We start from the raw sequence: 57,671 nt of genomic DNA, 5'->3' as shown, positions 1-57,671 counted from the left end.
TACGCTGGTTGCCGAATATTCCCCGGAACGTAAACGCGCTTTCATTATTACCGTGGTTTTCTGTGGCTTCACCTTTGGCGCGGCAGGGGGCGGTTTTGCCGCCTCCTGGCTTATTCCAGCCTTTGGCTGGCATTCCGTGTTGATTATGGGCGGATTGCTGCCGCTGCTGATTGTACCGGTATTGCTGAGAGGGCTGCCCGAATCCGTTCGCTTTCTGATTTCCCGCCAGGCACCCAGCGAGCAGATCCGTAAAATTGTCGCCAGAATGTCGCCGGACTATCCCCTCGCCGGACGCGAATTTGTTATGCCGCTAAAGGCGCAGAGCCAGGGTTCCGCCAGGCTGGTGCTGAGTCGTCCCTACCTCCTGGGCAGCACCTTGTTATGGGGTGCCTATTTTATGGGGCTGTTTCTGGTCTATCTGATTGGCAGCTGGCTGCCCAGTTTGATCAAAAACATGGGAATGACGGTGACACAGGCGGCGCTGGTGACCGCAATGTATCAGGCGGGCGGCACGGTTGGATCGCTGTTTGCCGGCTGGATGATGGACCGCTTTAATGCCAATCTGGCGCTGGCCGCCATCTATTTTATCGGGGCTATTGCCACCGTCGCGATAGGTTTTGCCCCTGCGCATACGCTGATCCTGAGCCTGGTGGCCTTCAGCAGCGGGTTTTGCCTGAACGGTGCTAATACCGGAATGAATGCGCTCTCTGCCAGCTACTATCCCACGCACGCACGGGCAACCGGCTCAAGCTGGATGCATGGCATGGGCCGAATCGGCGCGATCCTCAGCGCATTTGCCGGTGCGCAAATGCTGGCAATGGGCTGGGATATTACCGATGTCTTCTTAAGTCTGGCGATCCCCGCCGTACTGACCTCACTTCTGCTACTGACAAAATACCGCTATGGCTACCGGCGTTAGGCTGACCTCTGTCGCGATCACACTTTATCAATAATTTTCTCCGTAGCTGTTACTTTCCAGTACTCTGACAGCAACAGGCTATCGGGAGGCAAAAAATGGAAAGTGCATGGGTTTCCGCCAACGCTATTCGCGCCAGCTTTGCCAGCGCGATGTCGGCGATGTATCAGCAGGAAGTGCCGCAGTATGGAACCTTGCTGAGGCTGGTGGCGCAGGTAAATAAAGAGGTGCTGGAGCAGGAGCCGCAGCTGAAACAGCAGTTGGTTCGCGATAATGAACTCGCCCGGCTCGACGTTGAACGCCACGGCGCTATTCGCGTGGGGACAGCAGCAGAGCTGGTGATGCTGAGGCGAGTGTTTGCCATTATGGGCATGTATCCGGTGGGCTATTACGATCTCTCTCAGGCTGGTGTGCCGGTACACTCAACGGCATTTCGTCCGCTGGATGATGAGGCGCTTAACGCCAACCCTTTCCGGTTGTTTACCTCGTTGCTGCGACTGGAACTGATTGACGATCCGGCGCTGCGTCAGCAGGCGGCAGAGATTCTGGCGGCGCGCGATATCTTCACCCCGCGCTGTCGGGAACTGGTCAGCCTTTGCGAAAAGCAGGGCGGTCTTGACGCCCGGCAGGCAGAAAGCTTTATCGGGGAAGCGCTGGAAACGTTTCGCTGGCATCAGCAGACTACGGTGGATGGCAAAACGTATCAGGCGTTGCTGGCGCAGCACAGACTGATAGCGGACGTGGTTTGCTTCCCTGGCTGTCATATCAACCACCTGACGCCGCGCACGCTGGATATCGATCGGGTGCAGGCGTTGATGCCTGAAGCGGGCATCACCCCCAAAATGATTATCGAAGGGCCGCCTCGCCGTCGCGTGCCCATTTTGCTGCGGCAGACCAGCTTTAAAGCGCTGGATGAACCCGTCAGGTTTCAGGATGGTCCGGGCACGCATACGGCCCGCTTTGGTGAAATTGAGCAGCGTGGGGTTGCGCTGACCGCTAAAGGACGCGCGCTCTACGATCGGCTTTTGGCACAGAGTGAAACCGGCGCGGATAATCTCACGCATCAGCAGCTTCTGAAGGCCACTTTTCAGGATTTCCCGGACGATGCTAATTTGTTACGCCAGGAGCAGCTGGCGTGGTTCACTTACCGGCTGACCGACAAGGGCCGCGCAGACCCTGAACGGCTCAGGCAACCGCAGTCGGTAGAAGCCTTGCTTGCCGAAGGATTAATTGAAGCGACGCCGATGATTTACGAAGATTTCCTGCCGGTCAGCGCCGCAGGGATTTTCCAGTCCAATCTGGGCAGCGACGCCAGGCCGCGCAGCCAGGGGCAAAGCAGTCAGGCAGAGTTCGAAAAGGCGTTAGGGGCAAAAATCCAGGACGAAATCGCCTTGTATGCGCAGCGGCAGGCCGCAAGCCTGGCCCGATGCGGCGTAAGCGTGCAGTAAATTAAGGGGCACAGCCTGTGCCCCCGATTTTTATTGCAGGCGGGGATTGCGGATTAAGGCGTATTTTCCCGCCCCGGAAAACATGATTGCCAGCGCACCAAACAGATAAAGCGCTTCTCCCTCCAGTGCCCAGGCTCCCACGTTTGTGCGGTCCCAAAATGCGCCGGTTTTGACCAGTAACGTAGCCACCACCAGGTTCACCGCAATGATAAATGCCGCAGGGCGGGTGAGCAGACCAATAATGATCATCAGCGGGGCGATAACTTCCCCGATATAAGCCCCATAAGCTACAAAGCCCGGTATACCGTGCGCTTTAAGCAGCGTGGCAATCCAGCCTGTGCCATGTATAACTTTAAACTCACCGTGAAACAGCAGCAAAATGCCAAAGGCCAGGCGCAGCAGCAGCTTACCCAAGTCCGGATGGTCAGCGAGGCGTGAAAAACCACTATTCAGGGCCGCAAACATGATCAAATCCTTAATAATAAATGGGTAACAAATAGCCAGCAAAAACTGACCGGCTCGCCAGGGAGAAGAGAAGTTTTCTCGCCAGCGTCTCTTTCTGCTGGCGATCAGCATAATCCGCAAATGGCCTGAATGATTGGACTTTCGTCTCACTGCTGCAAATAATGATCGGCAGATACTTCAGGATGAGATGATGAAACACGATCGTTTGTTAAGGACTGCTACTGCAGAAGGCGCTCTTCGCGGGAGTCTTGAAGAGGGTGTTTTTGTCTTCCGGGGCGTTCCTTATGCTGCTCCGCCCGTTGGTGAATTACGCTGGAAACCGCCAAAACCGGTCAGGCCGTGGCAGGGGGAGCGTGATGCCACCGCCTGGGGAAGCGCAAGCTGGCAAAACCGTGACTATTGTATCGCGGTGGGAGGCGGCGATCCCGGCGCATTCAGCGAGGACTGCCTCTATCTTAATGTCTGGACGCCCGATCTGGAACCAGCCCGCCCGATGCCCGTTATGGTGTGGATCCACGGCGGAGGCTTTACTTTGGGTGCGGGCAGCCTGACTCCCTATGTCGGTTTACCGCTGGCTTCGCGCGGCGTGGTGGTGGTCACCCTCAACTACCGTCTGGGACATCTGGGTTTCTTTGCTCATCCGGCACTGGATAAAGAGTATCGTGAGGGGGAGATCGTCAATAATTTCGCCCTGCTTGATCAGATAGCTGCCCTGCAATGGGTCCAGCGTAACATCGCCAACTTTGGCGGCGACAGCAGCAACGTCACCATTATGGGGGAGTCATCCGGCGCTCGCAGCGTATTGTCCCTGTTTTCCTCTCCGCTGGCGGCCGGGCTTTTCCATAAAGGAATTGCGCAAAGCGCCTATACGCTGCCAGATATTCCCCGTGAGAAAGCGTCAGAGAGAGGCGTGCGGCTGGCCAGCCATTTCAATCTGCACAACGCGACGGCAGAACAGCTCCGCGCTTTGCCCGCAGATGCCTTCTGGTCGCTTGACGCCTCCCTGACTAACGGGCCAGTCGCTATCTTCGGCGACTGCGTTCTGCCTGAGCCTGTGCTCAGCGTCTTTACCGGGGCGAAACAGCTCCGGCTCCCTCTGCTCATCGGCAGCAACAGTGACGAAGCCAGCGTCCTGAGCTACTTCGGTGTGGATCCGGCGACAGTGATTGAGCAGGTCAGGAAAACGCAGCGAGTGGGATTCCGGCTGAAAATGATCCGTCTGCTCTATGATGGCGTTTACGACGATGCCGAGCTGGGCCGCCTGGTGGCCCGCGATATGACATTCACCACAATGGGTTACATTGCAGCGCTGGCGCAGTACCGCAACGGTATGCCCGCCTGGCGCTATTACTTTGACTATGTTTCTGAGAATGCGCGCGACATCTACCTGAACGGCACCTGGCATGGCAATGAAATCCCTTATGTACTGGACACGCTTGATGCGCTGAATGCGGAGAACAATGCCCGACCCTTCACGGAAAATGACCGTAACTTTGCAAAACTGGTCAGCGAATACTGGTTGAATTTCGCCCGTCACGCGAGTGAGTTCTCCCACGATCTGGAAGGCGAAGTCAGCTGGCCGGCGTGGCGTCCGTGGCAAGATAAAGTGATGCGGTTTGGCGAAAAGGGCCAGGCGGTGGTGAAGCTGGAAAAACGCTTTATGCGGCGACGTACGCAGCTGTTTCGTCTGTTAATGAAAGGTATGGTGCGGTTAAAAGAGTAATTGCTTAACAAAATAATTTTCCCGGTAAAATAGATCCTGGCAGCGGGTTGCTGAAATCAGTAACATAAGCAAAGAGTTAAGTAAAATGAGCAAGTTTGTAACGTTCTGAATAGCAACCAATAATTTCTCAGGGTTTACCACTTCGTGCCGATAACTCCGGATAAGCGCCCGATCCAAAAGGCGATGTTATCCGGTCTGATACCGTTACGGAGTAGTTATGAACTTGTTAAGAAATTTTACCATCCGCAGCGTGATGCTCTGGGTCCTTGGGCTGTTTTGCCTGATGTGGTCCGCCGTAGGCATGTACAGCGTCTATTCCCTGAATGCCCTCGGCAAAGGCAATGAGGTCGATCGTGAACTGGTTAATCAAATGACCACCCTGAGTAAAGGGAACGATCAATATTTCCGCTTTATCACCCGTCTGACCCGCGCGGTGGAATCACGACAGGCTGGCAGCGCCTCGGCGGCGGCAGATATGGCCTCGGTGCAGAAAGCGCTTGATAACATGGCGAAGCTGCTCGATGACTTTAAAGCCCAGGCCCCAGGCCCGATGGACGTCAGCTATTCTGGCGACGTTATTGCCAGCTGGCAGAAACTGCTCGATCAGGGCGTACTGCCACAAATGCAGCTGGCTCAGCAGGGAAACATGGATAATTTCCGTCGCCATGCCACCACCGTAACGCCGCCGCTGAGCCGTGAATTCGGCTCCTCCGTCGACAAATTCAATCTGGCAGCGGGCGCAAAACTGGACGCCACCCGCGTCAACGTCGACCATCTCACCGATATGACTAAAATCGTCATCGTGGTGGCGGTGATTATTGGCCTGTTTATCCTGCTGTTTACCGACCGTTATCTGGTCAAAATGCTGGTGCGTCCGCTGGACAGCATGCGCGAACAGTTCCGCCTGATTGCGGAAGGCGACCTCAGCCATCCTCTGCAGGATATCGGCCGTAACTGCGTGGGTAAACTGGTTCCCCTGTTAAGCGCCATGCAGGACAGCCTGCGGGAAGCCGTGAGCGCCATTCGCAGCGGCACCGACAACATCTATCGCGGCGCTGCCGAAATCTCATCAGGCAATAACGATCTGGCATCACGTACCGAAGAGCAGGCTGCGGCGCTGGAGCAAACGGCCGCCAGCATGGAGCAACTCACCGCCACCGTGAAATTTAATGCCGACAACGCCCGTCAGGCCAGCGAGCTGGCGCAGTCAGCTTCCGTGACCGCCAGTAAAGGCGGCAAGCTGGTGGGCGATGTGGTCACCACGATGCAGGGGATTGCCGGCAGCTCGAACAAGATTGCCGAAATCACCAGCGTGATTAACAGCATTGCTTTCCAGACCAACATCCTGGCGCTTAACGCTGCGGTTGAAGCTGCACGGGCTGGCGAACAGGGTCGCGGGTTTGCTGTAGTAGCCAGCGAAGTGCGTAACCTCGCGCAGCGAAGTGCCGGTGCAGCGAAAGAGATTGAAACGCTGATAGCGGATTCCGTTATGCGCGCCAGCAACGGCTCGCGGCTGGTGGGCGAAGCGGGCAGCACGATGGATGAGATCCTGAAAGCGGTAGGCGAAGTGACGGAAATCATGAAACAGATCGCTTCCGCCTCTGAAGAGCAGAGCAAAGGCATCTCTCAGGTCGGCATCGCCATTACCGAAATGGATAGCGTGACGCAGCAGAACGCCTCGCTGGTGGAGCAGGTCTCCGCTGCGGCCAGCTCGCTTGAGCGGCAGACCGAAGAGCTGACGCTCTCTGTATCGAAGTTCCGCCTCTCGCCAACGGCCACGGCCACGCCAAAAGCGCCAGCCCGGTCAGTACAAACGGCTGCCCGTCCGCTGATGGCTAAGCCTGCCGCCGCATCTGCGGACGAGTGGGTTTCTTTCTAAGCCGGCTGACAGAGCCACGCCACCAAAGCAGCAAGCTGCGGTGGCGCTTCTTCAGGCGGGCGCTGGATCAGGCTGTAGACCGCGCCCGTTTTCACCTTTTCCTTAAAAGGGGCGATCAGCCGCTTCATGGCGAGATCCGCCTCGATAAGCGTTACATCCGCTACCGTCACGCCAAATCCCTGAATAGCGGCACTGATGGCTAAATCCATCGTATCAAAATGCTGGTTACGCTTCATGGTCACCTCTGCCTGCTGCTGCGCCAGCCAGAGCTGCCAGTCGCGGCCATCCGCCGTAGGATGCAAAAAGGTGAACCCTGATAACTCCGCTGCCGTGATTAATTTTTTGTCCTGCGAAGTGGGGGCCATCACCGGCGTTAACGCTTCATCAAACAGATGCCGGCTACCGGATGGGGCGCTGCCGTATAAAATGGCCACGTCATGATTATCCAGCTGGCTGCTGTGGTCGACGGTGGTGGTGAGCGAAACATGGAGATCGGGCTGAGCCTGTTCCAGAGCCACCAGCTTCGGCACCAGCCAGCGCATGGCGCAGGTAGGCGCCTTCAGGCGGATCGCCCCGTGCGTTTTGCTGGCCTGTTCGGCTGCCTGCATCATCTGCTCAAATGCGGTTTTCATTGCCGGTAACAGCGCTGCGCCCTGGTCAGTCAGCGTTAATCCTCTGGCATGACGCTCGAAAAGTGCAAAGCCCAGCCAGCTCTCCAGCGAGGCGATTTTACGGCTCACCGCGCCCTGAGTAATACAGAGCTCTCCCGCTGCACGGGTCAGGTTCAGGTGACGGGCAGTAACAATAAAGGCATGGATGGCATTAAGGGGAAGCGTACGCCGTGACATTGTTACCCTCTGAGCTATGTTTAAAAGTCATGGCTATTATGACAACAATTCGCTTGTCGGCTCAAGGTCGCTCACGTTGAATAGGCTAATCGCGCCATTCATCCTCACCGGAGAGAGCATGCCCATTAAATCCAGCGTACAACAACGCTCAAAATTACCGGACGTTGGCACCACCATTTTTTCTGTTATCGGGCAGCTGTCTGCTCAGCATAATGCCATCAACCTGTCGCAGGGAGCGCCTAATTTCCCCTGTGATGCGGCGCTGATTAACGGCGTAACCCAGGCGATGGAGCAGGGCCACAACCAGTACGCCCCGATGACCGGTTTGGCCGCGCTGAAGGAAGTGCTCGCCAGCAAGGTAGAGACTCTTTATGGCCAGCGGTACGATGCGGCAAGCGAAGTGCTGATTACCGGTAGCGCAAGCCAGGGGATCTATGCAGCCATTGGCGGCCTGGTTCATCCGGGAGATGAAGTGATCTTTTTTGAACCCGCCTTTGACAGCTATGCGCCGGTGGTGCGTCTGCAGGGCGGCGTGCCGGTGGGCCTGAAGCTCCAGGTACCCGACTTCGCCATCAACTGGGATGAAGTGCGTGCCGCAGTAACCTCCCGCACGCGTATGATCATTATTAACACACCCCATAATCCCAGCGCGCAGGTTCTCTCACGCGCCGATCTCGACGAACTGGCGGCAATTACCCGCAATACCAATATTGTGGTGCTCTCAGATGAGGTGTATGAACATATCCTGTTTGACGGGCGGCAGCATCAGGGGATGGCGACCCATGCTGAGCTGGCGCAGCGCAGCATTATCATCTCCTCCTTTGGCAAAACCTTTCACGTGACCGGCTGGCGAGTGGGCTACTGCCTGGCGCCGGCTGAACTGATGGATGAGCTGGTTAAGGTTCATCAGTTCATGATGTATTCCGCCGACACACCGATGCAGTTCGCTTTTGCAGACTATCTGCGTGAGCCAGCTAATTATCTGGGCTTGGGCGAATTTTATCAGCGCAAACGCGACACGCTGGCGGAACTGCTAGAGGAGTCGCCGTTCCGCCTGCTGCCTTCAGCCGGATCGTTTTTTATGTTAGCCAGTTATGCAGATTTCAGTGACGAATCAGACAGCGAAATGGTAAAACGTCTGATTGTTGATCACGGTGTAGCAACTATCCCGCTTTCGGCGTTCTACACGGATGGAACCGACAATAAATTGATCCGTCTCTCTTTCGCAAAAGACGAAGCCACACTTGCGGCGGGCGCACGGGCGCTTTGCCAGGTGAAAGCTCGCTAAAATACTCCTGAGGGGAAGTTGATGAAGAAACTGAATGCACTGTTTGTGGCGGTTGGGCTGTTCTCATCCATGTCGGTGATGGCGCAGGAAACGCTGCGCTACGGACTGGAGTCTCAGTATCCACCTTTTGAAAGCCGCAATGCGTCAGGCGATCTGGAAGGATTTGATATCGAACTGGGGAAAGCGATTTGCCAGGTAGGCAATTTCAAATGCAGTTGGGTAGAGAGCAGCTTTGATGCGCTGATCCCGGCGCTTGCCGCCAGGAAATTTGATGCCATTAACTCGGCAATGAACATCACCGAAGCGCGCATGAAAAGCATTGGCTTCACTAAGCCAGTCTATCGTATTCCGAGCCAGCTGATTGGCAAAACTGGTTCCGGTTTGCAGCCAACTATTGCATCGCTCAAGGGTAAAAATATCGGCGTTCTGCAGGGTTCTGTTCAGGAAACCTTTGCCAAAAAGCATTGGGAGCCTCAGGGTGTGACGGTGACGCCTTACCAGGATCAGAATCAGGTCTATAACGACATGGTCGCAGGCCGTCTTGACGGGACGCTGGTCATGTCGGCAGCGGGTCAGTCCGGCTTCCTGGCGAAACCACAGGGTAAGGGATTTTCCTTCGCGGGCGACCCGGTGGAAGACACCCAGGTGCTGGGCGTAGGGATCGGTTTTGGTCTGCGTAAAGATGATGCGAAGCTGAAAGAGGCGCTGGATGCCGCTATCACTAAAGTGCAGGCAGACGGCACCGTAACTAAGCTGGCAGCCAAATTCTTCCCTGGCATTGATGTGGCGGTGAAAGAGTAACAGGGTTAAATCCCGGCCTTTCAGCACGCCGGACGATGAACAAATGGGCGAATTTATTCGCCCATTTTTATTGCTTTTACTTTGCTGCCAGCAGGCAGAGCTTTTCTGCAACCAGGTAGGACTTCACAAACGAAGGGATCGGCAGGAATTCAAATTTCGAATGGAAATTATGCGCGCCGGTAAAGAAGTTTGGCGTCAGCAGGCCTTTTGCCGAGAGCGCAGCCCCATCGGTTCCGCCACGCATCGGCGTCACTTTTGGCGTAATATCTAACTCTTCCAGCGCCGCAAAGATCAGCTCTATTGCGCGCCGATCTTCACCAATCGCATTACTGATATTGCTGTAGGTATCTGTGAGGGTGAACTCAACCTTGCCCGTAGGATACTGCTCGCGGATTTTGGCAGCCACGTCGGCAATTTTCTGCTTACGCTGTGCAAAAGAAGCCAGATCGAAATCGCGAATTGAAGCTTTCAGCCGTGTCTCGTTGGCGTTGGCGGTCATCTCATTAAACCAGACATAACCTTCGCGTCCTTCCGTATGCTCCGGCGTCTCCATCCGGTCAAAGTAGCTGACAAAATCGAGCGCCATTAATAGCGGATTAACCAGCACCCCTTTCCCGGACATCGGGTGGGCAGTGACGCCGGTCAGACGAATATCGGCTGAAGCTGCGTTAAAATTCTCATACACCACTTCGCCCAGCTCACAGCAGTCGATGGTGTAAGCAAAATCAACATTAAAGCGCGTTTTCAGATCCAGCGCTTTGGCGCCGCGCAGCCCAATCTCCTCATCCGGCACGAAAGCGACCACGATATCGCCATGGGGCGTTTCGTGCGTCAGGTTTTCCATCAGCGTCATCACGACCGTCACCGCCGCCTTGTTATCTGCTCCCAGCACGCTGGTGCCATCGCTGAATATTATCTCCTGCCCGTGGTAGGCGTTGATTTCAGGATGCTCTGCGGTACGCAGCCAGATATCCTCCTGCTGATTCAGGCAGAGATCCTGGCCTTCAAAACGCAAAGTCTGTGGATGGATATGGGGAGAGAGCCCAACGTCCACGGTATCGATATGGGTGATAAAACCGATGCGCGGTGCGGAAGGGCGATTGCCCGGCTTAACCGCAGTTACGGTGGCGAACTCATCAATCACCACATCCTGTAACCCCATTTCACGCAGCTCTTCTGCCAGCATTTTCGCCATGGCGTGCTGCTCTGGCGTGCTCGGCAGCAACTGAGAGGCGGCATCGCTCTGGCTGGTGACGGCAAGGTAGCGGTAAAAACGTGTGCTGAGCTGGCTGGCCAGTTCCTGGTTCATCCTGTCTTCCTGTTTCTGAGGGAAAGCGTACTGATTTATCATAATTATCAGAGTGGCGGAGCCAGGTCAAAGAGGGAAGTGTGATGACGTGCGGTGGGGAAGGTAGTGGTCAGGGATTAACCAGTCGGACGCCTCTCCCCAGCGAACTGCTGAGAAGTCACTATACTGAAAGTTCATAATAAACAAACAGGAGGACAGTCATGACCATTCATAAGAAAGGGCAGGCGCATTGGGAAGGCGATATCAAGCAGGGTAAAGGCACAATCAGCACCGAAAGCGGCGTGCTGAAAGAGCAGCCCTACGGATTTAACACCCGTTTTGAAGGCAAACCAGGCACTAACCCGGAAGAGTTGATTGGCGCAGCTCACTCAGCCTGTTTTTCAATGGCGCTCTCTCTGATGTTAGGCAACGCAGGCTTTGTGCCTGAAAGCATCGATACTGTGGCCGATGTTTCGCTGGACAAAGTGGGTGAAGGCTTCAAAATCACCAAAATCGCTCTGCAAAGCGAAATCAAGCTGCCTGGTATCGACAGCAGCAAATTTGATGAAATCATCAATCAGGCTAAAGCTGGCTGCCCGGTCTCTCAGCTGATGAACGCTGAAATTACGCTGGATTATAAACTGAACTGATCTTCAGATGGCGTATAAATATTTCCCTGCCGCCCGGCGGGGAAACCTTTCTGTTATCCCTCCCGGAAATGTACCTGCTATTTTTTTACCACACTAAACAACTCGCTGAAATATAACCAAAAGTGATGAATAAAAAAACAGCATAACGCTGGTTCTCTCCACCGTTAGCGATTAGATTGTTGGAACCAGGAAAAAACAATCAGCAACACTCTAACGAGGATGGAAATGAAAAAAACATTTTTAAGGACGGCTATTGCTGCGTTAACGCTGACGGTAGCGACAGGTGCCGCAGCGAAAACATTGGTGTTCTGTTCGGAAGGGTCGCCGGAAAATTTTAACCCCCAGCTCTATACCTCTGGTACCAGTGTGGATGCCAGCGCTGTCCCTATTTATAATCGTCTGGTGGACTTCAAAGTGGGTACTACCGAACTGGTTCCCAGCCTGGCGGAAAGTTGGGAAATCAGTCCCGATGGCAAAACCTATACCTTCCATCTGCGTAAAGGGGTGAAGTTTCAGAGTAATAAGGCGTTTAAGCCCACGCGCGACTTTAACGCGGATGACGTCATTTTCTCCTTTATGCGGCAAAAAGATACCAAAAATCCTTACCACAACGTTTCCAGTGGGACCTATGCTAATTTCGAAAGTCTGGAATTTGGCTCGCTGATCACCGATATCACTAAGGTAGACGATAATACGGTACGCTTTACTCTGGCCCATGCCGAAGCGCCGTTTCTCGCCGATTTAGGCTGGTACTTTGCTTCCATCCTCTCCGCTGAATATGCTGATGCCATGCTGAAAGCCGGCACGCCGGAAAAAGTTGACCAGGTACCAATCGGTACAGGGCCTTTCGAGCTGGCGCAGTATCAGAAAGACTCCCGTATTTTGTTTAAGGCCTTCCCGCAATACTGGCAGGGAAAAGCGAAGCTGGACCGGCTGGTATTTTCCATTACGCCTGACGCTTCCGTGCGTTATGCCAAGCTGGAAAAGAATGAGTGTCAGGTGATGCCTTTCCCAAATCCTGCCGACCTGCCTCGTATGAAGGAAAATAAAGATCTTACGCTGATGCAAAAAGCGGGTCTGAATACCGGCTTCCTTGCCTTTAACACCCAGAAGCCGCCGCTGGATAACGTCAAGGTTCGCCAGGCGCTGACCATGGCCATCAACAAACCGGCGATTATCCAGGCTGTGTTCCAGGGCACCGGAACGGTAGCTAAAAACCTGCTGCCGCCTGGCGTCTGGAGCGCTGACAAGGATCTCAAAGATTATGATTACGATCCGGAAAAAGCGAAAACGTTACTGAAAGAGGCTGGTCTGAAGCCAGGAACCGCTATCGATCTGTGGGCGATGCCGGTTCAGCGGCCCTATAATCCTAATGCGCGACGTATGGCCGAAATGATTCAGGCTGACTGGGCCAAAGTGGGTATTAAAGCCAATATCGTCAGCTTCGAATGGGGTGAATACCTTAAGCGGGTGAAAAATGGCGAGCATCAGGCCGCCCTGATGGGCTGGACAACAGCGACAGGCGATCCTGATAATTTCTTTGGACCTCTCTTCAGTTGCACCTCAGCTAATGGCGGCTCGAACTCATCGAAATGGTGCTATAAGCCGTTTGATAATCTCATCACTCAGGCCCGTGCGGAGCAGGATCATAACAAGCGCGTCGATATGTACCGCGAGGCTCAGCAAATCATGCACGATCAGGCACCTGCGGTAATGATTGCGCATTCAACAATCTTCGAACCGGTGAGGAAAGAGGTCACAGGTTATGAGATCGATCCGTTTGGTAAACACATCTTCTACCAGGTGGATATTAAGTAAGGCGTCGGCCCTCTTTCCCGGAGGGCCTCAAAAACCATACTCGCGGGAAAATCGTTGGTTTTCCTGCTGCAACTGCTCACTGACAAAGGTCAGGAACAGATTCAGTGCCGCCGAACGCTGGCGGCCATTTACCGTCTGCACCTGCAGCGTGCGTTGCGTAAGCTGATCGATGCCCATTGAACGCAGCGTCAGCCCATGCTCTCTGGCCTGATAGAGCACGGTGAACTGGCTACAAATGGTCACGGCCAGGGGATTTTGCTGCAGAAAGGTATAGAGCGTACTGAAGTTATTGCAGGTAATGGCCGGTTCAATAAAGGTTCCGCTCATCTGACAGGAAAGATCGAACAGCTGCCGCACGGTAGTGCCCTGGTCGGGCAGCGCAACCGGGAACGCCGACAGATCGCTTAGCGTAAATTCGCGTTCTGCCAGCGGATGCGTGTTGTGCATGACAATAAATACCGGTGCCGGAAAAGAAGCCACCACATCGACGCCCCGTTCCGGATGAAGGCTGAACTGGAAGGCGACGTCGCACTCTCCCTGTCTCAGGATCTCCGCCACCTCCAGCGCGCTGCATACAGTCAGCGTAAAGCTCACCGCGGGATTAAGCTGACGGAATTGCGAGAACAGGGTCGGTAACAACCCAAAAGCCATGCCGTCAGTACAGACAACCCGCAAAGCGGTTCGTCTGACCGCTTTTAATCCTTTGATCTCAGCCAGCGCATGTTCCCTGTCCAGAAGAGCACGGCGAACATGGTTTTCAAATATTTTCCCGGCATCATTCAGCACCATTCCCCGTGCGTGGCGCTCGAATAAAGGCGCACCAATCTCATTCTCAAGACGCTGGATCTGGCGACTGATAGCGGAGACAGCGACATAGAGCTGCTGGCTGGCGGCGCTTAATGAACCGGTGTTGGCTACCGCCAGAAAATAGCGGATTTCTGCGCTCTGCATGATGTTGCCTCTTTCTGGTGCATGCTGCCTGGATGTGCAATTTTGCTTTGCTCTGTAAGCAAAGCTTGTTTGATATTTTGATAATTGTGGCAAGGCGCGATTTTAGCTTAGATGGGTTGCATAACAAAACAGCAAACACAACGGGCAGGGTTATGACAGGACAACAGGCAGTGGCGCAGGCGACGGCATATTTTGACAGCGGGGAGTTTAAGCAGGTGCTGGCGCGGCGCGTGGCTATTCGTTCGGAAAGCCAGCGGGACGATCGCGATAACGAACTACAACGTTATTTTACTGAAGAAATTTCTCCGGCAATGCGTGCAATGGGTTTCACCCTCACAGAACTGGCTAACCCCAAAGCAGAGGCGCGGCCCTTTTTGCTGGCGACACGCATCGAAGATACAGCGCTGCCCACGCTGCTTTGCTATGGGCATGGCGATGTGGTCTTTGGCGATGATGAAAACTGGCGTGACGGGTTGAACCCCTGGCAACTGAGCGAAGAGGGCGATCGCTGGTATGGGCGTGGAAGCGCCGATAACAAAGGTCAGCACTCGGTAAATATCGCCGCCCTGGAGCAGATTTTTGCCGTGCGCGGCGGTGAGTTGGGTTTCAACTGCAAATTCCTTTTTGAGATGGGCGAAGAGATCAGTTCGCCCGGGCTGGCGCAAATTTGTGAAGCGAACCGCTCCCTGCTGAATGCCGATATTTTTATCGCTTCTGATGGCCCGCGTCTGAATGCCGAACGTCCTACCTTATTTTTAGGCTCGCGCGGCGCTGTTAACGTCAGGCTGAGCATTCATGCCCGCGATCGTGATTACCATTCCGGGAACTGGGGAGGGCTACTGAGTAATCCCGGTACGCAGCTTGCCAGTGCGGTGGCCTGCCTGGTCAATCAGCACGGTCAGCTACAGGTGACGGCCCTGAAGCCGCCAGCCATTTCTGCCCAGGTCCGTCAGATTCTCAGTGATATTAACGTTGAGGAGAGCAGCGATGGACCGCACATTGATGCTGAATGGGGCGAAGCTGGCTTAACGCCAACGGAACGTTTATATGGCTGGAACACGCTGGAAGTATTGTCGTTTTTAACCGGTAATCCTGACCGCCCGATGAACGCTATTCCAGGCAAAGCCACGGTTGTCTGCCAACTGCGCTTTGTGGTGGAGACAGACTGGGAAAATATTGCGCAGCATCTGCGGGAGCATCTCGACAGTCATGGATTTCAGCAGGTTGAAATTGAAGTCCTGCGCGGTTCGCCTGCTACACGACTCGATCCCTGCAATCCGTTGGTAGAGTGGGCTCTTGCTACAATGGCGACCACCAGCGGCAAGAAACCCGCACTGCTGCCCAATCTGGGCGGTTCGCTGCCCAACGATGTTTTTGCCCATATTCTCGGACTGCCCACTTTATGGATACCGCACTCCTATCCAGCCTGTGGTCAGCATGCTGTTGATGAGCACATGCTGAAATCAGTCGCTCGTGAAGGGCTACAGATGATGACACAGCTGTTCTGGGAGCTGGGTGAAAAAGGGGGCCAACTCATAGCCAGCCATCAGCTTTACCAGCAGCAGAAGGAGCAGCAATGAGCACGTTAACTTCTGCGCAAACACCGGTGGCAGCTGCGCCAAATCTCTGTAAAACGTTGTTTGCTACCTGCGTGGGCAATGCGCTTGAGTGGTTTGATATTGCCGTGTACGGTTTCTTTGCCACCTATATTGCGCACGCTTTTTTCCCTACGCAGGATCCTGCTGTCTCAATGTTGCTGACCTTCGGTAGCTTTGGCGTCTCGTTTTTAATCAGGCCATTAGGGGCTATCGTACTGGGTGATTATGCTGACCGCGTGGGCAGAAAAAAAGCGCTGATGCTCTCGATTACGCTGATGATGGTCGGGGGATGCATGATTGTGGTGATGCCTTCCTATGGCACCATTGGACTGGTTGCTCCTGTACTGATCCTGCTGGCTCGTCTGATTCAGGGGTTTTCAGCGGGCGGCGAATTTGGCAGCTCCACCGCTTTTCTGGTCGAACATTTCCCTCATCGTCGCGCCTTTATTGCCAGCTGGCAATTTGCGACGCAAGGGGCAAGCACGCTGCTGGCGTCTGCTTTTGGGCTGGGGCTGACGCACTGGCTCAGTGAGACGCAAATTCAGGAGTGGGGATGGCGCATTCCGTTTGCTTTTGGCCTGCTGATTGGCCCGGTGGGTCTCTATATCCGTCGCCATGTGCACGAGCCAGCCAGCTTTATCGCGCAGGAAAAATCCCACTCACCGCTCAGGTTGCTGGCTGGCAAGCAAAAAAGCCTGCTGCTTCTGGCGATGGGTCTGATGGTGATCTCCACCGGCATCAACTATATGCTGAATTATGTCCCTACTTATGCGACAAAAAGCCTGCATCTTTCCGGGACGGCTGCTTTCAGTGCGACATTACTGGCTGGCGTCATACTGACAGTGGTCACGCCGTTGATGGGGTTATGGGCGGAGAAAATAGGGCGCAGACCGCTGATGTGGACATCGCTGGGATTACTGATCCTGACTATCTATCCGGCATTCCTGCTGGTGGTGAACCACCCAACTTCCGGCATGCTGCTGTTGCTGGTGGGGTGGATGGCGCTACTTAAATCGATCTATTTTTCTACCGTGCCTTCAATGATGGCCGATCTGTTTCCGGTTAACACCCGCGCCAGCGGAATGGCTATCAGTTATAACGTAGCCGTGACGATATTTGGCGGGTTCGCCCCGTTGATCTGTACGCTGTTAATCGCCTCCACCGGTAGCAGCCTGGCGCCGAGTTATTATCTGATGGCGTTAGCTCTGGTCAGCGGCTGGTCATTATTTAAAAGCCAGTTCCGGTTGCAACACTGATCTCCGCTGAGAGATTGTCACGATCGCTTAATGTGACGGCGTCATTCAGTGAAGTATCATCAATCCCTCAAGCCCCTTTAGCGCAAGCAAAGGGGCTTTTTTGTGGATTTTTAACCAGCTTTAACCCGAAGAAACATTGAAGCCCGCCGTTCTATCAGCCAGTAGATCAGGTATCCCATACTGAGAGAAGCCATAACTAACACCAGCAGCGCAAAATAGAGTGTTATCTGACCGTTTTCGCCTGGCAGCAGGAGATGTAATATTTTTTCCAGCGCGCCCATTAACAGGCGATGACATACAAAGATTGAATAAGAAGCTACTCCCACTGCGCTTAATATTTTGCTGACGGGAGAGTTACTGACAAAACGGAAGCTGAAGAAGGTCAGAATAAAGAAGCTGAATGTCAAAATAATCAGTTGAGCGAGTCCGTGCATAAAGATTGTGGCTACCATCGCCAGGAAACTCACCATCAGTAAAGAATATCCGGTGTGGTACCAGGGGGTGGAAAGCCGTGGCTGTAGCGCAAAGCAGAGAACGCCGCTGAGAAAATAAAGCATAACGGGATTAGTATAAAACTGGACCCACAGATTTTCACTCTGCAGCGTGATACTGGCGGCAGCAAGCACAATGATGCTGAGGAAGATAAATGTCAGGCCCGAGCGGCGGGTAAGAAGTAAGCCTACGGAAAAAATCATATAAAATAGCACCTGATAGCAGAATATCCAGCCTGCGGAGATCACTGGCGTCAACAAATGCAGCTCTTTTATATAGACAGAAGGAATGAAAAGAAGAGAGAGAAGATTATCGGCAGGTTCCACTTTCGTCGACGGGAACCAGGCTGGATGAATAATCCAAAACACGATCGTTATCAAGGTAAATAAATAATAGACGGGTAGTATCTTCACCAGTCTGCCTTTAATAAAAGCCATGACTTTCCCTTCACCAAAGTCATTCCAGTGAAGGCTGGCAACCAGATAGCCACTGGTCATAAAAAAAAGGAAAACGCCAAGCTGACCCAGCGAAGATGCGTAGCCGCCCAAAGCTGAAAATCTGGCCGGACTTAATTGCGTAACAAAGCTTTCGGCATTACTGATAACAATAAGCAGACAGGCGACAGCCTGCAGCCATGTAGAGGCGAGTAAATTATTTTTCATGTAAATGACCCTGGTGCTGTGTGGGAAACCCCTCACCGCAGGCGGTGAGGGGGAGGGAGCATATCCATCTGATAATTTTTTAGAAGAATTTAATTATTGGGCCTGTTTAAGGCCTCTTTGTAATAAGGCTGCTGTGTGAGTCTTTCTTTCGACACATAAGCACAATCGTGCTCTGTGTGAGGTAATACATTAACCCGGTTGATTCATTTATTACCATATGTAAAATGCATCTTCAGAGAGTTTCAGAATTTCCTGTACCTGTTGCTTTAATTAATTTTGGTTAAGATCGCAAAGTATTTAATGGCGCTAATAAATCACTTTTTTGCTCTGCGCCATAACCCTATAGTTATTCGCAAGTTAGCCTGAGACCTGGTTTTTTTGCTTGAGGAATTGATTAGTCGTCAGGGTAAACCTGAAAGCTTTCACAACCGTAAATCAATATTGATAAGCAATAATGAACTATCGACTTATTCCTGGAGTCCGGCATTAGAGGACTGAATGTCCGCGGTACGGCGGTTATAACCCGTTACAGCCGGCAAAAAAAGGCCGGCTGCATTATTACTGGAAAGAGAACCTGAATTAATGAGACTGCAAATAAGCAACATGGGTTTGCAAATACTCTTCCAGCCCGTGACGCCCGTCAGCCCCTCCAATACCAGACTTGCGCCAACCGGCGTGGAAACCTTGCATGGCTTCAAAATTCTCCCGGTTAACATAGGTTTCACCAAATTTAAGCTCTCTCAGCGCCTTCATCGTGGTGTTCAAATCGCGAGTGAACAGTGATGACGTAAGGCCATATTCACTGTCATTCGCCAGAGCAATGGCTTCTTCAAGCGTGGCGAAGGGGATCACCGGCAGAACCGGACCAAAAGTTTCCTCCTGCACAATCGCCATATCCTGACTGACGTTAGTCAGCAGCGTGGGGGCAAAAAAGAATCCGCGTTCGCCAAGACGTTTACCGCCAGTCTCGATCCTGGCGCCCTGTTTAACCGCCAGCGCAATCTTCTGTTCCAGGCGAGCAAGGGCATCGGCGGAGATCAGCGGTCCCATATCAAGGTCCGTTTTCACCGCCGGATCGCCACTGGTTACCTGTTCAAACGCGGTTATCAGCCGGGCGACCACTTCCTTATAAACGTCCTGCTGGACATACAGCCGCTCTGCGCAGTTACAGACCTGCCCGGTATTAATCATTCTCGAACTTACAATAGCTTTTACCGCCAGATCTAAATCAGCATCCTTCATTACTATGGCCGGCGCTTTGCCGCCCAACTCCAGAGAAACTTTAGTGATATTAGGTGCCGCAGCATTGAGAGTGGCAATACCAGCATTTACGCTTCCCGTCAGACTGACCAGACCGACTTTAGGATTAGCCGCCAGCGCCTGTCCCACTTCAGGGCCGTAACCCGTTACCAAGTTAAAAACCCCTGGCGGTAAACCGATCTCATCAACAATTTCTGCGAAAATAATCGCATTATTCGGCGTTAATTCACTGGGTTTGATCACAATTGTGTTGCCAGTAATTAACGCTGGTGCCGCTTTGCGGGCAATCAGGAAAAAAGGAAAATTCCACGGGAGAATACCGATGGTGACACCAATGGCTTTTTTAAACACCATAATGGTTTCGTTGACCCGATCGCTCTGGACGATTTCCCCTTCGTAACGCCGTGCCCATTCCGCCATGTAATCAAGATAATCAGCAGTAAACAGCACTTCGGTTTTTGCTAACTGTTGGGTCTTGCCTCCTTCAGCAACGATTGTGGCGGTGATTTCCGCTTCACGCTGGCGAATGCCTTGCGAGATTTTTCGCAACCAGACACCACGCTCTACGGCCGGTAACGCTTCCCATGCCGGTTGAGCCGCTTGTGCCGCATCAACAGCCCGATCGGCATCTTCACGACTCCCTTCCGGGATCTGAGAAAGCCTCTGTTCTGTAGCCGGGTTGATCACATCAATCCAGCGGCCGCTGCGGTTTTCAACAAACTGACCATTGATATAGAAACGATGTTGGTGTGACGTCATAGTCTCTTCTCCGTAAAGGGTTTTTTAAGATTCGGTTAATGGAATGTTGCGCTATAAAATAGTGCCGCAGCCGTGGCAGAATGTCCTTTCTGTGACTGCCAACGCATCGGGAGGAGATGGCAGAAATGAGAAGAACGCAGGGATTCGGGTCTGAAATGAGGGAGGAGGCAATGCAAGAGGGGGCAGGAACCACTTTGACCACAAGTGGAAATTGTGATCGCGGTCAGTGTGAGGTGCACTATTTTGCCAGATTTGCCCCAGCCGGGGCAGCCAGCCTAAGGTGCCGCCTGTTCATTCCTTCGTAGACTGCCTCTACCGGGAACCTCACCCTCCTACGAAGGAATATAATAATGAGTCAGGCAATCCTTTCAGGCATCCTGTGGCATCTGGTGGGCGCGGCCAGCGCCGCCTGCTTCTATGCTCCGTTTAAAAAAGTGCGTAACTGGTCATGGGAAACCATGTGGTCCGTAGGCGGTATCGCGTCGTGGATAATCCTCCCCTGGGCGGTCAGTGCCGTGTTGCTGCCAAACTTTTGGGGGTATTACAGCAGCTTTACGCTCTCTCAGCTGTTACCCGTATTTCTCTTTGGCGCCATGTGGGGCGTAGGGAACATCAACTACGGGCTGACGATGCGCTATCTGGGCATGTCGATGGGGATTGGTATCGCTATTGGCATCACCCTGGTGGTGGGAACCTTAATGACCCCTCTGCTACAGGGACGATTTGTTGAACTCTTCAGTTCAACCGGTGGCAGGTTAACGCTCCTCGGCGTGCTGGTTGCGCTGGCAGGAGTAGCCATTGTTTCACGTGCAGGCTTACTCAAAGAGCGCGCAATGGGCATTACCGCAGAAGAATTCAATCTGAAAAAAGGATTAGTTCTGGCGGTAATGTGCGGCATCTTCTCGGCGGGAATGTCATTCGCGATGAATGCTGCGAAGCCAATGCACGAGGCTGCCGCCGCGCTGGGAATTGATCCGCTCTACACGGCACTACCCAGCTATGTGGTGATTATGGGCGGAGGAGCGGTAATTAATCTCGGCTTCTGCTTTATCCGCCTGATGACCAAATCCTCCCTCTCTGTTAAAACCGACTTCTCCGTTGGGAAGTCACTGCTGATCAGTAACGTATTGCTCTCAGTACTTGGGGGAACAATGTGGTACCTGCAATTTTTCTTCTACGCATGGGGGCACGCACGTATTCCGGCACAGTATGACTTCATTAGCTGGATGCTGCATATGAGCTTCTATGTCTTGTGCGGCGGTCTGGTAGGGCTGGTATTAAAAGAGTGGAAAAACGTGGGGCGGCGGCCGGTCAGCGTTCTCTGTGGCGGCTGCTTTGTGATTATCATTGCGGCGAATATCGTTGGCATGGGCATGATGTCCTGACAAGAATATCCGTCAGGCTGAAAAGGCTCTGAAGAGAGGCACCACCCCAGGTGGTGCTTTTCAACGTTATGCCATTCCCCCGGTTGAGGGCTTGCCTGCGGGTTCTGTGTCAGAGTGGTGTGCGTGGGGTAAAGCTGAAATATCACTCCCCGTCGCGCACAACCTGAAGTCTGCGTACGTTAACCGGTTCGAACTGCAGCCGGAAAGCACTGGGCGTCAGGCCCGTTTCCCTGGTAAAAACCACCGAGAAATAGTTACTGTCATCGAAGCCGCATCTGGCCGCAACTTCACTAATCAAGAGGGGGGTGCTGCGTAATAAGTATTTAGCCTGGCATAATTGCAGCTGGCGGATGTAATGGCCCGGCGTCATGCCGGTTTGCTGTCTGAAAAGCTGCTTCAGCGCTCGTTCAGACAACCGGTGTTGATGACAAAATGCGCTCAGATCAAAACTCGTGGCAATCTGCCCCTGAATAGCTGACATCAAAAGATCAAGCTGCTCGCCTTCGGGAAGCTGGTTCACGCTCTCAGGGGAATATCGGTGACGTTGTAACGTCAAAATGAGTTGAAGAAACAGCGTTTCGGTGAGCTGGCGAGAGAGCTGATCGTTTTTACGGCTCTCCAGTCTCAGCTGCTGAATTACGCCTCGCGCCAGCGCCATTCCCCGGGTGGTAAGCCGCCATTTTGTGTCCTGATTGTCAGGCAGAAAGAGTTTCCAGTTCAGACCCAGGCTGAATCGTTCGGGACAAAAGATAATGTTATCCAGGATCAGCTCATTGACGGATTCAAAGCTGTGACAATCATCGGGGCGCAGATAGAAAAGATCGCCGCAGGTAATCAGCCAGGGTTTGTCATTCATGACATGAAGGCCGTTACCGCGCCAGACAATTACCAGCTCGCTAAACTCATGAACATGGGGAGGAAAGCAAAGTTGCGGCGCGCGGTCAGCCACCGCTATCGGCATCAGTTCAGACGGGAAATAGTCGGCTTTCGCCAGGCGCAGGGGGACAGGTACAGTCACGGTTCACCTCACAGGTCATTTTGCCTGATGGTACGCGGAGAGGTACCAAATTCGCGCTTAAAGAGTGTAGAAAAGTGATTGCTGTCACCAAAACCGCACTGGAAAGCGATATCGGTTATGCGCATCTCGCTATGTCGCAGCAGATGGCGGGCCTGAAGCAGGCGTAACCGGTTGAGGTAACGTTGCGGCGTGCTCCCGGTTTGCTGCTTCAACTGCCGGTGGAGCGTGCGAAGCGATAATGAAAACCGCGTCGCCAGCGCCTCCCAGTCAATTTCTTCATTAAAATGCTCTGAGAGCCAGTTCAGTAACCCTCGCATCCGCCCATCCTGATCGTCTGCAGGCAGCTCGCTGCAACCACGACGCAGCAGCACCAGCAGCTGCATAAAGCGCATCTCCTGTTCTGCCTGGCTTTCAAGGCAGGTGGTGTAGACAGGAAGCTGAATCTCATCAATCAGCTTTTTGGCCTGCGACAGCACTTTGCTGCCCACGCGCCAGTGAGAAGGGTAACCGCCTTCACGCTCCTGCGGCAGCAGATGCTGAAAACCGGTGACAAACCGAAAGGCTTCCGGCCCCCGATAGAGCACATTCGTCAGGATCAATCCCTCGGTATTCTCATACATATGGCGGTCATGATCCCGGACAAAGCAGACGCAGCCGCCACAAAGCGGCCTCGGCTCACCGTTAAAGATATGAACGCCAGCGCCCTGTTCAACAATCACAATTTCATGAAAATCTTCATGATGATGTTCCGGAAATGCCCCCTGAGGTGCGCGAGGCTCAATGGCTATCGGCCGTCCGCCGCTGGGGAAAAAATCGAAACTGTGTAAAACGGTCATGATCTGTCCTCATTGCCAGGTATCGACGGAGTTTACTGCCGGGTGAGGTGGGCGCACCTTGAATTTTCGACCCTATTTCGCGGCAATCAGGCTCATTTTTTAAGATGGGGGGAGAGGAATAACAGAATTGCGCGGCGTGTCACATCGGAGCCTGGCGAGAGCGATAACCGATTTTGTGAGCTGATTCACGTTCATCTTTGCCTTGTTGCCAGGGCCGAACGGCAGCTGGCATTTAGGGGAAGGTACAGGATCCTCAGACTCTTAGACTGTGGCTATCGAACTGACAGGAAGCCAATGCTATGAGCATGCGAAATTGTGTAGCCATCGACCTGGGAGCATCCAGCGGCCGCGTAATGCTGGCACGTTTTAACAGTGAAACGGGCAATCTCCAGTTGGAAGAGATTGCCCGTTGCGTGAATCAATTAATCGCCGTGGAGGGCCGTCAGTGCTGGGATTTAGACGCGCTGGAACACTTTATTCTCAGTTCGCTCAATAAGCTGGATGAACAGGGTATTGTGCCGGACAGTATCGGTATTGATACCTGGGGCGTGGATTACGTACTGCTGGACAAGCAGGGAAACCGGTTAGGTCTGCCCGTTTCCTATCGGGATGGCCGCACGCAGGGGATTATGCAGCAAGCCTGCTCACAACTCTCGCGTGAGTCCATTTATCAGCGTACGGGAATTCAGTTTCTGCCGTTCAATACGCTCTATCAGCTGCGCGCAATGACCAGCGCTGAGCCTGACTGGCTGGCTGAGGTCGGTCATGCGCTGTTGATCCCTGATTATTTCCATTATCGCCTGACCGGCAAACTGAACTGGGAATATACCAACGCAACCACCACCCAATTGCTAAATTTACGCAGCGGGGAGTGGGATGAAACGCTGCTGGAGTGGGCGGGCGCCAGGGCAAGCTGGTTTGGTCAGCCCACGCAACCGGGACATCACGTGGGGAAATGGATATCCGCCAAAGGCGACCCGGTGCCGGTCATTGCCGTTGCCACCCATGATACGGCAAGCGCCGTGCTCGCCGCTCCGGTGGCCGGAACCAATGCGGCCTGGCTCAGCTCCGGAACCTGGTCACTGATGGGCTTTGAAAGTGCCGAACCCTTTGCTAACGACGCCGCGCTGGCGATGAATATTACCAATGAAGGCGGGGCTGAAGGCCGCTATCGCGTACTGAAAAATATCATGGGGCTGTGGCTGCTTCAGCGGGTTTGCAGAGAACTCTCAATAGAAGATCTCTGTGGGCTGGTTGAAGAGGCTGAAAAGCAACCCGTCTGTCGGTCGTTGATCAACCCTAACGATGACCGTTTTATCAACCCGGTCAATATGGTGCGGGAAATCCAGGATGCCTGTGTCGGGCAGGGAATGCCTGCACCCGCAACGCCTGCCGCGCTAGCCCGCTGCATATTTGACAGTCTTGCGCTCTTTTATCGTCAGGTCTTGCATGAGTTGCAGGATCTGCGGGGAGCGGCGTTTAGCTGGCTGCATATCGTCGGCGGCGGTTGTCAAAACCCTTTACTCAATCAACTTTGTGCTGACGCCTGCGGTATTCCGGTTATTGCTGGTCCGGTCGAGGCTTCCACGCTGGGTAATATTGGCAGCCAGCTGATAGCCAGCGGAGACGTTCGGGATGTGGCGCACTTCAGGCAGCTGATAAAGCAAAATTTCACTTTAAAAACCTATACCCCTCACGCCAGTGACGCGTATCGCCGCAGCTGGCCATGCTTTCAGTCACTGACACACCAGGCTAAGGAGCTATGTATATGACCCGAGCGATCGAACAGGCATTTGAGCTGGCTAAGCAACGCTTTGCTGATATCGGTATTGACGTCAACGCTGCCATGGCGCAGTTGGATAAGCTGCCAGTTTCCATGCATTGCTGGCAGGGGGATGATGTTAAAGGGTTTGAGAACCCTCAGGGCGCGTTAACTGGCGGTATTCAGGCAACGGGTAATTACCCCGGAAAGGCGAGTACGGCGGCAGAACTGCGGGCCGATCTGGATCAGGCGATGGCGCTGATCCCTGGGCCGAAGCGCCTTAACCTTCACGCTATCTATCTGGAAAGCGACAGCCCCGTTGAGCGTACAGAGATCAAGCCTGCACACTTCAGCCAGTGGGTTGAATGGGCAAAAAAGAATGGCCTGGGGCTGGATTTCAATCCTACCTGTTTCTCTCATCCACTGAGTGAGGACGGTTTTACCCTCGCGCATGCAAATGCCGAAATCCGCCAGTTCTGGATTGAGCACTGTAAAGCGAGCCGCAAAGTTTCCGCGTCGTTTGGTGAAGCGCTCGGTACCCCTTCAATCATGAATATCTGGGTTCCGGATGGCATGAAAGATCAGACCATCGATCGTTTCGGCCCTCGCCAGCGTCTGATGAACTCGCTGGATGAGATTATCAAAGAGAACCTCAACCCGGCCCACCATATCGATGCAGTGGAAAGCAAACTATTTGGCATTGGTGCCGAGAGCTATACCGTAGGCTCTAATGAGTTTTGTCTGGGTTATGCCAGCAGCCGTCAGACTGCACTGACCCTGGATGCAGGGCATTTCCATCCAACCGAAGTGATTTCAGACAAAATTTCCACGGCGATGCTCTACGTCCCGCGTCTGCTGCTGCATGTCAGTCGGCCGGTTCGCTGGGACAGCGATCACGTCGTTATTCTTGATGATGAGACACAAGCCATCGCTAACGAAATCGTCCGTCAGAAGCTCTTTGACAAGGTACACATTGGTCTGGACTTCTTTGATGCCTCCATCAACCGCATTGCGGCCTGGGTTATTGGCACCCGCAATGCGAAAAAAGCGCTGTTGCGTGCTCTGCTGGAACCGGTAGATCAGTTGAAAAAGCTGGAGCTGGAAGGGGACTACACCAGCCGTCTGGCCCTGCTTGAAGAGCAGAAATCTCTGCCGTGGCAGGCTGTCTGGGAAGCCTACTGCCTGCGTCACGATGTCCCGGCCGGAGCTGGCTGGTTAGGCGCTGTCCGTCATTATGAACAACAAGTTCTCAGCAAACGTTAAGGACGTAACATGCAAAATATTCTGAATGCTTGGTTTGTACAGGGAATGGTAAAAGCGACCAGCGATATGTGGTTAAAAGGCTGGGATGAGCGCAATGGCGGCAATGTCAGCCTGCGCCTGCTGGATGAAGAAGTGCAACCCTACGCACAAGACTTCTACTTTCAACCCCGTACGGTAGAGCTGACCCAACCGGCCCCGGCACTCGCTAACTGCTGGTTCCTGGTGACAGGCTCAGGGAAATTTTTCCGTAACGTTCAGCTCGACCCTGCTGACAGTCTGGTGCTGCTGCGGGTCAGTGAGGATGGACGGGCTTACAGCATTTACTGGGGGTTGACCAACGGCGGGCTGCCTACCTCTGAACTGGCCTCACACTTTCAGTCTCACAGTGTGCGTATGCAGGTCACGCAAGGTGCTGACCGTGTGATTATGCACTGCCATGCGACCAATTTTATGTCCCTCAGCTATGTGGTGGAGCTTGATTCAGCATCCTTCACCCGCCTGCTGTGGGAAGGGAGCACAGAGTGCCTGGTCGTCTTCCCTGATGGCGTGGGGATTGTTCCCTGGATGGTGCCCGGCACCGACGGGATTGGCGAAAAAACCGCTGAACAGATGGCTTCGCACAGTCTGGTGATGTGGCCTTTTCACGGCATATTTGGGGCCGGGCCGACGCTGGACGAGACATTCGGTCTGATCGATACCGCTGAAAAGTCATCTGAGGTGGTGGTTAAAGTCCTGTCAATGGGCGGAATGAAGCAGAGCATCACCACACAGGAGCTAATCGCCCTGGGTGAGCGCTTTGGAGTAAAACCGTGGCAGGCTGCGCTGGAGGCAAAACATCCTCATGTTGCGTAAAGCTTTTGTTATGCAGGTTTATCCGGACAAACATCAGGAGTACCAGCAGCGGCACAATCCTATCTGGCCAGAGCTGGCGCAGACGCTGAAAGAGCACGGTGCGCACCATTACGCTATTTTTCTGGATGCGCCGCGTAACCTGCTGTTTGCCGTGGTAGAGATTGAGTCAGAGGAGCAATGGAATGCGGTGGCACAAACGGAGGTTTGTCAGCGTTGGTGGCAGTCGATGAGTGCACTGATGCCATCTAATCCCGATCACAGCCCGGTCAGTGCTGAACTGCTCCCCGTTTTTTACCTGGAATAGAAATCCACAGGGGCTAATTGCTTAGCCCCTGTGCTGGTTTATCGAATCCTGATCGGCTTATCCATTGATCCGCAGCTGAGGATAACGACGCATGCTCCAGGCACACCAGACAAGCGAGAGCAGGCCGATAGCACCACCGGCATAACCTATATTCTGCATACCCAAGTGTAAACTTACCTGATTACCAAGCAGCGCTCCGCCGCCAATACCCAGATTATAAATGCCCGAAAGCAGCGACATGGCTACGTCGGTAGCGTCTGGTGCCAGAGCCAGAACGCGAACCTGAACGGCCAGGCCGATAATCATCATCGACATGCCCCAGATAATACAAAGCGTAGAAATAGCCAGGCTCTGCGTAACGGCAACATACAAAGAGAGCATACAGAGCGTAATTAAAGCGATGGTTCCCAGCAAAAACGTTGCCGGGAATTTATTGCCTAACGTACTAAAGAGCACGCTACCCACAATTCCGGCAGCGCCAAATATCAACAGCAGGAAGGTGGTGAAATTACCACCCATTGACGCGACGCTCTGAATAAAGGGTTCAATATAGCTGTAGGCGGTATAATGTGCTGTTACCACCACCGCAATCAGTAAATAGAGCGAAACCAAAGCAGGGCGCTTGAATAACATCGGCACACTTTTTAAAGAGCCGGTGTGTTCACTTGGCAACTTCGGCAGTAATTTCGCGAGGCAAAGCATGGTTATCAAAGCCACGCCGCCTATCACGCCAAAGGTTATTCTCCAGCCCAGATACTGACCAATCAGGCGCCCAATCGGTAAACCCAGCACCATAGCCAGCGCGGTGCCGGTGGCGAGCATGCTCAACGCCTGCGTTTTTTTACCGGCAGGAGCGACGCGTATGGCCAGAGAAGCGGTGATAGACCAGAAAATGGCATGGGAGAGCGCAATACCGATACGGGAGAGTACCAGGATATTGAAACTCCATGCAAAAGTTGACAGCACGTGGCTGGCGACAAACAGCGAGAAGATAGCAATCAGCAGGAACCGCCGCTCAACCTGACGCGTTAACAGCATCATTGGCAGAGAGAGCAGTGCCACAACCCAGGCATAAATAGTCAGCATCAGCCCAACCTGGGCGGTATGCATAGAGAAACTGGCCGCTATGTCCGACAGCAGACCTACCGGAGCGAATTCAGTGGTGTTAAATATAAACGCAGCGATGGCTAACATGACAACGCGTAGCCACGCCGTTTTGCGTGAAACGGTATTAATAGATTGCATGGGAGTTAACGACTTGTTGGTGGAAAGTTAATTCCACCGCGGGCGGAATCCAGATCAAAGAGCGCATAGTTTGTTTTATTTAGCGGGCAGAAGAAATCGAAAAAATGCTCTTTTTTGTAAATCAGACAAACAGAACCTTTATCACCACTTCTTCCCCTTACTGACAGGTTATTTATGCTGAGATAAACCCATTTTTACAAGGTAACCTGTCGGCTGATGAGTATAGACAGATTTATTGAATGTTCCAGGCAATATAAAACTGAACCGCAGGAAAGTTGAGTGATTAATGGCCGCCTTATGCATGAAGTGCGTCAGGCGCGCTTTAAAAAAACAGCGGCCTGAGAAGGCCGCCAGAAGTCTTGTGAGACATTATTAAACAGAATGAGTTAACAGCCGGGTTGAACTGCCAGACGTTTACGCGTCATCACCGATCTGACGACCAGCAATAACATCAGCATCCACTCTGCGGCCAGCGTGATTAATATGGCCTCTTTATAACTTCCATGCTGTTGCAGCACCTGGCTGTAGACCGACCCCAGCAGCATTGGCCCAAGACCAAAGGCTGCCTGTTGTACGGTTGAAAGCATCGCGCTGCCAGCCCCCGCATGATCTTTGGGCACATCGGACAGCCCAATACGATAAAAACAGCTGACGATAAAAGATTGGCCAAGTCCGGTCAGTGCCGTAGCGGGGATCAGCGCAAGGATACCTACGTCCGGCCAGCCATTATTAAAGGTGAACATTAACGCCAGAAGTCCGGTCATCTGGATCCCACAACCGGTTAACAACGTTGCCAGCTTGCCGAGCTTTTCCACCACGCGCGTTGAAAACAGTGAGCCGAGGAAATAGGCCACTCCCAGGGCAATAAAAGCATTTCCGGACTGGAACGGCGTCATGCCAAGACCGGATTGCAGCGTTAACGCAACCGCAAACATAAATCCGCTCCAGCAGGAGAAAAACAGCACGGCGATGGAGAGGCCAAAGCGGACGCCGTTTAACCGCATCAGGCTCGGCGGCAGCAGCGGGGCGCCTTGTTGTTGCTCCAGTTTGACTTCTACCCGCCATAGACGGTTAAGCAGCAGTGGGAAAGCGGCAAGCAATAAGATACAGGGCCATGACCAGTGCAGCAGCGGCCCCAGGGCAAGCGCCACCAGTAAGCAGCCAATGGCGCTGGCCAGCAGCGAGGTGCCTGAAAGGTCAACAGAGACCTTTTCTGCCTTTTTTGTTTCCGGAATAGTTTTTGCCGCCAGCAGCACAATCATTATGCAAAGAGGAATATTAATCAGAAAAACGCTGCGCCAGCCGTAGCCACCGAAATTGGCAGCGATTAAGAATCCACCCAGCACCTGACCAATAATGAACGCCAGTCCGCCAATGCCACCATAGAGGCCTATCGCTCTGGCATGCTGTCGGCCATGCAGGCAGACGTGCAGCGTGGCAAGAATTTGCGGCACCACAAGCGCAGCGCCTATCCCCTGCAACCCTCTTGCAATGAGCAGCAGCCAGACTGAACTGGCGATGCCGCAGAGCAGAGATGCCACACCGAACAGCACTACGCCCAGGGTAAATACCCGGCGGCGGCCATAGTTGTCACCCAACCGACCACCCATCGCCAGGGTGACGGCAAAGGCTATGCCATAGACCGCCACAATAAGCTCAAGCTGGATGGGCGAGGCGTGTAGCGCGGTGGAGATCGCATCCAGCGCCACGTTAACAATGGAAAAATCGATCATTGGCAGCAGCTGTCCTGCCAGTAAAACCAGCAGGCCACCGCTACCCAGGGAAGGAACATCGGCACCGTTTTTCATCAGGTAACGCCTTGTCATAAGAGAGAATGAGGCATAGCATCAATGATTATTAAAACGGGTACCAGTGCTTACTTATCATAGTATAAATGCTACCTGTCTGGCCCGGAGGTCCTGTTATGCCTGAAATTCTACCTGTCCCACCCAGAGAAAATAATCGTCAGTTATTGGGCGCATTTTTACGCCGCAGGCGTGAGAGCCTGGACCCCGATCGTCTTGGTCTGCCGCGCATGCGTAATCGCCGCACGCCCGGTCTGCGCCGTGAGGAAGTGGCGCAACTGGCTGAAGTTGGTGTCACCTGGTATACATGGCTGGAGCAGGGCAGAGAGATTAAAGCTTCCACCAAAACTCTGACAGCCATCGCTCTGGCGTTACAGTGTAACGAGGCGGAGTCCCGGCATCTTTTTTCGCTGGCAGGACATCAGTATCCTTTACAGGCAGCGGCGAAAGGGTGCGCCAGAATCTCCGCGCAAGGGCAGATCATGCTGGATGCGTTATATCCATTGCCCGCGCTCATACAGTCAGTGCGTTTTGATATTCTTGGCTACAATGCCGCCTGGCAGAAGCTGATCAACGTGGATTTAGAGGTTATTCCTGCCGGGGATCGTAACTGTATTCTGCTGGCGTTCACCCACAAGGCCTGGCGGGATTCCATGCTGGACTGGGAGAGCGTGATGCCCCATATGGTCGGCAGATTCCGCGCGCAAATGGCTGACAATCTTGAAGATCCGCACTGGAAATCTATGGTTGATCGGCTGCTCTCCTGCTCTGAAGAGTTTCGTGACATCTGGCAGCGGTATGAAATTCGAGAATTTGAGAATCAGGTTAAACGCTTTTACCATCCTGAGGCAGGCGCATTAACCCTGCGGCAGAACAACTGGTTTTCCGCACCGAGAAATGGCGAAAGGCTGCTGGTTTATATTCCCGAGGATGAAAACAGCGCCCGGGCTTTAAGCCAGATCACCGGCGCTAACGTCTCCCCCGAACTATTGAACCCGGGCAGCTAATTTCTCTTCGCCTCTGTGATCTATTCATATCCTCTTACCCATTCACTGCAAATTTTTCACAGCAGTTAACTCTTTCTTCGTAGATTGCGCTACCCTGGAAGAGTTAAGGTTGCTGAAAAGCAGCCCCTTTTAGCTAACCATAAGGATGAGATGAGATGACTCAACGTCCCTCTGTTGCTGTATTGGGATTAGGCGCAATGGGCCATGCCTTTGCTGCTAATTTAATCAAAAAAGGCTTTACTACTTCCGGCTGGAACCGCACCAAAGCCCGTGGTGAGGACTTAATAAGTGCAGGGCTGAAGCTGGCCGACAACCCTGAAGAAGCGGTTAAAGAAGCTGATGTTGTGATAGCGATGCTGGCAGATGCTGAAACCACCGAAACGGTATTGGCTAAAGCGCAAAGCGCTTTGAAGCAGGGCGCGATCGTGGTGCAGATGGGCACCATTGGTGTGGAAGCTACGGAGAAGTTGATCGCCGCTTTTCAGCAGCAACGCCCGGACGTAGTGTTCCTTGATGCGCCGGTATCAGGCACTAAAACACCCGCTGAAAATGCCCAGATTGTGATCCTCGCCAGTGGCGATCGTGACCGTGCTGCTGATGCAGAAACCATCTTTGCTGCTATTTCAAAAGGGACAAAATGGCTGGGAGAAGCGGGTAAAGCTTCAAGGATGAAACTGGTGGTCAACGCCTGGCTGATCTCTATGGTCCAGGGCCTGTCAGAAAGCACCCAGATGGCTAAAGAATTTGGTTTCAGCCCGGACGATCTCTGGTCAGTACTGGAGGGCGGGCCGCTGGCCGTTCCCTACGTGAAAGGTAAGCTGGAGATGATTAAAGAGGGGACATACGACCCACAAATGCATCTGACCTGGGCATTAAAAGATGTCAATCTGGCGCTGGAGGCGGCTAAAAACAGCGAGCTTCCCGGCCTGAACCTGATCTCTGATATCTGGCAGCAAGCAGTTGATGCCGGATATGGCGAAAAAGATCTCTCTGTGGTCTATCGTTACCTGAGCGAGAAGTGAGCTTAAACAAATATAGCCGGTCAGTGACCGGCTTTGCCTTTGGAGATATGATGCAAAAATATTTTCTATAACGTAGCCCGCTTAAATCCAGGCTTGCCGGGCAACTTCCACTCTGAGCATACTCATCTGAATTATTATGCACAAAAAATAAGGCCCTATTTTCAATGGATTTCTGTTGGTAAGTTAAATTGGACGTAACCTCAATAATAAAAAACCTTTAATATTTTTATTTTCTAAATAATATTGTAAACGTTAAGAACTTTTTCGGCAATCTGCCGAGGTTATCGGGCTGCTATAGGTCCAGGTCAGCTGGAAACCGCATTTACATCACCGGTAATAAAAGCGGATGCCCTTACTACTCCGTCCACGAAGCCGGACCTGAGCAGAGTGACAATGGCAAGAATGAAAGATAACGCCAGTCATGCGAACCCTAAAATAAGTGTATTATAAATTACATTTGAATAACCAGAGGTGAAATCATTTTAGTATAAATGGATTTTCTTCTATTTACATCGCTCTACTAATAAGCAACCATATCAGGGATATTTAATTTTTTTAAATATCCCTTATATATATTTATATTCATTAAGAAGTTAAGGGAGATAAAATGAAAGAACTCAGCATTGCAGAAACACAAATGGTTTCAGGCGCAGCTTCAACCGGACTGTTGGATAGTATTGGCGGAGCAGTAATAGGGACGATTGCTGGCGCAATGGGTGTAGCGTGGTCTTGTTATAATATTTCCGCCAACACCAATGGCGTGTCCAGCGGCATTCTGGCACCGGCACAGGGTGTCATTGGTGGACTGTTTGGCGGGATCTGGGGTGCGGTCTTTGGCCTGGTAACAGGTGCAGGAGAGGGAATTACAGACTCGTTAGCTCGCGCAGATTCCGTCTGGACGAACATCCTGAACGCAGGTTAATAGCGCTTTGACCCTTCAGGGCAGCAACCGACATCTAAAGCATCTCTGGTTCCTGCCCATTTAATATAGCCTTGTCTGAAATCATTCCTCAGGTTTGTCGCTTTTCCTGAGCGGAAGCTTGCAAAAGAGAAGCCCCTCACCGGCAACGTTTTTACTCAGCGCTCTGTGTCTGGCTTGAAGTTCTGGTAGTGGAAAGGCCTTACGGGGGTAACGAAAAGCTGGCTTATCCAACCGCTGATAGTTTGCTGGCGCCCCAGAAAGGCCTGGTTTCACCAACATACGCCAAAGATTGCCGCTATTGCGGATAACGTCCGCCAACGTGCGGAACTTACCCGCATCATCGCTGCCAACGACTTGTGACCATAATCCCATATTTTTCATAATGATAAAGGGAATAGCAGTAATCGCTTAAGCCGATCCTTCTAAAAAGCAACAATATTTGTTATATTAATCGGGTACTGTTTTTATTAGTTGACTGATTTTTAATGCTTTTTAAGACCGCCGCTGAAACGGTGATGCACAGCTAAAAGCAAGGATCTGAACATGCTTGATATTCGTTTTCCTACAGCCTTACAAATGGTGCTCAGCGTAGCCCAGGCGGAGCGGGAAGGTAAACGCAGCACCAGCAAAATTCTGGCAATGGGCCTTGAGGCCAACCCCAGCTTCGTCCGCAAGATGATGGTGCCGCTGACCCGCGATGGCATTATTGTCTCCACGCTTGGCCGCACCGGCACTATTCGCCTGGGCCGTCCGGCTGAAGAGATCACATTGTGTGATATCTATCTCTCCGTACTGGAGGATAAGCCGCTGCTGGCAGGGCGTCCGGAAGTGCCTGCCCGCTGTCTGGTTAGCGCCAATACCTGCTGGTTCTTTAAAGAACTGGCGCGTGAAGCAGAGCAGGCTTCGCTCGACGTGCTGGCCAAACGCACGGTAGCGGATGCGCTGACCGAGATTTATGAGCGCGATCGCCGTAATCCAGAAGGAAGCTGCGAGGCATTTTTAGCCCGCGAAGCAGCAGATACATAAATCTGCTTATCTCCGCAAAAGGGCGGACAGCGAAAGTTGTCCGCCCTTTTTTGATCCTGAAGTAGTGTGCCCAGTTGATTTGGAATCGGGATTGCGAACAAAAAAATGGGAAGCAAATCGCTTCCCATTTTTTGTCTTTCTCCAGCCTTAACGCGCTAGTTAACTTCAGAGTCTTTTACTTTCAGCCTTCGAAAGCGGGTTCGCTCTCTACCACAGGCTCCTCTTTTTTCACCAGTTTACGCAGGGCAACATAGAAGACCGGGGTCAGGAACAGCCCGAACAGCGTCACGCCCAACATCCCGGCAAATACGGTGATCCCGGTCACGGTGCGAACTTCAGCCCCTGCGCCGTGACCCACCATCAGCGGAACAGTTCCGGCGATAAAGGCGATAGAGGTCATGACGATCGGACGCAGACGCAGGCGGCAGGATTCCAGCGCAGCCTGCACAATGGTGCGGCCCTGCATCTCCAGCTCGCGGGCAAATTCCACAATCAGAATGGCGTTCTTACAGGCCAGTCCCATCAGCACCACCAGTCCAACCTGCACAAACACGTTGTTATCGCCACCGGTCAGCCATACGCCAAACAGCGCAGAGAGCATGGTCATCGGCACAATCAGGATCACCGCCAGTGGCAGCGTCCAGCTTTCATAAAGCGCTGCGAGTACCAGGAACGCCAGCAGTACGGCCACCGGGAAGACGATGATCGCCGCGTTGCCCTGAGTTGACTGTTGATAGCTCAGGTCAGTCCACTGGATATTCATGCCGTTTGGCAGGATCTGGTCAGCAATGCCTTGCACCGCCTGCATCGCTTCAGCAGAGGAAAGCAGGCGCGGATCGGCATCGCCAATCAGGTCAGCTGCCGGGAAACCGTTGTAGCGGATCACCGGGTCCGGTCCATAAGTGGTGCCGATATGCACCATGCTGCCAATGGGTACCATCTCCCCGGCCGCATTACGGGTACGCAAATTGGCGATATCTTCAATGCTGTCACGGAACTGACCGTCAGCCTGCGCATAGACTTTCCAGGTACGGCCAAAGCGGTTGAAGTCGTTGACGTACGACGAGCCAAGATAGGTTTGTAAAGTGCCAAACAGATCGGTTAACGCCACGCCCTGCGCCTTAGCTTTATCACGATCCACCTGCGCGTCCAGCTGCGGCACGTTAGCCTGATAGGTCGAGATAGGGAAGTGTAAGCCCGGCGTTTGCATAATGGTGCCCGCCATCGCATTGGCAGCTTCCTGTAATGCGCCATATCCCAGACCAGCGCGATCCTGAATATAGAGTGAATAGCCTGCGCCCTGGCCCAGCCCTAAAATCGGCGGCGGCATAATTGAGAAAGTGAACCCTTCCTGAATCGTCGCCAGTTTAGCGTTGATCTCGGCATTAATTTCCGCCGCAGAACGTGTACGCTGGTCCAGCGGTTTGAGCGCGAAGAACACCGTGCCGGTATTTGGCGTATTGGTGAACTGCAACGCGTTCAGCCCTGGGAAAGCCACCGCATCCGCCACGCCTTCGGTATGCAACGCAATATCGCTCATCTGCCGGATCACTCTATCGGTGCGCTCCAGCGACGACCCTTCCGGCATCTTCACGCCACCGATCAGGTAGAGTTTGTCCTGGGTAGGAATAAACCCGGCGGGAACGGCTTTAAACATCACACCTGCGCCAATCAACAACAGAACATAGACGCCAAACACCGCACCGCGACGCTTAAGGATGCGCGAGACGCCGCCCTGATAGCGTTCGGAATTTTTGTTAAAGAACCGGTTAAACGGACGGAACAGCCAGCCAAACAGGGAGTCGATAATGCGTGTAGGACGATCTTTTGGCGCGCCGTGCGACTTCAACAGTAACGCCGCCAGCGCAGGCGAGAGCGTCAGCGAGTTAATTGCCGAAATTACGGTGGAAATAGCGATGGTGACGGCAAACTGCTTGTAGAACTGACCGGTTACCCCAGAGAGGAAGGCCATCGGCACAAATACCGCACAAAGCACCAGCGCGATAGCGATAATCGGACCTGATACCTCGCGCATCGCCTGATGCGCTGCAGCGCGCGGTTCCAGCCCCTCTTCGATATTGCGTTCGACGTTTTCCACCACCACGATCGCATCATCCACCACGATACCAATCGCCAGCACCAGTCCGAACAGGCTTAACGTGTTAAGCGAAAAGCCCAGCAGGTAGAGCACGGAGAAGGTCCCCACTACCGACACGGGAACCGCCAGCAGTGGGATCACGGAAGCACGCCAGGTTTGCAGGAACAGGATCACCACCAGCACCACCAGCAGGATCGCTTCCAGCAGCGTATGCAGCACGGAACTTATCGAATCACGCACAAAAATGGTTGGGTCGTAGGGTGCCTTCCACTCCACGCCATCGGGGAAGCGGGTCGCCAGCTCGGCCATTTTCGCCCGGACAGCATTGGAGAGGTCGATAGCGTTCGCGCCAGGTGCCTGGAAGATACCAATCCCTACCGCATCTTTGTTATTCAACTGGGAACGCAGCGCATAGCTTCCCGAACCCATCTCAATACGCGCCACGTCGCGCAACCGGACAATTTGTCCATCTTCGCCATTTTTAAGGATAATATTGCCAAATTCATCTTCACTGGTCAGGCGGCCCTGAGCATTGATCGACAGCAGGAAATCACTCTTGTTGGGCATAGGTTCTGCGCCCAGCTGTCCGGCAGAAACCTGAACGTTTTGCTCCTGAATGGCGGTTACCACATCGCCTGCCGTCATACCGCGCGCGGCCACTTTGGTCGGATCCAGCCAGATACGCATCGCGTACTCACCGGCACCAAAAATCTGCACCTGACCCACACCCGGCAGACGCGCCAGCTCATCCTTCACTTTCAGCTGCGCATAGTTTCGCAGGTAGAGCGAATCATAACGGCCTGAAGGAGAGTCCAGATGCACAACCAGCGTCATGGTTGGAGACTGCTTCTGCGTGGTGACGCCCTGACGACGGACATCCTCCGGCAGACGAGCTTCGGCCTGAGCAACGCGGTTTTGCACCTGAACCTGCGCCTGATCCGGATCGGTACCCGGACGGAAGGTGACGGTGGTCACCAGCACGCCGTCTGAACCTGCAATCGATTTCATGTACATCATGTTCTCGACGCCGTTAATGGCTTCTTCCAGCGGCGTTGCCACGGTTTCTGCGATGACCTTCGGGTTAGCGCCGGGGTATTCTGCCCGCACCTGCACGCTCGGCGGTACCACGTCCGGGTATTCACTGATTGGCAGCAACGGAATAGCAATCAGCCCGGAGACAAAGATCAGAATCGACAGCACGGCCGCAAATATCGGTCGGTCGATGAAAAATCTGGAAAAATCCATATCAGTTTCCGCAGCTTAAATTAAAGGGAGGCTGGTGCCATCGGCACCGTTTTGGCATTTACCGGCATCCCCGGCATAAACACTTTCTGAACGCCATCCACAATCACCCGATCGCCAGAGTGCAACCCTTGCTGGACGATACGCAGGCCGTTGGCTATCTGACCAGGCTGGATATCACGACGCTGCGCTTTGTTCTGGGCATCAATCACCCAAACATACTTACGGTCCTGATCGGTGAGCACCGCTTTGTCATTCACCAGCACGGCAGGGAAGTCAGCACGGCCAGGCAGCTGAACACGGGCAAACAAGCCGGGGGTATAGAGACGCTGGCTGTTATCCAGTAACGCGCGCATCCTGATGGTTCCGGTGCTGGCGGTCAGCTGGTTGTCGGTAAAGTCGACTTTGCCTTCATGCGGGTAGCCCTGTTCACCTACAAGACCAATTTTCACCGGCAAGGCATGATGGCTGTTCGCCGCACTCTCGCCCTGACGGCTCATTTGCTGATAACGCAGGAAGGTGGCTTCATCAACGTCGAAGTAAACGTAAACGGTATTCAGGGAAACCAGCGTGGTAAGGACACTGCTGCTGTCACCGGCGGTCACCAGATTGCCGGAGGTGATCATCGCCCGACTGGCGCGGCCATCAATAGGCGCGGTCACGCGGGTAAAATCCAGGTTTAGCCGCGCCATATCAACAGCAGCCTGTGCTGAGAGCACGCTGGCCTGTGCCTGGGTAGAGGCGGAACGCCGCTGTTCCCAGACCTCACGGGAAATGGCCTGGCTGCCAATCAGTTTCTCCGTCCTGCCCGATTCGCTACGCGCCAGCTGAGCCTGAGTACGCGCGCTGGCGAGATCGGCCTGCGCCCGTTCAAGCTCTGCCCGGTAAGTTCTGTCATCAATGGAGAACAGCACGTCGCCTTTTTTAACTTCCTGGCCTTCGGTGTAATTCACTTTATCGATATAACCGGTTACGCGGGGCCGGAGCTGAACGCTCTGCACCGCCTCAATCCGCCCGTTGAAGTTATCCCACTGGCTGACCGTTTGTTGCTGAACCTCTGCCACGCTCACCTGTGGGGCAGGTGGCGCGCTCTGTTCGGCCCCTTTGGAATCACATCCCATCAGCCAGAAAGCGGAGAGGAGCGGAAGCGCTATTGTGCGCAGGCGCATAGCGGTGAATGATCTCATGATGGTTAATCCCTGTTACAGATGCTGGACGACGTGAAAGTGCACGGCATAATGCATAAAATGCAACTATGTTAATTGCATTAAACAGGTTGGATTGTAAGAAGAGGGTCAATAAAGTGCAAGTATAATTGTTGCCTTTAGCATTTTTTTGTCAGTGAACGTAGCAAAATGTGAATAAAGGCGGAGAGGGCAGCGACAAGAGTGCCAGCGAACCGCATTTAATGCAACAATAAAACTTGCATTAATGGGGCGGGTGCTTTAGCGTATATGCATTCATTAAAGTTACCTTTTACCCTGCTGCGGGCAAGAGGTCAAGTCAGGCTAATAACAAAAAGCGCCAAAGGGGAAAGTAATGAGCCATGATGATTTTATTAACGATCTGGTAAAGTGGATCGATACTCACATTGAAGGGAAGATGGATTTGGATACCGTAGCTGACCGGGCTGGTTACTCCAAATGGCATCTGCAACGTATGTTTAAGCAGCATACTGGCTATGCTTTGGGTGAGTATATTCGTGCGCGCCGTCTGAAAAAATCCGCCGAACGCCTGGCGAACGGGGGCGAGCCGATCCTGGATGTCGCTATCTCTTTTGGATTTGACTCACAGCAGTCCTTTAATCGCAGCTTTAAACGCCAGTTCGGACAATCTCCGGGCGCATGGCGTCGTCAGGTTCAGGTCAGCGCCTGCGCACAATAGCCGGATCTTCTCTTCAATAGCGGGCGTTTAGCCCGCTGTGAATCTCAGCCTCTCTTCGTTTAATCCGCAAAACTCCGCCAACCCATTGTATACTGTCTGAATTGCGCTAACGTTTAAGACAGGAATTGTCATGCCGATGTGGAACCTGAACAAGCAGGGTATATGTGAAGCCGCCAGCTATCTGCTAGTTTTTGGTGCGCTGTTTCTGATTTTCCCCCTGCGTCTGCTGCCCTGTTTTCTGGCTGGGTTCATTGTTTATGAAACTATCCTGGCATTAACGCCGTGGGTAGAGCGTCTGGTCAAAGGGCCGCTGGCTCGCTGGATCATCATTTTTTTTCTGACGGTTATCATCCTGCTGGCGCTGGTGGGTGGCATCACCAAGCTGATTGGCTTCCTGCTGCATGATTTTCAAAATCCGGCAGCCTTTCACGCCGCGGCAAGTAAACTTCTGGAAGACGCGCAGCGTACTCTCTCGCCCGTTGTCAGCCACTATCTGCCTGCGGATATTGATGAGCTTCAGCATCAGGTAGTGACCTGGCTGCGGGAACATCTGGTAGTGGTACAAACCTTTGGACGGACAGCGGCGCACACCTTCGCCACAATGCTGATCGGCATGCTTTTAGGTGCCATTATCTCGCTGCGTATCAGTAGCCTGAATACGCTGGATGCCCCGTTGAAACATGCGCTATTGGAGAGGCTGACGGTGCTGGCCGCCTCCTTCCATAATGTGGTATTTGCGCAAATTAAAGTTTCGCTGGTTAATACTCTTCTCACCTGCGGCTTCCTTTTTGGCGTGTTACCGCTGTTTGGGCTGCATTTCCCTTTTGCAAAAACCGTGGTGGTCCTCACCTTTGTCGCCGGCCTGCTGCCGATCATTGGCAATTTGATCTCTAATACGGTCATTGTGCTGATTGGCCTCTCCATCTCTCTGGAAGCGGCAGTGATATCGCTGGTGTTTTTAATCCTGGTACACAAACTTGAGTATTTTATCAACGCGCAGATCTTTGGCACGCGTATCAACGCCAAGACCTGGGAAATCCTGCTGGCGATGCTGGTATTTGAGTCTGCTTTTGGGCTGGCAGGCGTGGTTGCCGCGCCGGTTTATTACGCTTATCTGAAAAGTGAACTGCGTCTTGCCAGACTGATTTAGAAGAAGCGGGACTGTGACAGTCCCGCCTTATTTTGCTTGAGCGGCCCGTAAGATCCCCACTTTAAAGCTCTGTAATGCCCATGCCAGAACCTGTTATGAAAGAGCGACAACGGCTACTGGCCCCGTTGTCACAACCCTCTACCGTTGCCGCAGAGTCGCAGGCGGAAAATCTACTGCAAAGCGTTACCGTCTTCAGGCTTGCGCCGCAAACATGAGAAACAGCCGCGTTCACCCGGCTTTTCTTCCCCTTAATCTCTTCAAGGCTTTACGTTGAATCACATCGATCTTATGGTAGAGAAAACGACTGAGGAATAAGTCTTACATGCCTGCGCTTTTGGATACCTTGTTTCACCAAATCCTGCTCTCCATGCCGCTTTTTATTCTTATCGCCCTGGGCTGGCTGCTGGTTCGCTGGCGTAAATGGCCAGAGAGCATCAGCGAAGCGCTAAACCGCGTGGTCTTTAAGATTGCGTTGCCGGCGATGCTGTTCAGGTTGATGAGCGATTTCAGCAAAAGCCCGCCAGTGGATGCCCGCCTGTTGATCGCTTTTTTTGGAGGCTGTTTGATCGTCTTTCTTCTTGGACGCATTATTGCGGCGCGCGTTTTTCGGCTCGATGGGATATCGGGTTCGGTATTTGCACTTGGCGGGATTTTCTCTAACAACGTGATGCTGGGCCTGCCGATTGCTACCGTAATGTTGGGAGAAAAAGCGATCCCCTCTGTAGCGCTGGTGCTGGTCTTTAACGGCCTGATTCTGTGGACGCTCGCTACGGTCTCGGTGGAGTGGTTCAGACATGGTTCGCTCAGCCTGACAGGCTTTGGCAAAACTGCCATTAGCGTACTGAAAAATCCGCTGATTATCGCTATCCTCTCTGGCACATTATTCAGCCTGACGGGGCTTTCGTTGCCGCAGATGGTCGATCAGCCCATTAGTATGCTGGGCAAAATTGCCGTACCGCTGGCGCTGGTGGCGCTGGGCATGAGCCTTGCCGCTTATAAAATAAAGGAGGGCCTGAAAGAGAGCTATGCAATCTGCCTGTTAAAGCTGATTGTACAACCGCTGGTGATCTGGGGGCTGGCCTGGCTGATTGGGCTGCCGCCGCTGGAGAGCAAAGTCGTGGTGCTTTTAGGTTCGATGTCGGTGGGGATCAACGTTTATCTGATGTCTCAACAATTTAATGCCTTAACCGGTCCGGCAGCCACCAGCATGCTGCTTTCGACAATTTTCTCTGCTGTCACTACCCCTTTACTGCTGATGTTGATGGATATCGCCTGAGAGGAAATGTGAGCCGCCCAGCGGAACGGAAACGCGATGCTTGCGATAAAACTGTTTATTTCATTATCTTCTTCTATCGGTAATTCCGTTTCGTTTTGAGTGCGAAACGGCGCAGGCCGATCACCCTCTGGAGATTGATAATGAAAACCTGCAAAACTTTACTGTTGTTAATGACCCTCAGCTGTTCTGCCTCTTCGCTGGCAGAAACTATCGGCGTCTCGATGGCTTATTTCGATCAAAACTTTCTGACGATTATTCGTCACTCTATCGACAAAGAGGCCAAAGCCAGAGGGCTAACCGTGCAGTTTGAAGATGCCCGTGGTGATGTAGGCAAACAGACCGATCAGGTGCAAAGTTTTATCAGCGCGGGCGTGGATGCGATCATTGTTGATCCGGTTAACTCGGCAGGCACGCCTGCCATCACCAAACTGGTTACCGCAGCCAAAATACCGCTGGTTTACGTCAACCGCACGCCCGGTGACATCAAGTTACCTTCAGGCGTGGTTTTTGTCGGCTCAGATGAAAAGCAGTCCGGCACATTGCAAATGGAAGAGCTGGCACGTCTGGCAAACTATCAGGGCAAAGTGGCGGTGATGATAGGTAATCTGACCGACGCCGGGGCTATCCAGCGTACCAAAGATGTCGAGCAGGTTGTCGCCAAATACCCCAAAATGAGCGTGGTGCAGAAGCAGACGGCCAACTACTCCCGCAGTGAAGGGATGGATCTGATGCTGAACTGGCTGACCAACGGCGAGGAGATCGATATCGTCGCGGCCAATAACGATGAAATGGCAATCGGCGCGATAATGGGACTGCAGCAGGCGGGCAAAAAAGAGAGCAAAATCCTGATTGGCGGCATAGATGCCACGCCAGATGGCCTTAAAGCGATGTCGACAGGCAAAATGCAGGTTACCGTATTCCAGGATGCTATCGGGCAGGGCAAAGCTTCGGTAGAGGTGGCGCAGCGGATGATTAAAGGCGAGAAGCTGGAACCCTATTACTGGATCCCCTTTGAGTTAGTGACGCCGGCGACATTACAGAAATACGCAGAGAAGAAATAGACGTTAAATATTCTGCCGGGGTAAACTCGGCGCATGAATAAAAAATTAATTGTAGCGGCCATTCTGGCGCTGGTTGCCACCTTTGCCGGTTTGCGCCATCCCATCCATCAGCCTGCTCAGCAGCGGGCTTCTCAGAGCGCTTCAGCAACCGATATCGCCACGCTCACGCAGCAGCAGCGCGTGGCGGATTACCTCCATCAGCATCAGCGCCTGCCTGCTTATTACCTGACTAAAAATGCGGCGAGAAAGCTGGGCTGGGAGCCGGCCCAGGGCAATCTTTGCCAGACGTTGCCGGGCCGGGCGATAGGGGGTGACCGTTTCTCTAACCGTGAAAAAGTTCTGCCGGAAAAGGCGGGGCGTCGCTGGTTTGAGGCGGATGTTAACTATGACTGCGGGCGGCGGGGCAGCGACCGTATGCTCTATTCCAGCGACGGGATGATTTACGTGACCCGAGATCATTATCGTCACGTTGAACAGGTGTACTGAGATGAACAGCATCAGTTTCGACTTTGACAATATTGCCGACGTAACGGAATTTTACCGCCAGTTTTGCCATAAGTTCGCCATCGGCATGGAGTTTGGCAATAATCTGGACGCGTTATGGGACGCGCTGACCGGCATGATTAATCTGCCGGTGCGCGTCACGCTTCGCCATCTTGACATGCATGCCGATCCGCACCAATTTGACAGCGTGGTAGCCGTAATGCGGGAAGCAGAAGAGGCTACGGCAGGAAAATTCAGCCTGCATAGCCGCTAACGTTATTGATGGAAGCGCCGGGCGGATCCTGACGGTACGAAACTGCGCTTCACTCACCGTGCCATCGGGTAGGGTTACCGGCCGGTTGAACGATGCTGGCTGGTCACTCTCTAAATCCTGTCGTACCAGGTGATTATATTCCCGGTCGGCATCCTCCGTTTTCCAGACCAGTCCGCTGAGACCAGGTGATGCCTGCCAGAGATCGGCACGGCTGTTTTTTTTGTCCTTTTCATAGCCAAGCAGCTCAAGATAATTTTCACCAAACACCGCCAGGTGATTGCCCGAACCCAGGGAATGATGCCCACGTTCAGTCAGTTGGAAGCCGAGCCTGCGGTAAAGTGCGCTGGCGGCATCTAACTGGTCAGCAACGTTAATCACAACATGATTGAGTACGGTTTTGGGGTAGGGACAAGCATAATAAAATTCCTTTCTTATTTTTTAGCCGCGACCCGCTCTAAGGCGCGTGGGACCAGCCGGGTAAAATAGTTGATGGCAGAAGGGATAATCTCTTCATCAGGATCAAAGCCAGGATGATGCAGCCCAAATTCACTCGCGCTGCCGATACTGACAAATACGCCCGGCACATGGTGCAGATAGAAGGCGAAATCCTCGCCGCCCATTTGCGGCGTAACGGCGGGTTCAGCCTGATAACCTGCCAGGCTCGCCTGCTCAAGCGCAAATTCAGCCCACTCGGGTGTGTTAACTAAAGCGGGTGGCCCTTCAGTCCATTCCAGCGCTGCCTTAGCGCCGTACCCACCAGCGATACCGTTAATCAACGCCGCAATTTTTTGTGGAATTTGTGCCCGGATTTCAGCGTTATGCGTCCGCACGGTGCCTTCAAGCTCCACGCTCTGCGGCAGTACGTTCCAGGTATTTCCGGCGGTGAAGCGGGTTACGCTGACTACAACGGACTCCAGCGAGCTGAAGATCCGGCTCGGCAGCGTTTGCAGCGCCGTGACGATCTGGCTGGCAATCACAATGGAATCGATCCCTTCATGGGGTCTGGCCGCGTGAGCGCCTTTGCCCGTCACACGAATGACAAAACGATCGACGTTTGCATAGAACGGGCCAGCGCGCGTGGTGAATCTGTTCAGCGGCAGGTCTGGTGCGTTGTGCATACCGAAAATTGCCTGCACGCCATTCAGTACGCCAGCATCAATCAGCTGTTGCGCACCGTTGAAGGTCTCTTCGGCCGGTTGAAACAGGATGCGAACCCGGCCTTTCAGCTCAGCTTCAGACTTTTTAAGCTGATAAGCCACGCCAAGCATTACGGAAGTATGAATATCATGTCCGCAGGCGTGCATGACGCCCGGATTATTCGACCGCCACGAATGGCTGACCGCTTCATCAATGGGCAGCGCATCAATATCGGCCCTCAGGGCAATCAGCGGCTCTCCCTGACCAATTTCAGCAACTACCCCGGTTTTTAATCCGAATGACAAAAGGCGGATATTGCCCTGCGTCAGCCACCGGCTTATACGTTCAGTTGTAGCGAACTCATGATTCGAGAGTTCCGGGAATTGATGCAGTTCGCGGCGCCATTGCACCAGTTGGCTGGAGGATAATGAAGTCATAATTACCTTGCATATTAATGGGTAAAAAGGTTTGCCAGGAGAAAGGGGAAAGCATGATCGATTCTTAAACGTCACTATTTACAGAGAGATGACGTTAAATATCGGGCTTTTACAGGGGGAAGGTGAACCAAGGAAATCAGCTAAGGTTAATCAGCGGCTGAATAAAGAGTCGCGTTTCACTGGTGGGGGCAAAACGATGCAGGTGCCAGGGACTCATGTGACGAACGAAGAACCCAGTGGCTGCCGCCCTGCATCGAATGCTGAAGCTTCTGCGTGCGATAGGGTGGCGTAATAAAGGGCAACCTTGTGATTACCCTTTATCTTGTCTTCCTGCTACTTCTTATCCAGCGACCAGGTAGCACTGCTGACGTTCACCTTAACGGGCAGTAAGCCAATCTGCGTAAACTTATCCGCCAGCGCCTGCTGTTCCTTAAATACTTCCGGCGTCATGCGTTCTGCACCAAACGGCATTCTGGCAACAGCTCGCTGCCAGATTGGCTGTGGCAACCCGGTGGAAACCGAGAGTATTCTTGCGGCTTCATCCGGATTTTTGTTTGCCCAGGCACTCAGAGCTCCCAGCTTATCTACCACCTCTTTTGCCGTCTGCGGATAAGTATCAGCAAATTTACGGCTCGCCAGATAGAAGGTGTAATGCGGCACCAGACCTTCGGCATTTTTTAATAGCCGCGCTTTAGCGTTGGTTTCCACCTCTGCGTAGTAGGGGTCCCAGATAACCCAGGCATCCACCGCGCCACGCTGGAAGGCTGCGCGCGCATCGGCTGGCGGCAGATAGATCGCCTTAACGTCTTTATAACTCAGCCCGGCATTTTCCAGCGCGCTGACCAGCAGGTAGTTAACGTCCGAACCTTTATTCAGCGCCACGCGTTTGCCTTTTAAATCGGCAACGGTTTTGATCGCCGAATTTTCCGGCACCAGAATAGCTTCGGTTTTTGGGTTGGCTGGCGAATGGGCCAGATAGACCAGATCGGCCTGCGCCGCCTGAGCAAAAGCAGGCGGGGCATCGCCAGTAGCGGCCAGATCGATACTGCCCACGTTCAGCCCTTCCAGCATCTGTGGCCCGGCAGGGAACTCAACCCATTTCACGGCAATACCCTGTTTTTTGAAATCACTGTCCAGCGTGCCGCGGTATTTCAGCAGCGCAAAAATATTCGCTTTCTGAAAGCCGATGGTGACTGTTTTCGGGGCGGTCTCAGCCAGTGCGTTAAAGGCAGACGCGCTAAGTGCAGCGGCAATCAGGCCGCTAAGCAAAATCTTTTTCATTGTTTTCCCGGAGAGTTATTTCTGTTTCAGCAACATAACAAACAGCGCCTAAACGGCTTAATGAATATAAGTGCTTTAGTTAGCTGAAAAGTGCATCTCTGTGGGACTCAGTGTCAGACTTTAATTGCGCGGGGCAGGGTAGCCACGAGGCGGGTTGCGTCATTAAGGTTCAGGAAAAGATAACGGCGGGAAGGGCACCGGCATTAACCGGTGTCCCTTCAGTCCGTAAGTTCAGAGGGAGAAATAAGCCGCAGAAATAAACTAGCGGCCAATCTGCTTCAGAATTGCCGCCAGCTCTTCGCGATGCCCGGCATCGATTTCACGTGCTGCGGAGTATCCCGCATTTTGCAAAATCATTTCATTCAGTCCAACCAGCCAGTCATAGATATAGTAGGCGGCGTGATTATTAGGCTTAAGCGCCAGTTTGGTCAGGCGCTGACCCGGACCCAGGCTGGCCGTTTGCGTTTCCGGCTTGGCGAAAATCTTCTGCCCGCGATTAATCTTGCTCTCCGGACGCTGCGCTTCCGGCAGATGCTGAAAGCCGAGCCAGGCGACGAAATCGCCCATCACGCTGAGCGCGCGTGAAACCTGGCGATCGGCCATCATTTCAACCGGTGTGCCCGGCGCTTCGTGGTCGGTAAGCATTTTTACCAGCGCCGCTTCAATATCCAGGCGAATACTGGCCGTCACCAGCTCTTCGGTCAACATTTCCAGCGTAGGTTTAGTGATGCCCAGCAGCTCCAGCAGCGCCCCCTGATCGGGAAGCTGACGCAGAGTATTGATCCAGTGGCGGTAAACCTGCTGGGCAAATTCCGCTTCCGGCTCTTCAGATGCGGCGTGCGTTTCGGTGTTGATCAAACCCTGTACCGGCTCATCACTGAGCAGGTCAATACTCATGCCGATGCCAAAAGGGTCCTCTTCACTGAGGGCATACTCTTCAACCAGCGGACGCTCGCCAGGATTCTGACGCTGCAGGAAGAGATGGCGCAACGTTTCGCGCGAGGGCAGCAGCCTTTCCAGCAGTTCACCGTGCACGCCTGTGCGAGCCTGAAGCGATTTCAGCAGCGTTTCCGCTATACGCAAACGGGCCTGCGGCTCTTCTTTTTCAGACGCCAGATACCAGCGGCCTAACAGATTTTCGCGCAGCTCACGGCGGATCTCATCACTCTGCTCCTGCAAGCGTTCTACCTTCGCTTCACGACGAATTTCTGTCATCAGCCAGCCAGCCATACGCTTAACGCCTTTCTCATCCATCGCCAGCATTGAGCCCCAGGCATCGCCAGGGTTGCCAACATAGCGTTGAACGGCGGCATCAAAATTTTGCCCGTGCGTGATGCGCTGATCGAATGGCGTCAGCGCCCAAATCAGGCCCGGTTTACGTCGGCTGCGGATCTGGCTATTTTCACCCTGGGTCTGCTTCACCCAGTTGTCCAGCACGCGGCCTACGGTACGGGTTTCTGAGCGATGCCCTACGGCGCTGCACACCATCAACAGATTCACATCCTGATGTTCCGCCGCGCGGGTTAACAGGAACGCGCGCTTGGCGGCCATAAAGGCCAGCGCCAGCGCATGATGCTCGTCATCTGGCAGTACGGAAGGCGTTTCAAAGCCGGGGTAATCCAGCAGATCAACCTGTTCAAACAGGCTTTCACGCGGGGCGCTATAGAGCGGCATCAGCACCTCACGTCCCATCAGCGCCAGTTCGGCTAAAGCCAGGTTGACCGGCTGAAGGTTACGACCGCCATGCTGCGGCACAACCTGAATAACCCGATCTGAGGAGGCGTTAAAGTAGCGCAGCCCGTGAGTGTTAAGCACGCTAAGGGAGGGATCGTCCACCACGGAGAGCGGAGCCAGCACGCGAGGTACACCCGATACATGGTGAAGAACGTGCGCCAGCTGGCGGTAGAGCGCGGTCAGCTCAGGATCTTCACCCCAGAGCAGCGAGAACAACCGCGCACGGTCGTCCACGCCCAGCATCGGAGCCAGCTCAATAGCCAGCGGCCAGAAATGCGTCTCCAGCGCCTTGCTGACGCAAAGCTGAGAGGTCGTCAGGCGATCCCAGAGGGCAACCACATCGCCAGCTTTCATGCCATCAATCGCTTCAGACTGGCGATACATGGAAACTGTCTTCAGGCGCTCAGAGATCTGCTGTTCATCCAGCATAACGGTCCGACCCTCTGTCCGGCGAACCCAGACGTCAGCCAGGATCGCCACCAGCTCCTCTTCACTTAACAACGCCATCTGCACGGGCCATTCGTTATCGACGCGGATCTGTTGACCGCTGTAACGGGTGACCATGGTGCAGGTCTGCTGTTGCGGGTTAAGCTGGCTGTACTCCAGATTAGCGCTGCCCAGCGCAATCTCCATTCTGCCTTTATCGCTGGCTGCCAGCGCAGTTATCAGATAGGACTTTCCCGCCTGAGAGAGTCCAAAGAAGCCGATGGCGCACTCTTTACCTGCGGCTTCCAGCAGATTGCTCGCCTTATTCCGCTGGCGCTGTAGCCGGACGCTGAGGCGATCGGCCTCCATATCCAGACGCGGCGCATTCTCGCGGGCGCTCTCCAGCCAGGCAAGGGAGTTAACGATGGTTTTGTTCAGCGTCTCGAGTTTTTTGCCGAACGTGCCCGACAACTGTTTAGGCGTCAACGGTTTCATTTCTTGTATACGCTCCCACTGTCAATCCAGTAATGGGTTAATCCCGATCCGTTGCTGGCCAGGGTGTTGAGCTTGAGGCGCAGATGCTCCAGCGGCACCTGGCTGCCATCATCCAGTGTGGCATCGGCAATTTCAAATCTTTCCGGGCCAAACTCACCAGCTTGTCTGGCTACAGCCAATTTGATTTTAAGAACTTTATCTCCCGCCACGCTGCGCGCCAGCTGAGGATCGGCAATTTGCAACGTGTAGAGCGGTGAGGCTGGCCAGCGGTCGTTATCGAGTTGACGGAAGCCCAGCGTCAGCGCGCCACGCACCTGGAAACGGGCCCGGGCATCCAGGGTGAACTTCTCTTCATCAAGGTCGATATCGCTGTACCAGACGTTATCGCTGCTCAGCGCGCCGTTGCTGTCCAGCATCCCCAGATAACGAATGGTGGAGTAAGGCTGGAAATCTCCCGCTTTGAACCAGAAATTCGCCAGGCGCAGATCCAGAGAGAGCAGGCAAAGCATCGCGCCGACGGCCGCGGTAGATTTCGGGTTCTCAATCCGTCCCTGTTTGTTAAACGGATACCAGTCGTTAGTGTGATAGCCATCAAGCGAAAGAATACGGCTCACCGGCAGCGGTTGCAGATGGCGGAACAGCGCCTGCACGCCGGGGAAGCGTGAGGGACGCCCGGTCAGCAGCAGCACGTCACAGTCATACACCGCCACCACTTCAGACATGGAGCGCAGGCTCTGGGTGATGTTCATGCGTGGCGAAAGGAATTCAGCGTGCAGCTTGCTCAATTTCACAATCAGCGGGACGCGCAGAATATCAAACTCTTCCGCATCGCCTGGCAGCTCCCGTTGGATCTCCCGGTTGATGTAATCCAGCAATTTTTTCGTTGGCGGCAGGGCCAGCAGCTCCTCAAAGCGGGCGTCCACTTCCGCGTTCAGCTCCAGCGGGTCGAACTGCTCATAGGCTTCCAGAATCGCCTGACCAACCGGGATAAAGATTTGCAGGGTCACCTGCTGACGCAGGGTCGAGTGTCCGTCAATGCGGCCTTCATGACCGAACAGACGGGTCATGACTCCTTCAGGATTGACCATGCCAGCCTGCTTAAACGCCGCCTGCAAGGCAGGCAGAACGTACAGCTGGATCACATCCAGCAGAATATCGTCACCGGCCAGCTTGAACCCTTCACGGAACAGCAGCCGCGGCATGATTTTAACGTTATTGCCTACGCCGTCGTCGAGGCGATATTGCGTGATCGCCAGGTCAGTGGTTCCGCCGCCGATATCAATAGAGGCAATGCGCAGCGTTTTACCTGGCAGCTCATCGGCAGCCCGTGCCCGATCCGGCCTCGCCATGCTGACAAAGAAAGCTTCCGCACGGCCACCAAAATTGACCTGGGTTTCATTGTAGAGATAGACCATCTGTCCGCAGGTCGCTTCGTCCCACTCCATCTGCACTTCCGGCACTGGCACCAGACTTTTTGCCTTATCTTTAGCGCTGGTGAAGTCCTCATCAGCTGGATGCCAGCTCATCGCTTTCCACACCAGGGCAATGGCTTCTTGCATTCTGCGGCGGAAGATCTCCCGCTCTGGCTTTGGCATAGCGGAAGGCAGCGTCAGAATGATATTGCGTAGCTGGCGAGGCGCGCTGCTGTGCAACATTTTCTGGCGTTGTACCGCGCTGTTCATCTGCATCAGCGCCTGGGCCAGTAGCTCAGAGAGCATAAAGCTCATCACCGAACTGCGGCTGTAGTGTGGGGAAAACACCGGCAAACGTTCGTCCAGCGGCTGGTTATAGAGCGGCTGACCTTCATCGTTGACCAGATTGGTCATCGGTGCGGCTGTCGCCAGCGGCTCCTGTGCGGCATTGCCCGGCGTGCGGCTGAAGCGCCAGCCCGGCGTATAACCCTCTTCATCCCAGAGGTAGCGACGCGGGCTGGAGATGCCTGTTGCGCCTTCGGTGCCCAAACGTTGTAATGCCAGATGGCTTGCTTCGCGGCCCACGCGGGTAATTGAAGGCCAGATGAAGGCATCATCACGGCCGCTCTCCACCGAGAAGTTTTGCTTGCCAAATGTAGCCTGAGCAAACTCCACGCGGCTTTCAAACAGTTCGTTAAACAGCTGATGAGGTTCGCTCAGGTTGCGAAGATGCAGTTCATAGGTGTGCTTCAGGCCATGATGATCGTCAACGTGATCTTCCACCATGATGCCGCAGGTGTGCGAGTTACCCACGTCCAGAATCAGATCTACCGGAATGGCGGGGGCCGAGAGCGTGGCGGCACTGATCTTCAGTTCCGGCAAAGCGAGCTGGTGGCCGAGCATATGCAGAATATTCAGGTAGTGTGCCTGATACTCAAATTCGCGCAGCGCGGTGCGGATGTTTACCTGCGGGCGCTGTTCAACATGAGTAGCCTGCTGGCTGAAGACTTCACGCAGCCAGCCATCAATCCAGGTATGGTCAAGAAATTCACCCAGCTCGTTGCTGCGGTGCGCCAGCGCAAAGCTGACGCCGTTCTTCACGTCGCTCTCATTCAGCGCCAGTGACTCGTCTTCACCTTCGGCCCAGACGCGCGTTTCGAAAGCCAGACAAACACGGTGGGAATTGCCGTTCTGATCAGGCTTATCCAGTTTGATAATCTGTACACGCGCCCAGTTATCCGGCCCACCAATAAAGGTGCGAGGCGGATTGAAGCGGAAAAAGGGCAGCGGCAGCCAGATGCCGTTAAGCAGATCAAGCGACTGCCCGAGCGGGAAACTGAATTCCGGCTTTACCACTTCAGGCGTGCTGCCAGCATTGACGGGCAGCAGATATTTGCCGTTCTGTTCGTTGAAATTCAGCCGCAGAAGAGGGCCGTTAGCGGTCTGACGAACAAATTTTCCCGGCAGGCTGTCGTCCAGTTCTGGCGTCAGCGCAAAGTCGAGGAACTGAATGCCACTGTTCTGAATCAGCGTCATATTAGGTTTAAAGTCAGCTATGGTCGCCAGCATCATTATTTACTCTCACGCTTCATCGTCATCGGTAACACCGTATTGGCATCGTACTGGCCACTACACTCTGCAGCGCCGGTGGCGCCTTGCTTACACACCAGTTCAGGCATCTGATAGCGGGAGCCATCGCTGCATTTCGCTTTGGTGCGGCTGTTGATCACCAGGTTGCCTGAACTCATCAGGCCCGCATAGACCTCCACACGGCAGCTGATGCCGTCGCCTTGGGTAATTTTGGCAATGCCTTTGCCATTTTTAAGCTGGTAACGCAGGCTCGGCGGCTTGCCGGTAATCGGGTTTTTACCCCCGACAATGACGCGCCAGTTGCCATTCAGGAATTTGGTTGACCCCAGCTTGACGGCATCGGCTGGCATCACCAGATCTTCTTTGGTTACCGGAGCAGGTGCGGGTGCAGGCTCTTCTGGTATGGGTTCTGCGACAGCAGGCACAGCTTCCGTTTGTGGTGGACTAACGCTGGCTGTGGCAACAGGTAATGTGGCATCACTTTTCTGCGCTGTGGCAACCGGTTCCGCTGGCTTAACTTCAGCAACCGGAGCGGGAGCTTTTACCGCAGGCGCAGCCGTTTTGGCAGGTTCTGGCGCTGCTACTTTCTCTTCAGGTCTGTTTTGCGCCATCGGTTTTTCTGGCTGTGAAACGCAGCCTTTGAGCTGAATACCAAAAGCGATCAGCAGCGCCGCTGCAGGCAGCATCCAGCCATAGCGAATCAGCTTATTTTTTGCTGCAGGCGAGGGTGCCGCAGCTGGTGTTTCAGGCGCTGGCGGGGCCGCTTCTGCAGCCGGCTCCGGTGCGGCCACAGCTTGAGCTTCAACAACGAGCGGCGCATCCGCTTCCGGCAACGTCGCGGCGTTAACCGGAGCCGGAACAATAACCGGTGCGGCTGGAGAGAGAGCAGGAACAACCGGGGCGGCCAGCTTTGATAAATTCAGCGGCGGCTCATCTTCTTCCGTGGCTCGCAGGCAATCCAGCGCGTCCTGGCGGGACTTTTTATCCAGCGAGACAAAGCCCCAGAAGGTCAGGACGGGTTTGCCACCTACCAGATAGACAAAGTTTTGATCGGGAAATTGCAGGGCTTTGGCAAGCAGGGCGCCAAACAGCTTCTGGCTGGTTTTCTCTGACTGTTGCGCCTTCTGGCACATATCCGCCACGGCCTGCTGACAGGCAATAAGCTGGTTTAACGCGTGGCTGCGGGCGCTGTCGCTGGCTGCAGCCCACGAGGTAACTTTACCCGTAACGGGGGAATACCAGTCGAGCCGGTCGCCCGCATCATTGGGCTGAGGGATCGCCAGGCAGTCGGCAATTTGCTGCTGCTTTCTCAGGCGAAGGGTTTCGCGCAGTTGCAGAGCCGAGAGATAAACGGGCTGACCGTTCTCGCCAAGAGGCAGAACCGCGTCCAAACTTCCGCTGCGTAAGAATGATTTTGCCACGCAAAAAAGACCTTTTAGTCAGAGTTCAGAAGTGGAAAGTAAATAATTCTCCAGATTGGCCGATACTTTAGCGCAATTTGACTTAAAGCAAAGGCGGAAATAAGGGGGTAAAGAGGCGATTACTTTGGCAATGAGTTTGCAGAAAGTCAGGGATAACGGTCGTGAGTAATTGTTAAAGCTGGAAAAAATGCTCATTGGAACTGCGGGCAAGAGAATGCCCATCGTCATGAACCGCTGAAGAGAACCCAGAAAGTCGGAGGAAAGTAAACGTCTGTCTGAAAGCTTCGCTCAAGCTCAGGTAATCGCTGCACGATACCGGAAATGCCTTAGCTGATCCAAATAACAAAAGTAGGTAAAAAATGGGTAATTTCACACTACTGCGTGGGGCCTCGTTGATTTTATTAGAGGTTATTCGCTGAGCAACCTGTAACCAGGAGAAGTCGAAGGGATCAAACGGATCTCCTTTTTTTTAAAGCATTTTTTTACAAAGTTGCTTTTTAAGTACAGCTTAATTTTTGCTGCAAAATGCCGATAGTGTATTTGTGACGAATACCATAAATATGACAAAAAGGTTACAACATGATCGGTACCATTAAATCCGGGGTTTTATCTCGTGTTTTTTATCATCACTCCCGTCAGTCGCAGGCTACGCTCAATTCGTTAAATGAAGCGATAGCCATGATTGAATTCAGCGCTGACGGCATAATATCAGGCGCTAATACGCTGTTCCTTGAAAAAATGGGTTATGAGTTGGCTGAAATTATTGGTCAGCACCACAGCCTCTTCTGTCCGCCTTCCTTAGTCAGCTCGGCAGAGTACAGCCATTTCTGGCAACGTCTGCGCCGTGGCGAAAGCTTCAGCAATAAATTCCTGCGCCTGGCAAAAAACAGCCGCCCTATCTGGCTGGAGGCTAACTATGTGCCGGTGCAGGACCGCAACGGCAGGGTGGTGAAAATTGTTAAGCTGGCGTCAGATATCACTGACCGTATCCTGGATGCTCAGGAGCAGCGCGCGATGACTAATGCGATTAACCGCTCGATGGCGGTGATTGCCTTTAACCTTAGCGGGCAGGTTCTTCGCGCTAATGATAACTTCCTGAAAACAATGGGCTACCAGGCAGCCGAAATTATTGGCCAACACCACAGCAGGTTCTGCTCGCCTGAACTGGCCGCCAGCAGAGAATACAGTGAATTCTGGAAGAAGCTCCGCCACGGCGATTTCGTTTCCGGTCAGTTTCCGCGCGTCGATAAACAGGGCAAAACCATCTGGTTACGCGCCACCTATAACCCCGTATTTGATGAGAATAAACAGCTATATGAGGTGGTAAAATTCGCCACTGATGTCACTGCACAAGTGCAGAAAGGTCAGCTGGAGCGGGAAGCGGCGGAGCAGGCTTTCCAGGCCGCGCTGGAGACCAGCGATAACACCCGAATTGGCGTCCGCGTTATTGAAAACAGCGTCAGGAAAATGAATGAAATAGCGGGCGAGCTGCGCAAAGTCTCGGATGATATTAATGGATTAAGCTCGCAGTCTGCCCAGATAGGCATAATTGTGGAGACGATACGCTCCATCGCCAGCCAGACTAATCTGCTGGCGCTTAATGCGGCGGTAGAAGCGGCTCGTGCGGGAACGCATGGCCGAAGTTTTGCCGTGGTTGCTAATGAAGTACGTAGCCTTGCCGCCCATATCCATTCTGCCAGCCAGGAAATTACCGGCGTGGTGGAGCGCAATCATGAACTGGCCGCTACCGCGCAAAAAAATATCACGGCGAACCTGGTGCGGGCTGACGAAGGGGTACATCTGGTAAGGGAAGCCGGAGATGTCATTGTGAACATTCAGGCTAATTCGACGCAAGTTGTTGAAGCGATTGGTCACGTTCAGCAAAATCTTACCAGTTAGCGCGGCAGTCGCCAACGAAACAGGGCGCAGTGGATGTGACGTTGTCACGAAGGTGCGTTTTCTGCTACGTCTTCTTGTCACGTTGAAGTAAAATATGGGCGTTAAAACAGCAATATTTACATGCAGATACAAAGCAGATCTCTCCTCCGCCTCGTTTCGCTTCATGGCAGAGTGGCAGGCTTTGCTAAACTCTCTCAGGTAAATTTTGCAACGAGGTGAAGAGTGAAAATTAAAAGCTACGCAGCGATGAAAGCGGGTCAGGCCCTGGAACTGTATGAGTACGAAGCAGGTGAGCTGAGCACGGAAGAAGTGGAAGTTGAAGTTGAATACTGCGGTGTCTGCCATTCTGACCTGTCGATGATCGATAACGAATGGGGCATCTCCAGCTACCCAACTATCGCTGGCCATGAGGTTATTGGCCGTGTTTCTGCGCTTGGTGACGCTGCCCAGTCTAAGGGCCTGAAAGTAGGCCAGCGCGTCGGTATTGGCTGGACCGCCAAAAGCTGCCAGCACTGCGATGCCTGCATCAATGGCGAACAGGTAAACTGTCACCAGGGCTCCACGCCGACCATTCTCAACAACGGTGGCTTTGCAGAGAAACTGCGTGCTGACTGGCAATGGGTGATCCCACTGCCGGAAAACCTTGATGTTGCCAGTGCCGGGCCACTGCTGTGCGGCGGTATTACCGTATTCAAACCTCTGCTGATGAGCAATATTACGGCAATGAGTCGCGTCGGCGTTATCGGTATCGGCGGCCTGGGCCACATTGCTATCAAAATCTTGCGAGCTATGGGCGCGGAAGTGGTGGCGTTCAGCTCAACGCCAAACAAAAAGCAGTCGATCCTGGATATGGGTGCCGATGAAGTGGTTAACAGCCGTGATGCTGAAGCGTTAAAAGCGCAGGCAGGGCGGTTTGATTTGATTATCAGCACCGTTGCCGTGGATCTCGACTGGAAACCTTACTTTGATGCACTGGCTCCTCATGGCAAATTCCATACCGTGGGCGCAGTACTGAAGCCTATTGAGGTCAATGCATTCGACCTGATTCTGGGTGACAAAGCGGTGACTGGTTCTTCTACCGGTTCTCCGGGTCAGCTGCGTTCACTGCTGAAACTTGCTTCCAGGGCCAATATTGCCCCGCAGGTGGAGTTCTTCCCGATGTCGAAAATTAATGAAGCGCTGGACCATGTCCGTGCTGGCAAGGCGAATTTCCGCGTAGTATTAAAAGCCGATTTCTAATCCGGCTAGCTGCTCTGGCGCATTTGCGCCGGAGCTGTTTTCTGATGGCATCTCTTATCCTTCTGTTTATAAAAGATTTCAAATCGCCAGCTTATGCTTATTAAAACCGCATAAAGATTACCTTTACCCTCCGCCCCTTCCGTTACACTGTAACATTTTGCAGCGAAATAGCGGCCTGTTTGGGGCCAGTTTAAATTTTGAAAATTACTGTACGTTAGGCCATCAAGCTCCAAAGGATCACGGCAAGTTCCTTAGGGTTTCAGAGGTAGGTTACCAACTACCGTAAGGGTATTTTTTCCCTTTGATGAAATCTTTTATATCTTTGTCATATCCATAAGAAAAATCGCTCTTGGTTACCCCTTTGCATATATCTAATTTATTCCCTGATAAGGTTTTCAGGACTGACGGGGTGACGCGGTAATTAGGCTCAGTGCCACTTCCCTGTAACCAGACGGCCACTTTTCCCTCCGGCGCCAGACCGATTTGTAATCTGTCGTAATACGCTTTCCCCCCCCGGTAATCTCTGTACTCACTTGCTCTGCGCATCTTTTCCACTACGGCTGCTGATAAAGTGAGATGCGTT

General features: G+C 53.4%; 45 protein-coding genes and 1 pseudogene (1 of these 46 running past the window's edge). 27 read left to right on the top strand and 19 right to left on the bottom strand.

The window, feature by feature from the left end; all coding sequences use genetic code 11:
* Both SD961_RS09960 and SD961_RS09955 read left to right on the top strand, forming a co-directional pair.
* A protein-coding gene (locus SD961_RS09960) for an aromatic acid/H+ symport family MFS transporter (RefSeq protein WP_318790214.1) crosses the window boundary here: on the top strand, nt 1-919 show its 3' portion. Its footprint begins 401 nt before the window's first position; only the last 919 of its 1,320 coding nucleotides appear in the window; its start codon lies off the left edge, out of view; its stop codon occupies nt 917-919.
* Between the two features lie 95 nt (nt 920-1,014).
* Nucleotides 1,015-2,364: a VOC family protein gene (locus tag SD961_RS09955; RefSeq protein WP_318790213.1), complete on the top strand. Its 1,350-nt coding sequence runs from the start codon at nt 1,015-1,017 to the stop codon at nt 2,362-2,364.
* 30 nt (nt 2,365-2,394) lie between these two features.
* Here SD961_RS09955 and SD961_RS09950 read toward each other — a convergent pair whose 3' ends face one another.
* Complete coding sequence (locus tag SD961_RS09950) at nt 2,395-2,829, bottom strand: DoxX family protein (protein ID WP_318790212.1); 435 nt, start codon at nt 2,827-2,829, stop codon at nt 2,395-2,397.
* 190 nt (nt 2,830-3,019) lie between these two features.
* Here SD961_RS09950 and SD961_RS09945 point away from each other — a divergent pair, with 190 nt between their 5' ends.
* Nucleotides 3,020-4,552 (top strand): carboxylesterase/lipase family protein, encoded by a 1,533-nt coding sequence (locus tag SD961_RS09945; RefSeq protein WP_318790485.1) that lies wholly within the window; start codon nt 3,020-3,022, stop codon nt 4,550-4,552.
* Nucleotides 4,553-4,769: 217 nt separating this feature from the next.
* Complete coding sequence (locus SD961_RS09940; RefSeq protein ID WP_318790211.1) at nt 4,770-6,431, top strand: methyl-accepting chemotaxis protein; 1,662 nt, start codon at nt 4,770-4,772, stop codon at nt 6,429-6,431.
* Here SD961_RS09940 and SD961_RS09935 read toward each other — a convergent pair.
* A complete protein-coding gene (locus tag SD961_RS09935; RefSeq protein ID WP_318790210.1) occupies nt 6,428-7,279 on the bottom strand; it encodes a LysR substrate-binding domain-containing protein in 852 nt (283 codons plus the stop codon). The genes SD961_RS09940 and SD961_RS09935 overlap by 4 nt on opposite strands.
* 118 nt (nt 7,280-7,397) lie before the next feature.
* Here SD961_RS09935 and SD961_RS09930 point away from each other — a divergent pair, with 118 nt between their 5' ends.
* Nucleotides 7,398-8,567, top strand: a complete 1,170-nt coding sequence (locus tag SD961_RS09930) for a methionine aminotransferase (RefSeq protein WP_318790209.1) — start codon at nt 7,398-7,400, stop codon at nt 8,565-8,567.
* Nucleotides 8,568-8,588: 21 nt separating this feature from the next.
* Nucleotides 8,589-9,368, top strand: a complete 780-nt coding sequence (locus tag SD961_RS09925) for a transporter substrate-binding domain-containing protein (RefSeq protein ID WP_318790208.1) — start codon at nt 8,589-8,591, stop codon at nt 9,366-9,368.
* 76 nt (nt 9,369-9,444) lie between these two features.
* Here SD961_RS09925 and pepT read toward each other — a convergent pair whose 3' ends face one another.
* Nucleotides 9,445-10,677 (bottom strand): peptidase T, encoded by a 1,233-nt coding sequence (gene pepT, locus SD961_RS09920; protein ID WP_318790207.1) that lies wholly within the window; start codon nt 10,675-10,677, stop codon nt 9,445-9,447.
* A 200-nt stretch (nt 10,678-10,877) separates the two neighbouring features.
* On the opposite strand from pepT, the gene SD961_RS09915 reads away from it, so the two are divergent.
* On the top strand, nt 10,878-11,306 hold the full coding sequence (locus SD961_RS09915) for an OsmC family protein (RefSeq protein ID WP_318790206.1): 429 nt from the start codon (nt 10,878-10,880) through the stop codon (nt 11,304-11,306).
* A gap of 219 nt (nt 11,307-11,525) precedes the next feature.
* Nucleotides 11,526-13,124: an ABC transporter substrate-binding protein gene (locus SD961_RS09910; protein WP_412916673.1), complete on the top strand. Its 1,599-nt coding sequence runs from the start codon at nt 11,526-11,528 to the stop codon at nt 13,122-13,124.
* A gap of 27 nt (nt 13,125-13,151) precedes the next feature.
* On the opposite strand, the gene SD961_RS09905 is transcribed toward SD961_RS09910, so the two are convergent.
* Nucleotides 13,152-14,075 carry a LysR family transcriptional regulator gene (locus SD961_RS09905; protein ID WP_318790204.1) on the bottom strand — a complete coding sequence of 308 codons (924 nt, stop codon included), beginning with the start codon at nt 14,073-14,075 and terminating at the stop codon, nt 13,152-13,154.
* A 152-nt stretch (nt 14,076-14,227) separates the two neighbouring features.
* Here SD961_RS09905 and SD961_RS09900 point away from each other — a divergent pair, with 152 nt between their 5' ends.
* Together SD961_RS09900 and SD961_RS09895 are read left to right on the top strand one after the other, a co-directional pair.
* Nucleotides 14,228-15,655: a M20 family metallopeptidase gene (locus SD961_RS09900; protein WP_318790203.1), complete on the top strand. Its 1,428-nt coding sequence runs from the start codon at nt 14,228-14,230 to the stop codon at nt 15,653-15,655.
* A complete protein-coding gene (locus SD961_RS09895; RefSeq protein WP_318790202.1) occupies nt 15,652-16,929 on the top strand; it encodes an MFS transporter in 1,278 nt (425 codons plus the stop codon). Before SD961_RS09900 ends, SD961_RS09895 begins: the two co-directional genes overlap by 4 nt.
* A 110-nt stretch (nt 16,930-17,039) precedes the next feature.
* Here SD961_RS09895 and SD961_RS09890 read toward each other — a convergent pair whose 3' ends face one another.
* Both SD961_RS09890 and aldA read right to left on the bottom strand, forming a co-directional pair.
* Complete coding sequence (locus tag SD961_RS09890; RefSeq protein WP_318790201.1) at nt 17,040-18,083, bottom strand: acyltransferase; 1,044 nt, start codon at nt 18,081-18,083, stop codon at nt 17,040-17,042.
* Between the two features lie 579 nt (nt 18,084-18,662).
* Complete coding sequence (gene aldA / locus SD961_RS09885) at nt 18,663-20,102, bottom strand: aldehyde dehydrogenase (protein WP_318790200.1); 1,440 nt, start codon at nt 20,100-20,102, stop codon at nt 18,663-18,665.
* A 350-nt stretch (nt 20,103-20,452) separates the two neighbouring features.
* On the opposite strand from aldA, the gene rhaT reads away from it, so the two are divergent.
* Entirely contained in the window at nt 20,453-21,487 is a 1,035-nt protein-coding gene (gene rhaT / locus SD961_RS09880; protein WP_318790199.1) for an L-rhamnose/proton symporter RhaT, read from the top strand.
* A gap of 142 nt (nt 21,488-21,629) precedes the next feature.
* On the opposite strand, the gene rhaR is transcribed toward rhaT, so the two are convergent.
* Entirely contained in the window at nt 21,630-22,505 is an 876-nt protein-coding gene (gene rhaR / locus SD961_RS09875; RefSeq protein WP_318790198.1) for an HTH-type transcriptional activator RhaR, read from the bottom strand.
* 8 nt (nt 22,506-22,513) lie between these two features.
* Nucleotides 22,514-23,341 carry an HTH-type transcriptional activator RhaS gene (gene rhaS / locus SD961_RS09870; RefSeq protein ID WP_318790197.1) on the bottom strand — a complete coding sequence of 276 codons (828 nt, stop codon included), beginning with the start codon at nt 23,339-23,341 and terminating at the stop codon, nt 22,514-22,516.
* 299 nt (nt 23,342-23,640) lie between these two features.
* Between rhaS and rhaB the strand changes: the two genes are divergently transcribed.
* From rhaB to rhaM, 4 genes are read left to right on the top strand one after another with little or no spacing between them, the layout of a single operon-like run.
* Nucleotides 23,641-25,113, top strand: coding sequence for a rhamnulokinase (gene rhaB, locus SD961_RS09865; protein WP_318790196.1), 1,473 nt, complete (start codon nt 23,641-23,643; stop codon nt 25,111-25,113).
* The gene (locus tag SD961_RS09860; protein ID WP_318790195.1) at nt 25,110-26,366 is read left to right on the top strand and encodes an L-rhamnose isomerase; all 1,257 of its coding nucleotides are present in this window, start codon (nt 25,110-25,112) and stop codon (nt 26,364-26,366) included. The genes rhaB and SD961_RS09860 overlap by 4 nt, the downstream gene beginning before the upstream one ends.
* 9 nt (nt 26,367-26,375) lie before the next feature.
* Entirely contained in the window at nt 26,376-27,218 is an 843-nt protein-coding gene (gene rhaD, locus SD961_RS09855) for a rhamnulose-1-phosphate aldolase (RefSeq protein ID WP_318790194.1), read from the top strand.
* Entirely contained in the window at nt 27,208-27,522 is a 315-nt protein-coding gene (gene rhaM / locus SD961_RS09850; RefSeq protein WP_318790193.1) for an L-rhamnose mutarotase, read from the top strand. Before rhaD ends, rhaM begins: the two co-directional genes overlap by 11 nt.
* Before the next feature lie 57 nt (nt 27,523-27,579).
* On the opposite strand, the gene SD961_RS09845 is transcribed toward rhaM, so the two are convergent.
* Nucleotides 27,580-28,767, bottom strand: a complete 1,188-nt coding sequence (locus SD961_RS09845) for a sugar transporter (protein ID WP_318790192.1) — start codon at nt 28,765-28,767, stop codon at nt 27,580-27,582.
* A gap of 386 nt (nt 28,768-29,153) precedes the next feature.
* Nucleotides 29,154-30,575, bottom strand: coding sequence for an MFS transporter (locus SD961_RS09840; RefSeq protein ID WP_318790191.1), 1,422 nt, complete (start codon nt 30,573-30,575; stop codon nt 29,154-29,156).
* Between the two features lie 116 nt (nt 30,576-30,691).
* Between SD961_RS09840 and SD961_RS09835 the strand changes: the two genes are divergently transcribed.
* The 4 genes from SD961_RS09835 (at nt 30,692) to SD961_RS09820 (ending at nt 34,549) form a co-directional block, all read left to right on the top strand.
* Nucleotides 30,692-31,579, top strand: a complete 888-nt coding sequence (locus tag SD961_RS09835; protein ID WP_318790190.1) for a helix-turn-helix transcriptional regulator — start codon at nt 30,692-30,694, stop codon at nt 31,577-31,579.
* A gap of 155 nt (nt 31,580-31,734) precedes the next feature.
* On the top strand, nt 31,735-32,601 hold the full coding sequence (locus SD961_RS09830; RefSeq protein ID WP_318790189.1) for an NAD(P)-dependent oxidoreductase: 867 nt from the start codon (nt 31,735-31,737) through the stop codon (nt 32,599-32,601).
* A gap of 607 nt (nt 32,602-33,208) precedes the next feature.
* Nucleotides 33,209-33,523, top strand: a complete 315-nt coding sequence (locus SD961_RS09825) for a hypothetical protein (protein WP_318790188.1) — start codon at nt 33,209-33,211, stop codon at nt 33,521-33,523.
* A gap of 543 nt (nt 33,524-34,066) precedes the next feature.
* Nucleotides 34,067-34,549 (top strand): RrF2 family transcriptional regulator, encoded by a 483-nt coding sequence (locus SD961_RS09820; RefSeq protein ID WP_318790187.1) that lies wholly within the window; start codon nt 34,067-34,069, stop codon nt 34,547-34,549.
* A gap of 181 nt (nt 34,550-34,730) precedes the next feature.
* Here SD961_RS09820 and SD961_RS09815 read toward each other — a convergent pair whose 3' ends face one another.
* Both SD961_RS09815 and SD961_RS09810 read right to left on the bottom strand, forming a co-directional pair.
* Nucleotides 34,731-37,892 (bottom strand): efflux RND transporter permease subunit, encoded by a 3,162-nt coding sequence (locus tag SD961_RS09815; RefSeq protein WP_318790186.1) that lies wholly within the window; start codon nt 37,890-37,892, stop codon nt 34,731-34,733.
* A 20-nt stretch (nt 37,893-37,912) separates the two neighbouring features.
* Nucleotides 37,913-39,076, bottom strand: coding sequence for an efflux RND transporter periplasmic adaptor subunit (locus tag SD961_RS09810; protein WP_318790185.1), 1,164 nt, complete (start codon nt 39,074-39,076; stop codon nt 37,913-37,915).
* Between the two features lie 352 nt (nt 39,077-39,428).
* On the opposite strand from SD961_RS09810, the gene SD961_RS09805 reads away from it, so the two are divergent.
* The 6 genes from SD961_RS09805 (at nt 39,429) to SD961_RS09780 (ending at nt 44,017) form a co-directional block, all read left to right on the top strand.
* Nucleotides 39,429-39,773 (top strand): helix-turn-helix domain-containing protein, encoded by a 345-nt coding sequence (locus SD961_RS09805; RefSeq protein ID WP_318790184.1) that lies wholly within the window; start codon nt 39,429-39,431, stop codon nt 39,771-39,773.
* A gap of 130 nt (nt 39,774-39,903) precedes the next feature.
* Nucleotides 39,904-40,923, top strand: coding sequence for an AI-2E family transporter (locus SD961_RS09800; RefSeq protein ID WP_318790183.1), 1,020 nt, complete (start codon nt 39,904-39,906; stop codon nt 40,921-40,923).
* A 322-nt stretch (nt 40,924-41,245) separates the two neighbouring features.
* Nucleotides 41,246-42,199, top strand: coding sequence for an AEC family transporter (locus SD961_RS09795; protein WP_318790182.1), 954 nt, complete (start codon nt 41,246-41,248; stop codon nt 42,197-42,199).
* A 140-nt stretch (nt 42,200-42,339) separates the two neighbouring features.
* The gene (locus SD961_RS09790) at nt 42,340-43,260 is read left to right on the top strand and encodes a sugar ABC transporter substrate-binding protein (protein WP_318790181.1); all 921 of its coding nucleotides are present in this window, start codon (nt 42,340-42,342) and stop codon (nt 43,258-43,260) included.
* A 33-nt stretch (nt 43,261-43,293) separates the two neighbouring features.
* Entirely contained in the window at nt 43,294-43,746 is a 453-nt protein-coding gene (locus SD961_RS09785; protein WP_318790180.1) for a ribonuclease domain-containing protein, read from the top strand.
* A gap of 1 nt (nt 43,747) precedes the next feature.
* Nucleotides 43,748-44,017: a barstar family protein gene (locus SD961_RS09780; RefSeq protein ID WP_318790179.1), complete on the top strand. Its 270-nt coding sequence runs from the start codon at nt 43,748-43,750 to the stop codon at nt 44,015-44,017.
* 12 nt (nt 44,018-44,029) lie between these two features.
* Here SD961_RS09780 and SD961_RS09775 read toward each other — a convergent pair.
* From SD961_RS09775 to SD961_RS09750, 6 genes and pseudogenes are all read right to left on the bottom strand, one after another.
* Nucleotides 44,030-44,452, bottom strand: a pseudogene (locus tag SD961_RS09775) (VOC family protein); the annotation flags it as partial.
* Complete coding sequence (locus SD961_RS09770; protein WP_318790178.1) at nt 44,449-45,591, bottom strand: amidohydrolase; 1,143 nt, start codon at nt 45,589-45,591, stop codon at nt 44,449-44,451. The gene SD961_RS09770 and the pseudogene SD961_RS09775, both read right to left, overlap by 4 nt.
* Nucleotides 45,592-45,924: 333 nt before the next feature.
* Nucleotides 45,925-46,872 (bottom strand): aliphatic sulfonate ABC transporter substrate-binding protein, encoded by a 948-nt coding sequence (locus tag SD961_RS09765; RefSeq protein ID WP_318790177.1) that lies wholly within the window; start codon nt 46,870-46,872, stop codon nt 45,925-45,927.
* Between the two features lie 261 nt (nt 46,873-47,133).
* Nucleotides 47,134-49,527: a virulence factor SrfC family protein gene (locus SD961_RS09760; protein ID WP_318790176.1), complete on the bottom strand. Its 2,394-nt coding sequence runs from the start codon at nt 49,525-49,527 to the stop codon at nt 47,134-47,136.
* Nucleotides 49,524-52,508 (bottom strand): virulence factor SrfB, encoded by a 2,985-nt coding sequence (locus tag SD961_RS09755; RefSeq protein WP_318790484.1) that lies wholly within the window; start codon nt 52,506-52,508, stop codon nt 49,524-49,526. Before SD961_RS09755 ends, SD961_RS09760 begins: the two co-directional genes overlap by 4 nt.
* Nucleotides 52,509-52,510: 2 nt before the next feature.
* Nucleotides 52,511-53,950 carry an SrfA family protein gene (locus SD961_RS09750; RefSeq protein WP_318790175.1) on the bottom strand — a complete coding sequence of 480 codons (1,440 nt, stop codon included), beginning with the start codon at nt 53,948-53,950 and terminating at the stop codon, nt 52,511-52,513.
* Nucleotides 53,951-54,529: 579 nt separating this feature from the next.
* Here SD961_RS09750 and SD961_RS09745 point away from each other — a divergent pair.
* Together SD961_RS09745 and ahr are read left to right on the top strand one after the other, a co-directional pair.
* Nucleotides 54,530-55,849 (top strand): PAS domain-containing methyl-accepting chemotaxis protein, encoded by a 1,320-nt coding sequence (locus SD961_RS09745; RefSeq protein WP_318790174.1) that lies wholly within the window; start codon nt 54,530-54,532, stop codon nt 55,847-55,849.
* A 222-nt stretch (nt 55,850-56,071) separates the two neighbouring features.
* Nucleotides 56,072-57,088 (top strand): NADPH-dependent aldehyde reductase Ahr, encoded by a 1,017-nt coding sequence (gene ahr, locus SD961_RS09740; RefSeq protein ID WP_318790173.1) that lies wholly within the window; start codon nt 56,072-56,074, stop codon nt 57,086-57,088.
* Nucleotides 57,089-57,358: 270 nt separating this feature from the next.
* Here the strand turns inward: ahr and SD961_RS09735 are convergent.
* Nucleotides 57,359-57,671 (bottom strand): DUF2931 family protein (locus tag SD961_RS09735; protein WP_318790172.1); only part of this gene is annotated, 313 nt, incomplete at its 5' end.

The sequence above is a fragment of the Erwinia sp. MMLR14_017 genome (assembly GCF_033657285.1).
Lineage (GTDB): Bacteria > Pseudomonadota > Gammaproteobacteria > Enterobacterales > Enterobacteriaceae > Erwinia.
Note: the sequence above shows the minus strand (reverse complement) of the source record. Positions and strands in the feature narration are given on the sequence as shown.

Coding starts and splice junctions, on each gene's coding strand:
- SD961_RS09745 (WP_318790174.1), top strand. CDS start 54,530: ATGATCGGTACCATTAAATCCGGGGTTTTATCTCGTGTTTTTTATCAT.
- SD961_RS09805 (WP_318790184.1), top strand. CDS start 39,429: ATGAGCCATGATGATTTTATTAACGATCTGGTAAAGTGGATCGATACT.
- SD961_RS09890 (WP_318790201.1), bottom strand. CDS start 18,083: ATGAAAAATAATTTACTCGCCTCTACATGGCTGCAGGCTGTCGCCTGT.
- SD961_RS09760 (WP_318790176.1), bottom strand. CDS start 49,527: ATGAAACCGTTGACGCCTAAACAGTTGTCGGGCACGTTCGGCAAAAAA.
- SD961_RS09825 (WP_318790188.1), top strand. CDS start 33,209: ATGAAAGAACTCAGCATTGCAGAAACACAAATGGTTTCAGGCGCAGCT.
- SD961_RS09950 (WP_318790212.1), bottom strand. CDS start 2,829: ATGTTTGCGGCCCTGAATAGTGGTTTTTCACGCCTCGCTGACCATCCG.
- SD961_RS09765 (WP_318790177.1), bottom strand. CDS start 46,872: ATGAAAAAGATTTTGCTTAGCGGCCTGATTGCCGCTGCACTTAGCGCG.
- SD961_RS09900 (WP_318790203.1), top strand. CDS start 14,228: ATGACAGGACAACAGGCAGTGGCGCAGGCGACGGCATATTTTGACAGC.
- pepT (WP_318790207.1), bottom strand. CDS start 10,677: ATGAACCAGGAACTGGCCAGCCAGCTCAGCACACGTTTTTACCGCTAC.
- SD961_RS09895 (WP_318790202.1), top strand. CDS start 15,652: ATGAGCACGTTAACTTCTGCGCAAACACCGGTGGCAGCTGCGCCAAAT.
- SD961_RS09910 (WP_412916673.1), top strand. CDS start 11,526: ATGGAAATGAAAAAAACATTTTTAAGGACGGCTATTGCTGCGTTAACG.
- SD961_RS09795 (WP_318790182.1), top strand. CDS start 41,246: ATGCCTGCGCTTTTGGATACCTTGTTTCACCAAATCCTGCTCTCCATG.
- SD961_RS09840 (WP_318790191.1), bottom strand. CDS start 30,575: ATGAAAAACGGTGCCGATGTTCCTTCCCTGGGTAGCGGTGGCCTGCTG.
- SD961_RS09785 (WP_318790180.1), top strand. CDS start 43,294: ATGAATAAAAAATTAATTGTAGCGGCCATTCTGGCGCTGGTTGCCACC.
- rhaB (WP_318790196.1), top strand. CDS start 23,641: ATGAGCATGCGAAATTGTGTAGCCATCGACCTGGGAGCATCCAGCGGC.
- aldA (WP_318790200.1), bottom strand. CDS start 20,102: ATGACGTCACACCAACATCGTTTCTATATCAATGGTCAGTTTGTTGAA.
- SD961_RS09905 (WP_318790204.1), bottom strand. CDS start 14,075: ATGCAGAGCGCAGAAATCCGCTATTTTCTGGCGGTAGCCAACACCGGT.
- SD961_RS09845 (WP_318790192.1), bottom strand. CDS start 28,767: ATGCAATCTATTAATACCGTTTCACGCAAAACGGCGTGGCTACGCGTT.
- rhaM (WP_318790193.1), top strand. CDS start 27,208: ATGTTGCGTAAAGCTTTTGTTATGCAGGTTTATCCGGACAAACATCAG.
- rhaT (WP_318790199.1), top strand. CDS start 20,453: ATGAGTCAGGCAATCCTTTCAGGCATCCTGTGGCATCTGGTGGGCGCG.
- SD961_RS09810 (WP_318790185.1), bottom strand. CDS start 39,076: ATGAGATCATTCACCGCTATGCGCCTGCGCACAATAGCGCTTCCGCTC.
- SD961_RS09835 (WP_318790190.1), top strand. CDS start 30,692: ATGCCTGAAATTCTACCTGTCCCACCCAGAGAAAATAATCGTCAGTTA.
- SD961_RS09780 (WP_318790179.1), top strand. CDS start 43,748: ATGAACAGCATCAGTTTCGACTTTGACAATATTGCCGACGTAACGGAA.
- SD961_RS09820 (WP_318790187.1), top strand. CDS start 34,067: ATGCTTGATATTCGTTTTCCTACAGCCTTACAAATGGTGCTCAGCGTA.
- SD961_RS09955 (WP_318790213.1), top strand. CDS start 1,015: ATGGAAAGTGCATGGGTTTCCGCCAACGCTATTCGCGCCAGCTTTGCC.
- SD961_RS09925 (WP_318790208.1), top strand. CDS start 8,589: ATGAAGAAACTGAATGCACTGTTTGTGGCGGTTGGGCTGTTCTCATCC.
- SD961_RS09945 (WP_318790485.1), top strand. CDS start 3,020: ATGAAACACGATCGTTTGTTAAGGACTGCTACTGCAGAAGGCGCTCTT.
- SD961_RS09930 (WP_318790209.1), top strand. CDS start 7,398: ATGCCCATTAAATCCAGCGTACAACAACGCTCAAAATTACCGGACGTT.
- SD961_RS09860 (WP_318790195.1), top strand. CDS start 25,110: ATGACCCGAGCGATCGAACAGGCATTTGAGCTGGCTAAGCAACGCTTT.
- SD961_RS09830 (WP_318790189.1), top strand. CDS start 31,735: ATGACTCAACGTCCCTCTGTTGCTGTATTGGGATTAGGCGCAATGGGC.
- SD961_RS09755 (WP_318790484.1), bottom strand. CDS start 52,508: ATGCTGGCGACCATAGCTGACTTTAAACCTAATATGACGCTGATTCAG.
- SD961_RS09800 (WP_318790183.1), top strand. CDS start 39,904: ATGCCGATGTGGAACCTGAACAAGCAGGGTATATGTGAAGCCGCCAGC.
- SD961_RS09790 (WP_318790181.1), top strand. CDS start 42,340: ATGAAAACCTGCAAAACTTTACTGTTGTTAATGACCCTCAGCTGTTCT.
- SD961_RS09770 (WP_318790178.1), bottom strand. CDS start 45,591: ATGACTTCATTATCCTCCAGCCAACTGGTGCAATGGCGCCGCGAACTG.
- rhaD (WP_318790194.1), top strand. CDS start 26,376: ATGCAAAATATTCTGAATGCTTGGTTTGTACAGGGAATGGTAAAAGCG.
- SD961_RS09915 (WP_318790206.1), top strand. CDS start 10,878: ATGACCATTCATAAGAAAGGGCAGGCGCATTGGGAAGGCGATATCAAG.
- rhaS (WP_318790197.1), bottom strand. CDS start 23,341: ATGACCGTTTTACACAGTTTCGATTTTTTCCCCAGCGGCGGACGGCCG.
- SD961_RS09815 (WP_318790186.1), bottom strand. CDS start 37,892: ATGGATTTTTCCAGATTTTTCATCGACCGACCGATATTTGCGGCCGTG.
- SD961_RS09940 (WP_318790211.1), top strand. CDS start 4,770: ATGAACTTGTTAAGAAATTTTACCATCCGCAGCGTGATGCTCTGGGTC.
- SD961_RS09935 (WP_318790210.1), bottom strand. CDS start 7,279: ATGTCACGGCGTACGCTTCCCCTTAATGCCATCCATGCCTTTATTGTT.